General features: G+C 61.8%; 55 protein-coding genes and 4 pseudogenes (2 of these 59 cut by a window edge). 43 read left to right on the top strand and 16 right to left on the bottom strand.

Features of this window, described 5'->3' with window-relative positions; all coding sequences use genetic code 11:
* The 14 genes from argS to QNJ43_RS00865 form a co-directional block, all read left to right on the top strand.
* Window positions 1-930: the 3' portion of an arginine--tRNA ligase gene (argS, locus tag QNJ43_RS00925; RefSeq protein WP_300466634.1), read on the top strand. The gene continues 837 nt to the left of window position 1, outside the view; the window shows 930 of its 1767 coding nt (coding positions 838-1767); its start codon lies beyond the left edge, outside the window; the stop codon is at window positions 928-930.
* Between the two features lie 95 nt (window positions 931-1025).
* Complete coding sequence (locus tag QNJ43_RS00920) at window positions 1026-3422, top strand: SPOR domain-containing protein (protein WP_300466632.1); 2397 nt, start codon at window positions 1026-1028, stop codon at window positions 3420-3422.
* Between the two features lie 174 nt (window positions 3423-3596).
* A complete protein-coding gene (locus tag QNJ43_RS00915) occupies window positions 3597-4529 on the top strand; it encodes a glycoside hydrolase family 3 N-terminal domain-containing protein (RefSeq protein ID WP_346432827.1) in 933 nt (310 codons plus the stop codon).
* A gap of 48 nt (window positions 4530-4577) precedes the next feature.
* Complete coding sequence (locus QNJ43_RS00910) at window positions 4578-5456, top strand: ScpA family protein (RefSeq protein ID WP_300466630.1); 879 nt, start codon at window positions 4578-4580, stop codon at window positions 5454-5456.
* 52 nt (window positions 5457-5508) lie between these two features.
* Window positions 5509-6222, top strand: coding sequence for an SMC-Scp complex subunit ScpB (gene scpB, locus QNJ43_RS00905; protein WP_300467261.1), 714 nt, complete (start codon window positions 5509-5511; stop codon window positions 6220-6222).
* Window positions 6223-6247: 25 nt separating this feature from the next.
* Window positions 6248-6751 (top strand): ATP-binding cassette domain-containing protein, encoded by a 504-nt coding sequence (locus QNJ43_RS26545; protein WP_346432797.1) that lies wholly within the window; start codon window positions 6248-6250, stop codon window positions 6749-6751.
* Between the two features lie 51 nt (window positions 6752-6802).
* The gene (locus QNJ43_RS26540) at window positions 6803-7336 is read left to right on the top strand and encodes a hypothetical protein (RefSeq protein WP_346432796.1); all 534 of its coding nucleotides are present in this window, start codon (window positions 6803-6805) and stop codon (window positions 7334-7336) included.
* A gap of 242 nt (window positions 7337-7578) precedes the next feature.
* On the top strand, window positions 7579-7818 hold the full coding sequence (locus QNJ43_RS00895) for a twin-arginine translocase TatA/TatE family subunit (RefSeq protein ID WP_300466628.1): 240 nt from the start codon (window positions 7579-7581) through the stop codon (window positions 7816-7818).
* Window positions 7819-8001: 183 nt separating this feature from the next.
* Window positions 8002-8859, top strand: coding sequence for a Sec-independent protein translocase protein TatB (gene tatB / locus QNJ43_RS00890; RefSeq protein WP_300466626.1), 858 nt, complete (start codon window positions 8002-8004; stop codon window positions 8857-8859).
* The gene (gene tatC / locus QNJ43_RS00885) at window positions 8856-9653 is read left to right on the top strand and encodes a twin-arginine translocase subunit TatC (RefSeq protein WP_300466624.1); all 798 of its coding nucleotides are present in this window, start codon (window positions 8856-8858) and stop codon (window positions 9651-9653) included. Before tatB ends, tatC begins: the two co-directional genes overlap by 4 nt.
* Before the next feature lie 136 nt (window positions 9654-9789).
* Window positions 9790-11070 carry a serine--tRNA ligase gene (gene serS, locus QNJ43_RS00880; protein ID WP_300466622.1) on the top strand — a complete coding sequence of 427 codons (1281 nt, stop codon included), beginning with the start codon at window positions 9790-9792 and terminating at the stop codon, window positions 11068-11070.
* Between the two features lie 46 nt (window positions 11071-11116).
* Window positions 11117-11875 (top strand): 5'/3'-nucleotidase SurE, encoded by a 759-nt coding sequence (gene surE, locus QNJ43_RS00875; RefSeq protein WP_300466620.1) that lies wholly within the window; start codon window positions 11117-11119, stop codon window positions 11873-11875.
* A gap of 83 nt (window positions 11876-11958) precedes the next feature.
* Window positions 11959-12642: a protein-L-isoaspartate(D-aspartate) O-methyltransferase gene (locus QNJ43_RS00870; RefSeq protein ID WP_300466618.1), complete on the top strand. Its 684-nt coding sequence runs from the start codon at window positions 11959-11961 to the stop codon at window positions 12640-12642.
* Window positions 12643-12934: 292 nt separating this feature from the next.
* Window positions 12935-14293, top strand: coding sequence for a M23 family metallopeptidase (locus QNJ43_RS00865; RefSeq protein ID WP_300466616.1), 1359 nt, complete (start codon window positions 12935-12937; stop codon window positions 14291-14293).
* Window positions 14294-14648: 355 nt separating this feature from the next.
* Here QNJ43_RS00865 and QNJ43_RS00860 read toward each other — a convergent pair.
* Window positions 14649-15528 (bottom strand): annotated as a pseudogene (locus QNJ43_RS00860) (ATP-binding protein).
* A gap of 355 nt (window positions 15529-15883) precedes the next feature.
* Between QNJ43_RS00860 and yajC the strand changes: the two are divergent.
* The 5 genes from yajC to QNJ43_RS00835 all read left to right on the top strand — a co-directional run bounded on the left by yajC (window position 15884) and on the right by QNJ43_RS00835 (window position 20238).
* Entirely contained in the window at window positions 15884-16213 is a 330-nt protein-coding gene (yajC, locus tag QNJ43_RS00855; protein ID WP_300466614.1) for a preprotein translocase subunit YajC, read from the top strand.
* Window positions 16214-16283: 70 nt separating this feature from the next.
* Window positions 16284-17900, top strand: coding sequence for a protein translocase subunit SecD (gene secD, locus QNJ43_RS00850; protein WP_300466612.1), 1617 nt, complete (start codon window positions 16284-16286; stop codon window positions 17898-17900).
* Between the two features lie 21 nt (window positions 17901-17921).
* On the top strand, window positions 17922-18866 hold the full coding sequence (gene secF, locus QNJ43_RS00845) for a protein translocase subunit SecF (RefSeq protein ID WP_300466610.1): 945 nt from the start codon (window positions 17922-17924) through the stop codon (window positions 18864-18866).
* A 7-nt stretch (window positions 18867-18873) separates the two neighbouring features.
* The gene (locus QNJ43_RS00840; RefSeq protein ID WP_300466608.1) at window positions 18874-19296 is read left to right on the top strand and encodes an Mth938-like domain-containing protein; all 423 of its coding nucleotides are present in this window, start codon (window positions 18874-18876) and stop codon (window positions 19294-19296) included.
* Between the two features lie 84 nt (window positions 19297-19380).
* Complete coding sequence (locus QNJ43_RS00835) at window positions 19381-20238, top strand: phytoene/squalene synthase family protein (protein ID WP_300466606.1); 858 nt, start codon at window positions 19381-19383, stop codon at window positions 20236-20238.
* Window positions 20239-20513: 275 nt separating this feature from the next.
* Here the strand turns inward: QNJ43_RS00835 and trmFO are convergent, their stop codons facing one another.
* Complete coding sequence (gene trmFO / locus QNJ43_RS00830; protein ID WP_300466604.1) at window positions 20514-21902, bottom strand: methylenetetrahydrofolate--tRNA-(uracil(54)-C(5))-methyltransferase (FADH(2)-oxidizing) TrmFO; 1389 nt, start codon at window positions 21900-21902, stop codon at window positions 20514-20516.
* A 187-nt stretch (window positions 21903-22089) separates the two neighbouring features.
* On the opposite strand from trmFO, the gene QNJ43_RS00825 reads away from it, so the two are divergent.
* The gene (locus QNJ43_RS00825) at window positions 22090-22653 is read left to right on the top strand and encodes a hypothetical protein (RefSeq protein ID WP_300466602.1); all 564 of its coding nucleotides are present in this window, start codon (window positions 22090-22092) and stop codon (window positions 22651-22653) included.
* 289 nt (window positions 22654-22942) lie between these two features.
* On the opposite strand, the gene QNJ43_RS00820 is transcribed toward QNJ43_RS00825, so the two are convergent.
* The 3 genes from QNJ43_RS00820 to uvrA all read right to left on the bottom strand — a co-directional run bounded on the left by QNJ43_RS00820 (window position 22943) and on the right by uvrA (window position 27817).
* Complete coding sequence (locus QNJ43_RS00820) at window positions 22943-23092, bottom strand: DUF1127 domain-containing protein (RefSeq protein WP_300466600.1); 150 nt, start codon at window positions 23090-23092, stop codon at window positions 22943-22945.
* 602 nt (window positions 23093-23694) lie between these two features.
* Entirely contained in the window at window positions 23695-23844 is a 150-nt protein-coding gene (locus QNJ43_RS00815; protein ID WP_300466598.1) for a DUF1127 domain-containing protein, read from the bottom strand.
* 1036 nt (window positions 23845-24880) lie between these two features.
* On the bottom strand, window positions 24881-27817 hold the full coding sequence (uvrA, locus tag QNJ43_RS00810) for an excinuclease ABC subunit UvrA (protein WP_300466596.1): 2937 nt from the start codon (window positions 27815-27817) through the stop codon (window positions 24881-24883).
* A 683-nt stretch (window positions 27818-28500) separates the two neighbouring features.
* Between uvrA and QNJ43_RS00805 the strand changes: the two genes are divergently transcribed.
* From QNJ43_RS00805 to QNJ43_RS00740, 15 genes are all read left to right on the top strand, one after another.
* Window positions 28501-29013 carry a hypothetical protein gene (locus QNJ43_RS00805; protein ID WP_300466594.1) on the top strand — a complete coding sequence of 171 codons (513 nt, stop codon included), beginning with the start codon at window positions 28501-28503 and terminating at the stop codon, window positions 29011-29013.
* Window positions 29010-29393: a hypothetical protein gene (locus QNJ43_RS00800; protein ID WP_300466592.1), complete on the top strand. Its 384-nt coding sequence runs from the start codon at window positions 29010-29012 to the stop codon at window positions 29391-29393. The genes QNJ43_RS00805 and QNJ43_RS00800 overlap by 4 nt, the downstream gene beginning before the upstream one ends.
* A 3-nt stretch (window positions 29394-29396) precedes the next feature.
* Window positions 29397-29669: a hypothetical protein gene (locus QNJ43_RS00795; RefSeq protein ID WP_300466590.1), complete on the top strand. Its 273-nt coding sequence runs from the start codon at window positions 29397-29399 to the stop codon at window positions 29667-29669.
* Window positions 29670-29790: 121 nt separating this feature from the next.
* Window positions 29791-30132 carry a hypothetical protein gene (locus QNJ43_RS00790; RefSeq protein WP_300466588.1) on the top strand — a complete coding sequence of 114 codons (342 nt, stop codon included), beginning with the start codon at window positions 29791-29793 and terminating at the stop codon, window positions 30130-30132.
* A gap of 63 nt (window positions 30133-30195) precedes the next feature.
* On the top strand, window positions 30196-31860 hold the full coding sequence (locus QNJ43_RS00785; protein WP_300466586.1) for a hypothetical protein: 1665 nt from the start codon (window positions 30196-30198) through the stop codon (window positions 31858-31860).
* The gene (locus QNJ43_RS00780) at window positions 31857-33332 is read left to right on the top strand and encodes a hypothetical protein (protein WP_300466584.1); all 1476 of its coding nucleotides are present in this window, start codon (window positions 31857-31859) and stop codon (window positions 33330-33332) included. The genes QNJ43_RS00785 and QNJ43_RS00780 overlap by 4 nt, the downstream gene beginning before the upstream one ends.
* A 221-nt stretch (window positions 33333-33553) precedes the next feature.
* Complete coding sequence (locus QNJ43_RS00775; RefSeq protein WP_300466582.1) at window positions 33554-37045, top strand: hypothetical protein; 3492 nt, start codon at window positions 33554-33556, stop codon at window positions 37043-37045.
* Complete coding sequence (locus QNJ43_RS00770; RefSeq protein ID WP_300466580.1) at window positions 37005-38042, top strand: hypothetical protein; 1038 nt, start codon at window positions 37005-37007, stop codon at window positions 38040-38042. Before QNJ43_RS00775 ends, QNJ43_RS00770 begins: the two co-directional genes overlap by 41 nt.
* A gap of 175 nt (window positions 38043-38217) precedes the next feature.
* On the top strand, window positions 38218-38409 hold the full coding sequence (locus QNJ43_RS26535; RefSeq protein ID WP_346432795.1) for a tail fiber protein: 192 nt from the start codon (window positions 38218-38220) through the stop codon (window positions 38407-38409).
* 60 nt (window positions 38410-38469) lie between these two features.
* Window positions 38470-38775 (top strand): hypothetical protein, encoded by a 306-nt coding sequence (locus tag QNJ43_RS00765; RefSeq protein WP_346432794.1) that lies wholly within the window; start codon window positions 38470-38472, stop codon window positions 38773-38775.
* A gap of 12 nt (window positions 38776-38787) precedes the next feature.
* Window positions 38788-39048 (top strand): tail fiber protein, encoded by a 261-nt coding sequence (locus tag QNJ43_RS00760; RefSeq protein ID WP_346432793.1) that lies wholly within the window; start codon window positions 38788-38790, stop codon window positions 39046-39048.
* A gap of 306 nt (window positions 39049-39354) precedes the next feature.
* Window positions 39355-40029, top strand: a complete 675-nt coding sequence (locus QNJ43_RS00755; RefSeq protein WP_300466576.1) for a hypothetical protein — start codon at window positions 39355-39357, stop codon at window positions 40027-40029.
* Window positions 40030-40097: 68 nt separating this feature from the next.
* Window positions 40098-40631 (top strand): hypothetical protein, encoded by a 534-nt coding sequence (locus QNJ43_RS00750; protein WP_300466574.1) that lies wholly within the window; start codon window positions 40098-40100, stop codon window positions 40629-40631.
* Window positions 40632-40737: 106 nt separating this feature from the next.
* Window positions 40738-40875, top strand: coding sequence for a hypothetical protein (locus QNJ43_RS00745; RefSeq protein WP_300466572.1), 138 nt, complete (start codon window positions 40738-40740; stop codon window positions 40873-40875).
* On the top strand, window positions 40872-41378 hold the full coding sequence (locus QNJ43_RS00740; RefSeq protein WP_300466570.1) for a GNAT family N-acetyltransferase: 507 nt from the start codon (window positions 40872-40874) through the stop codon (window positions 41376-41378). The genes QNJ43_RS00745 and QNJ43_RS00740 overlap by 4 nt, the downstream gene beginning before the upstream one ends.
* Window positions 41379-41558: 180 nt before the next feature.
* Here the strand turns inward: QNJ43_RS00740 and QNJ43_RS00735 are convergent, their stop codons facing one another.
* Window positions 41559-41852, bottom strand: coding sequence for a hypothetical protein (locus tag QNJ43_RS00735; RefSeq protein ID WP_300466568.1), 294 nt, complete (start codon window positions 41850-41852; stop codon window positions 41559-41561).
* Window positions 41853-41910: 58 nt separating this feature from the next.
* Window positions 41911-42264 carry a hypothetical protein gene (locus QNJ43_RS00730; protein WP_300466566.1) on the bottom strand — a complete coding sequence of 118 codons (354 nt, stop codon included), beginning with the start codon at window positions 42262-42264 and terminating at the stop codon, window positions 41911-41913.
* 229 nt (window positions 42265-42493) lie between these two features.
* Between QNJ43_RS00730 and QNJ43_RS00725 the strand changes: the two genes are divergently transcribed.
* Entirely contained in the window at window positions 42494-43300 is an 807-nt protein-coding gene (locus QNJ43_RS00725; protein ID WP_300466564.1) for a SapC family protein, read from the top strand.
* A 125-nt stretch (window positions 43301-43425) separates the two neighbouring features.
* Here QNJ43_RS00725 and QNJ43_RS00720 read toward each other — a convergent pair.
* Window positions 43426-43784: pseudogene (locus tag QNJ43_RS00720) on the bottom strand (invasion associated locus B family protein).
* A gap of 711 nt (window positions 43785-44495) precedes the next feature.
* Between QNJ43_RS00720 and QNJ43_RS00715 the strand changes: the two are divergent.
* Complete coding sequence (locus QNJ43_RS00715; protein ID WP_300466562.1) at window positions 44496-45032, top strand: single-stranded DNA-binding protein; 537 nt, start codon at window positions 44496-44498, stop codon at window positions 45030-45032.
* Window positions 45033-45622: 590 nt separating this feature from the next.
* On the opposite strand, the gene QNJ43_RS00710 is transcribed toward QNJ43_RS00715, so the two are convergent.
* Window positions 45623-46537, bottom strand: coding sequence for a cytochrome-c peroxidase (locus QNJ43_RS00710; RefSeq protein ID WP_346432792.1), 915 nt, complete (start codon window positions 46535-46537; stop codon window positions 45623-45625).
* 485 nt (window positions 46538-47022) lie between these two features.
* Between QNJ43_RS00710 and rplM the strand changes: the two genes are divergently transcribed.
* The 3 genes from rplM (at window position 47023) to QNJ43_RS00695 (ending at window position 48609) form a co-directional block, all read left to right on the top strand.
* Window positions 47023-47487, top strand: a complete 465-nt coding sequence (rplM, locus tag QNJ43_RS00705) for a 50S ribosomal protein L13 (protein ID WP_300466560.1) — start codon at window positions 47023-47025, stop codon at window positions 47485-47487.
* 2 nt (window positions 47488-47489) lie between these two features.
* Window positions 47490-47969 carry a 30S ribosomal protein S9 gene (gene rpsI / locus QNJ43_RS00700; RefSeq protein WP_300466558.1) on the top strand — a complete coding sequence of 160 codons (480 nt, stop codon included), beginning with the start codon at window positions 47490-47492 and terminating at the stop codon, window positions 47967-47969.
* Between the two features lie 94 nt (window positions 47970-48063).
* Entirely contained in the window at window positions 48064-48609 is a 546-nt protein-coding gene (locus QNJ43_RS00695) for a peroxiredoxin (RefSeq protein ID WP_300466556.1), read from the top strand.
* Window positions 48610-48773: 164 nt separating this feature from the next.
* Here QNJ43_RS00695 and QNJ43_RS00690 read toward each other — a convergent pair whose 3' ends face one another.
* Window positions 48774-49436 (bottom strand): DUF922 domain-containing protein, encoded by a 663-nt coding sequence (locus QNJ43_RS00690; protein ID WP_300466554.1) that lies wholly within the window; start codon window positions 49434-49436, stop codon window positions 48774-48776.
* 184 nt (window positions 49437-49620) lie between these two features.
* Here QNJ43_RS00690 and speB point away from each other — a divergent pair.
* A pseudogene (speB, locus tag QNJ43_RS00685) lies at window positions 49621-50539 on the top strand (agmatinase).
* A gap of 161 nt (window positions 50540-50700) precedes the next feature.
* Here speB and QNJ43_RS00680 read toward each other — a convergent pair.
* Both QNJ43_RS00680 and QNJ43_RS00675 read right to left on the bottom strand, forming a co-directional pair.
* Entirely contained in the window at window positions 50701-51300 is a 600-nt protein-coding gene (locus QNJ43_RS00680; RefSeq protein WP_300466552.1) for a gamma-glutamyl-gamma-aminobutyrate hydrolase family protein, read from the bottom strand.
* Between the two features lie 92 nt (window positions 51301-51392).
* Window positions 51393-51941, bottom strand: coding sequence for an amidoligase family protein (locus tag QNJ43_RS00675; RefSeq protein ID WP_300466550.1), 549 nt, complete (start codon window positions 51939-51941; stop codon window positions 51393-51395).
* On the opposite strand from QNJ43_RS00675, the gene QNJ43_RS00670 reads away from it, so the two are divergent.
* Window positions 51922-52398, top strand: coding sequence for a hypothetical protein (locus QNJ43_RS00670; protein WP_300466548.1), 477 nt, complete (start codon window positions 51922-51924; stop codon window positions 52396-52398). The two genes, QNJ43_RS00675 and QNJ43_RS00670, sit on opposite strands and share 20 nt — an antisense overlap.
* Here QNJ43_RS00670 and QNJ43_RS00665 read toward each other — a convergent pair.
* The 4 genes and pseudogenes from QNJ43_RS00665 to phaC all read right to left on the bottom strand — a co-directional run bounded on the left by QNJ43_RS00665 (window position 52393) and on the right by phaC (window position 56574).
* On the bottom strand, window positions 52393-53163 hold the full coding sequence (locus tag QNJ43_RS00665) for a hypothetical protein (protein ID WP_300466546.1): 771 nt from the start codon (window positions 53161-53163) through the stop codon (window positions 52393-52395). The two genes, QNJ43_RS00670 and QNJ43_RS00665, sit on opposite strands and share 6 nt — an antisense overlap.
* Window positions 53164-53484: 321 nt before the next feature.
* On the bottom strand, window positions 53485-53661 hold the full coding sequence (locus QNJ43_RS00660) for a hypothetical protein (RefSeq protein WP_300466544.1): 177 nt from the start codon (window positions 53659-53661) through the stop codon (window positions 53485-53487).
* 137 nt (window positions 53662-53798) lie between these two features.
* A complete protein-coding gene (locus QNJ43_RS00655) occupies window positions 53799-54479 on the bottom strand; it encodes a hypothetical protein (protein ID WP_300466542.1) in 681 nt (226 codons plus the stop codon).
* Window positions 54480-54820: 341 nt separating this feature from the next.
* Window positions 54821-56574: pseudogene (phaC, locus tag QNJ43_RS00650) on the bottom strand (class I poly(R)-hydroxyalkanoic acid synthase).
* Window positions 56575-57188: 614 nt separating this feature from the next.
* Here phaC and QNJ43_RS00645 point away from each other — a divergent pair.
* Window positions 57189-57285 carry the 5' end (the start) of a hypothetical protein gene (locus QNJ43_RS00645; protein ID WP_300466540.1) on the top strand. Its footprint extends 368 nt past the window's final position, so 97 of the gene's 465 nt are visible here — the first part of the coding sequence; the start codon lies at window positions 57189-57191; the stop codon falls past the right edge of the window.

Raw genomic sequence — 57285 nt, 5'->3', positions numbered from 1 at the left:
CTCGACGAGTTGCGCACGCGCGGCCTTGTCTACGAGGGAAGCCTGCCACCGCCGAAGGGCCAGTTGCCGGAAGACTGGGAAGATCGCGAGCAGACGCTGTTCCGCGCCACCGATTACGGCGACGACATCGATCGTCCGCTGAAGAAATCGGACGGACCCTACACCTACTTCGCCGCTGACGTTGCCTATTTTCGCTCCAAGTATCTGCGCGACTTCAAGCAGATGATCTATGTGCTGGGCGCCGACCACGGCGGTTACGTCAAGCGGCTTGAGGCTGTCGGGCGGGCGATTTCAGGCGGCGAGGCGAAGGTCATCGTGCGGCTTTGCCAGCTCGTGAAGCTGTTCCGCGACGGCGAGCCGGTGCGTATGTCGAAGCGTTCGGGCGATTTCATCACGCTGCGCGAGGTGGTGGACGAGGTCGGCCAGGATCCGGTGCGCTTCATGATGCTCTATCGCAAGAACGACGCGCCGCTTGATTTCGACTTCGCCAAGGTGACGGAACAGTCCAAGGACAACCCCGTCTTCTATGTCCAGTACGCCCATGCGCGCTGCATGTCGGTCTTCCGGCAGGCGGCGGCGGAGCTGCCTGATCTCGATCTGTCGAACAAGGCCTTGATGGAGGCCGATTTTTCGAAGCTCGATGATCGCGGCGAGCTGTATCTCATCGCCAAAATGGCGGAGTGGCCGCGAATCGTCGATTCGGCGGCGGCGGCGCGTGAGCCGCATCGACTGGCATTTTATCTGAATGAATTGGCCAGCGCGTTGCATGCGCATTGGAATAAAGGCAAGGATTCGCCTAAATTACGCTTTATTAACGTTGAAGGTTTAGATTTGTCCCGGTCGCGATTGGCGCTGGTGCGCTCGATTGCGACAGTTTTGGCTTCGGGTTTGTCAGTTCTCGGTGTGGATGCACCGGACGAAATGCTTTGATAGCCGACATAATGTCGGTGCCGGATCCAGCGGTGGTGAGTCTCTCCCGGCAAGTGTAGAGTGCCCTGCGGGTAATGAAAGTCTAGCGCTCGTCCATGTCCGACATAAAAACGCCCACGTTCACCCACAGCGAAGCGGACGAACATTATGCGGATCAGGCTCAGGCCGATAACCGACCGAGCCCCCAGTCGGCTTATGTCGAGGATCCGCTCGTCGAACTCGCGCGTATCGTCAGCGAGTCCGCACACACCCCTTCCGTGACCTCTCCTTACGAGGATGTGCCGCAGCCCCAGGGCGAGGCGGCCCCCGAAGAGTTGTCCGAACTGCAGGAATACAGCTTGCCCGAGGATTTCGGCTCCGGTCTTGAAGCGGAGCTGATGGCCGAGCTTGCTCCGTCCTATCCCACGCAGCCGGCGGCAGCTCAGTCCGAGCCTCAGCCAGTGCAGCAGCAGCCGCGGGCCCGACAGCCTGCGAGCGCCGCATCGCGCGTCACGCATCCGTTGCCGCGCGCCACGCCGCACATGCCGCCCGACAACATTCCCGCGCATTCCATTCTTGCCTCCGAAGCGCGCGCCGCGCGAGTTCCGGAGCCCGCACAGCCGACGCATCACAACGTGTCGCTGGGCGGAAGATTCAATCCGATGGCCTATTCGGCGTCCGAGCCGGACTATGCCCCGGGACCCGTTCAGCCGCCCCGTCGTGCGTCCGAGCCGGAACCGGAGCCCTATATCGAACCGATATCGCCGCAGGGCAGTGCCGCCGTCGATGAGTCCGCCAGCTATGCGGATGCGGCGGTCGAGGCGCTGGAGGCGGCCGTTCAGGAAGAGCTGCGCCGCGCTTCTTTCGGCAATCCTCAGCCGAGCGATTATTCGCAGCCCCAGGGCTATGCCTCGCCTGAAGACTTCTCCGCGCTGGGCGGCTATTCCGAAGATTATTCGAGCGACTCTTCGCAAGAGCCCGTTGCTCCGCAGCCTCAGGAACCTGCTGCGCCAGAGCCCGAAGACGTCGTCTCTCCGGTTCAGGGCGGAGTGCTGCGCGGATCCTTCGATCAGGATTTCGCGCCCTCCTATGGGCAGGAAAGCTATTCCGTCGAGTCGGACGTCTATGTGGAGCCGACCCCGATCCGTGCTCCCGAGGCTCCTGCTGCAAGCCCGGAGCCGCGCGTCGCGCAGAACTATGTCGAACCGCGGTTCGATCCGGACGACATGCAGTGGCCGTCTGCCGAACCGGCGCAAGCTGCGCAGAATTATGACGAACCGCGTGTGGAGCGGGCGGTGCCGGGTTACGAGCGGCCCGTCGATGACGGCGGTATCGAACTCAACGACATTTTCGAGGCGGACGAGGCCGAGTCCGCTCGCGTTGCTCAGGATGTCCTGCCGGAACATCCGGCGGTGGAGAAGCGCGCTGCACCGCAGGCCGAGCCGAAGCGTCGCGGCATGATCGTGGCGGTTGCTGTGGCGACGGTCGTCATCATCGGCGGCGGCGCCTTTGCGATTGGCGGACTCTTCGGTGGTGATGGCCCGAGCGGTCCTCCGGTGCGGATTACCGCGGCGAAGGGGCCCTTCAAGGTGTTTCCGGAACCGAAGGCAGCTTCGAGCGAGCCGACGCCGAGCAAGTCGATCTATGACCGGGTTGCCGGGGTCGAGCCGCGCGATGAGCAACTGGTGCCGCGCGAGGAAGAGCCCATCTCCAGCGTTCCCACGATCGATGACGGCTCTCCGAGGTCCGTGACCGGCGAGAATGTTGGCTCCAGCACACCGGCGCAGCCCAAGCGGGTGCGCACGGTTGTGGTGCGGCCGGATGGAACGATCATCGCCGCGTCCGATCTGCCGGGCTCCTCGGCTACGGCGGATGCGCCGCAGGCCGCCACCGCGCCGACCCTCGACACGACGCCTCAGGCCATGCCGGGCGCGAATGCGAATATCCGCACCGTTGCCACGCGTCCCGCCAATGAAGTGGGGGCTGCGACCTCCACCGATACGCAGGACACGGCGGAAGCGCGCGTGCCGATGACGCCGGAGCGGACTGCGGAGAATGGCGAGGCCGCGACGGGCGATGTCGTGACCCTGATGCCGCGTCCCAAGCCCGATGCCCCGGAAACGCGCGTGGCGGCGGCGACACCTGTCTACGACGCGCCGATCCAGCGCACCGGTCCTCTCGATCTGACGGGCGGAAACGCCGCGCAGCCGGCTGCAAGCCCGCGTCTTGCGGCCTCGACAGCCTCTACCGCTGCCGTTCCTGCCGGATCCTACGTGGTCCAGATCTCCTCCCAGCGCACGCTTGAGCAGGCGCAGGCGGCTTATGCCTCGATGCAGTGGCGGTTCCCGTCCATTCTCGGCAACTTGCAGGCCGTCTATCCGAGCGTCGATCTTGGCGATCGCGGCACCTTCTACCGGGTGCGGATTGTGGCGGGCGATCAGGCGGAAGCCGACGACCTTTGCTCGCGGTTGAAAACGGCGGGCGGCGACTGTTTCGTCCGGTATATTCGCTAGTTTGGCAATCAAATCGGAAGTGGGGCGCGTGCGGGGATATCCTCGTCGCGTCCTTGCTCATCCGTCTGTCTGTCTGTGGGAAGTGTGATGACGAAGGCTTTCATAACGGGCTGCGCGCAGCTTCGCCTCAGTGCAGACGAGCGGGCTTTTTTTGCAAATGAACGGCCGTAGGGCCTGATCCTGTTTGGCCACAATGTGTCCGAACCGGCCCAGGTTGCCGATCTGGTCGCTGCGTTTCGCGATGCGGTCGGCTACGCCGATGCTCCGGTGCTGATCGATCAGGAAGGCGGGCGCGTCCAGCGCCTGAAGCCGCCGCACTGGTCCTCCTATCCGCCGGGCCGACACTACGGCCAACTGTTCGCGGTCGATGCGCAAGCGGGCAAGCGGGCCGCTTGGCTCGGTGTCCGGCTGATCGCGCATGATCTCCATGCTCTCGGCATCACGGTCGATTGCCTGCCGGTTCTCGATGTGCCCGCCAAGAGCGGCCATGACGTGATCGGCGACAGGGCCTATGGCGAAGATGTCGAGACGGTGGTGACGCTGGCGGGGCTGTGGCCGAAGGTCTGGCTGTGGGCGGCGTTCTGCCGGTCGCCAAGCATGTGCCGGGGCAGGGGGTGGGCAGGAGCCGACAGCTATCTGGAATTGCCGCGGGTCGATACTCCGGCCGTGGATCTGGAAGCGGTCGATTTCGAGCCTTTCCGCCGTCTGTCGGGCCTTCCTCTGGCGATGACGGCGCATGTGGTCTACACCGCCTATGACGCGCTCAACCCGGCGACGACCTCGAAACGGATGATCGACGACGTCATTCGCGGCATCATCGGTTTTGACGGATGCCTGATGAGCGACGATCTCTCCATGCAGGCGCTTGCGGGGGCGCTTGGAGACCGGGCACAGGTCGCGTTCGATGCGGGGTGCGATCTGGCCTTGCATTGCAACGGGGACATGGCCGAAATGACGGAAGTCGCGGCCCGCTCCCCGGAACTGACCGGCGCGCCGCTAAGGCGTGCGAAAGCAGCGCTCGATGCGCGGTCCGAGCCGAAACCTCTCGACGAACAGGCCGCACGGGAGGAGTTGCGCGCATTGCTCGCGCGTCTTGCGGACCGCTAGGGTGTGGTCCTGCAAACGAGGCAGAGCGGTGAGCTTGAGGGAAATACGATGGCCGACGAAGAGCCTTTCGAATTGCTCCTGCACGAGGTTCGGGAACCGATCGGCCCGGCGCTGGTCGTCGATGTCGACGGTTATGAAGGCCCGCTCGATCTGCTGCTGGCGCTGGCGCGCAACCAGAAGGTCGATCTCACCCATATCTCCATTCTGGCTCTGGTCGAGCAGTATCTGTCCTTCGTCAACGAGGCGCGCAAGCTGCGCCTAGAACTGGCCGCCGACTATCTGGTGATGGCGGCCTGGCTTGCCTATCTGAAATCACGTCTGCTGCTGCCCGAGCAGAAGGACGACGACGAACCGACCGGTGAGGAACTGGCGGCAGCGCTGGCCTTCCGGCTGCGCAGACTGGAGGCGATGCGGGACGTGGTCGCGCGTCTGATGAACCGCAACCGGCTGGGCCGGGATGTTTTTCCGCGCGGCGCGCCAGAAACTGTGGCCGTGGTCCGGCGCAGCGAATGGGACGCGATCATCTACGATCTCCTGATGGCCTATGCCTCGCAGCGCCAGCGCAATTCGGTGACGTCGATGCAGGTCGGAGGGCGGACGGTCTGGTCGCTGGCGGATGCGCGCACCATCCTCATCCGGCTTGTGGGAGCTGCGGCCGACTGGGCGCCGATCGACAGCTATCTCATCGCCTATATGGCCGATCCGCAGGAGCGGGTGAGCGTATTGGCCAGCGCCTTTTCCGCAAGCCTTGAGCTGGTGCGCGAGGGCAAGATGGAACTGAGCCAGTCGAACCCCTTCGCCCCGCTCTACATTCGCTGGCGTCCCGGCGCCACTCCGGCACCGGAAGATGAAGCGGTCCCGGAAACGGTTGAGACGGCCCCCGAGACCCCGCAAGAAGGTCCTGTCACGGAAGACAATGATGAGTGATACCGAGCACGACGGCGACGAGAACGCGGAACGCGCACGTGGCGGCAATGTGATGAGCCTGCCTTCGGCAGAGCATCGTTACGAATTGCGCATTCTGGAAGCGCTGCTTTTTGCCAGCGCCGAGCCGTTGGGTGAGGCGGAACTGGCCGCGCGTCTGCCGGAGGGGCGCGATATCTCGGCGCTCATTTCGGAATTGCAGCAGGCCTATGCTGGGCGTGGGGTCAATCTGGTGCATGTTGCGGGCAAATGGGCCTTCCGCACGGCGGACGATCTGGCCTTCCTGCTGCGTAGGGAAGCGACGGAACATAAGAAACTCTCGCGCGCGGCGCTGGAAACCCTGGCCATCATCGCCTATCACCAGCCGGTGACGCGCGCGGAAATCGAGGAGGTGCGCGGCGTTTCTACCTCCAAGGGCACGCTCGACGTGTTGCTGGAAGCTGGCTGGATCCGTATGCGCGGACGGCGGCGCACGCCGGGACGTCCGGTGACCTACGGCACGACGGAAGCCTTCCTCGACCATTTCGGCCTCGCGGAAGTCCGCGATCTGCCGGGACTTGAGGAGCTTCGCGGGGCGGGGTTACTTGACAGTGCCGTGCCGATCGACTTCATGGTGCCCGCACCGGACGACAACGAGGATCTCAAGGACGACGAGGATCCACTTGAAACTGGCGACATGTTTGCCGATCTGGAAGAGGACGAGCCTGTCGCTGCCGGGAATGGTCCTGGGGAGGACGCGGGCGACGACGAAGGCACCACAGAGCGTTAAGACAACAAGAACCGCCGGAGCGGAAATGGACGCAAGGTCACACGACATGAGGTCGGATCGATCCGGGGATCGATGGGGGGAGCGTGGCACGGCAGGCGCGGCGATTGCCGCACGGCTGGCTTTTGAGTCGGTTTCGCACGCCTATGAGGGCGTTGCATCGGTTCGCGACGTCTCGTTGACGGTGGATCCCGGTGAAGTCCTGTGTCTGCTCGGTCATTCCGGGTGCGGCAAGACGACCCTGTTGAGAATTGCCGCCGGGGTGGAGCATCAGCGGTCGGGGCGGGTGCTGATCAACGGTCGGGAAATCGCGGAGCCGGATGTTTTCCTGTCGCCGGGGTGGCGCGGCATCAGCCTGATGTTTCAGGATTATGCGCTTTTTCCCCATCTCTCCATTCTCGACAATGTGCGTTTCGGCCTGACGGCGCTGCCTGCGGCGGAGGTGGAGCGCGAGGCGTTGCACGCGCTGGAACGGGGCGGACTGAAGAGCTATGCGCGCGACTATCCGCATGCGCTTTGCGGCGGCGAGTAGCAACGCGTCGCTCTTGCGCGCGCGATCGCGCCGCATCCGTCGGTTTTGTTGATGGATGAGCCGTTTTCCGGGCTCGACCGGCGCCTTCGCGACAGCGTGCGCGACGAGACGATGGCAGTTCGGCGCGAGACGCGCGCGACCTGCATCGTCGTCACCCACGACCGGGAAGAGGCCTTGCGCATGGGCGACCGGATTGTGTTGATGCGGGGCGGACGGCTTATTCAGCTTGGCACCGCCGATACGCTCTACAACGATCCGGTCGATATCTTCGCCGCGCGGTTCTTCTCCGAATTGAACGCGCGGTTCTTCTCCGAATTGAAAGAGTTGCAGGGGATCGCGCGCAACGGCGCGGTTGAAACGCCTCTGGGGCCCCTCGGCGCTCTCGATCTGGGCGAAGGGGAGGCGGCTACCGCGTGTCTGCGTCCGCAGGCTTTGCGGGCGAGCGGGCAGGGCGAGGCCGGTGTCGCCGGACGCGTCGTGCGTCGCCATTTCCTGGATGAGGCGGATCAACTCGATATCGCGGTGGACGGGCTATCATGGCCGCTCAAAAGCCGGGTGCGAGCCGGTCTCGGCTTCAGGGGATGACGTCGCGCTCGCGGTCGATCTGGATGATGTGCTGGTCTTTGCCCGCTCGGGTGAGGAATAGCCAGCGGGCCTGCTCCCCTTACCGTTCGTTCGAAGCGCACTCGCGGTTTCGTCGGAAAGTGGTAGCGGTTGCAGGGTGGAAATCAGTTGCGACTTTTCGCTTGACCCCTTAAGTGCTGTGAGAGCACAGGCGATTGTCTATCGGGGGAAGATGCGATCGCCGTACCAGCGGGAGTTTTGAGATGGGTTTGAGTGTCTGGCAGATTTTGATCATCGCCGTGGTGGCGGTCCTCTTGTTCGGTCGGGGCCGTATCTCCGATCTGATGGGGGATGTTGCCAAGGGGATCAAAAGCTTCAAGAAAGTCATGGCGGAAGAAGACGAAGACGAGATGAAGTCCGCCAACAAGACCATCGACCATCAGGCCTCGGATGCGGTCTCGCTTCAGGAGAAGGCGGAAGATCACTCCAAGACCTCGAGCTGATGTCGAACGGTTTGATGTCGTCTTGAAATGCCGGTGGGCGGAGTTTTCCGCCCTCCAAGTTCCGTCGCTGTGACCAGACAGGCGCGCGCGCCGGGACGGGACGCGCCTTCGATCCGCCCCAATGGTAGGTCGTTTTGGGCGAGCGCGCGTATGTTGATCGGATTCCGATAGGAATGACCGTCTATGTTCGATGTTGGCTGGACTGAACTTCTCGTTGTTGCCGCCATTGCGATTATCGTGGTGGGGCCGAAGGATTTGCCGCGGATGCTGCGCACCTTCGGTCAGATCGTCGGCAAGCTGAGGCGCATGGCGAACGAATTCCAGTCCACGTTCAATGACGCCGTGAAAGAGGCGGAGAGGCAGGCCGATATCGACGACATGCGCAAGCAGGTCGAGGCCGTCGGCAATTTCGATCCGCTCGGCGACATCAAGAAGTTGGTCGAGCCGGTGAAGAAGGCCGGGGATGAGCTGGCCAAGGACATCAATTCCCGCCTCGATGTCGACAGCAAGCCCGCCGAAACGAAGTCAGTTGAAGACAAGGCCACGGCCAAGCCGAGTGAGCCGGAGAAACCCGCTGCTCCGGCCACAACGCAGGATCCCGTGACCACGGCATCTCCGGCGGCTTCTTCTGCGAATTCGTCCACATCAACGCCAAAGAAGACTACGGCCGCGAAAACGACGGGGTCGAAGACGACCCGCGCCAAGTCCACAGGGACGAAAGCGGCTGGGGCGACGAAAGCGGCGGGCATCGCGAAATCCCGCACGACTCGGTCAGCCTCCTCCAAGTCTTCCACCGCCAAGGAGGGCGTGTCGAAGGCGAGCACATCGAAGGCGGGCACTAGCAAATCGTCTTCAACCAAGTTGGGTACGACGAAATCGACCCGCTCCGAGGCGGCAAAGTCTACCGCGTCCAAGAGCGCTGCCAAGAAACCGGCGGCGGGAGCATCCAAAACGAAAACAACCAAAGCCAAGTCTGCGGCGGCCAAGTCTGCGACGCCCCCCGCTGCCGGCGATACGTCTGATGCCGGGAGCACGTCATGACCAATGAGGATATGGACGAGGTCGAGGCGTCCAAGGCTCCGCTGATCGAACACCTGATCGAGCTGCGTTTGCGGCTGATCAAGTCGGTGATCGCGATCCTGATCGCGTTCTTCATCTGCATCTATTTCGCGTCGGACATCTTCAACATCCTGATCCGCCCCTATGAGTGGGCGGCCGGGCCGCAGCACCCGCTGGAGCTGATCTACACGGCGCCGCAGGAATATTTCTTCACCCAGTTGAAGCTGGCGCTTTTCGGTGCGTTGTTCCTGGCTTTTCCGGTGATTGCGACGCAGGTCTACATGTTCGTCGCTCCCGGCCTCTACAAGAACGAGCGCGGGGCGTTCCTGTCCTATCTCTTCGCCACGCCCATCCTCTTCGCGATCGGTGCGTGCCTCGTCTATTTCCTGGTCATGCCCATGGCGATGACCTTCTTCCTGTCGATGGAGCAGACGGGAACCGCGACGCAAGCGGTGATCAAGCACCTGCCCAAGGTCAGCGAATATCTCGGACTGATCATGATTCTGATCTTAGCCTTCGGTTTCGTCTTCCAGTTGCCGGTGATCCTGACGCTGCTGGCGCGCGCCGATCTGGTCAATTCCGATACGCTGAAGCAGAAGCACAAATGGGCGGTGGTGATCACCTTCATCATGGCCGCGGTTCTGACCCCGCCCGATCCGATCAGCCAGATCGGCCTTGCGATCCCGACCTTGCTCCTCTACGAGTTCTCCATCCTCGCCGTGAAGTTCGTCGAACGTCGCCGTGAGGAGGCTTTGGCGGAACGCGACGCGGCCTGACGATCGCGCCTTGTTTCTTTGTCGCGAGGTTCCGGTGCTGCGGCTCTGAGCCTTGTTCCGCCTCGGGTCGTGTCTCGTCAGTCCCGCGCCTGTCTGCGGGCCCATTCTTAACCGGAACTGATCCCGGAACAGACCTATGCTCGATATCAAGTGGATCCGCGCCAATCCGGAAGTGCTCGATCGTGCGCTCCAAACCCGAGGTGCCGAGCCCGCCGCCCAGCGTCTGATCGACCTCGACGACGCACGCCGCGCCCATGTTACCTGCCTGCAGGAAGCCCAGGAGCGTCGCAACGCCGCCTCCAAGGAGATCGGCAAGGCCAAGGGGTCTGGCGATGAGGAAAAGGCCAAGGCGCTCATCGACGAGGTTGCCGAGATCAAGTCCTTCATCCAGTCGGGTGAAGACGAGGCGCGCAAGCTCGATGAGGCGCTGGAACATGCGCTTGAGGTCATCCCGAACCTGCCGCTCGAATATGTGCCGGTGGGCGCGGATGAGAACGACAATGTCGTCCATCATTTCCACGGCGAAAAGCCCAGCTTCGACTTCGAGCCGAAGGAACACTTCGAGATCGCCGGACTTGCGGACGAGTTCGATTTCGAGCGTGCGGCGAAGCTGTCCGGCGCCCGGTTTGCGGTTCTTCGCGGCGAGCTGGCCGCGCTAGAGCGTGCGCTTGGTCAGTTCATGATCAACCTGCAGACCCGCGAGCACGGCTACGAGGAAGTCTCTCCGCCGCTTCTGGTGCGCGACGAGCCGCTTTACGGCACCGCGCAGTTGCCGAAATTCTCTGAGGATCTGTTCCACACGATCGACGGTCGCTGGCTGATTCCGACGGCGGAAGTGCCGCTGACCAATCTGGTGCGCGAGGAAATCCTCGACGAGGCCGTGCTGCCGATGCGGGTGACGGCGTTGACCTACTGCTTCCGTTCCGAGGCGGGGGCGGCCGGGCGCGACGTGCGCGGTATCCTGCGCCAGCACCAGTTCCTGAAATGCGAGCTTGTTTCCGTCACCAAGCCCAACGAATCGATTGCCGAACACGAGCGCATGCTGTCGTGTGCCGAAGAGGTTCTGAAACATCTCGGGCTGCATTATCGAGTGGTGACGCTGTGCACCGGCGACATGGGCTTCGGAGCGCGCAAGACCTACGATATCGAGGTCTGGCTGCCGGGGCAGGGAACCTATCGCGAGATTTCGTCCTGCTCGGTTTGCGGCGATTTCCAGGCACGGCGGATGAATGCCCGGTACCGGCCTTCGGGCGAGAAGGGGCTGCAATTCGTCCACACGCTGAACGGCTCCGGCCTTGCAGTCGGCCGCGCGTTGATCGCGGTGGTGGAGAATTATCAGAACGCCGTCGGCTCCGTGACCATTCCGGAGGTCCTGCGGCCGCTGATGGGCGGTGTTGAGGTGATCGGCAAGAAGTAAGCTGCCCGGAACTGAGCAGTGAACTGAACGGTTTGGGGAAGAGACAATGCGAATTCTGGCCACCAACGATGACGGCATTCATGCTCCCGGCCTGAAGGTGGCCGAATGGATCGCAAGGACCCTCACCGACGAGGTGTGGGTCGTCGCTCCGGAGACGGATCAGAGCGGTGTGGCGCATTCGCTGTTCCTCAATGATCGGCTACGGTTGCGCGATCTCGGTTCCAACCGGTTCGCTGTGCGCGGCATGCCGACCGATTGCGTCATCATGGGCGTGAAGCACATCATGAAGGAGGCGCCGGATCTGGTGATTTCCGGCGTCAATCGCGGCCAGAACCTCGCCGACGACGTTACCTATTCCGGCACCGTGGCTGGTGCGATGGAGGGTACGTTCCTCGGCATCCGCTCCGTGGCGCTGTCCCAGACCTACGGCATCGTCAACAAGAACCAGGCGCCGTTCGAGATGGCCGAGCACCACGATCCCGATCTTCTGCGCCGGTTGCTGGAACGCCCGCATCCCACGGGCAAGTTCTACAACATCAACTTCCCCGACTGTGCTCCGGAAGACGTGGCCGGTATCGAGGTCACCGTTCAGGGCCGCCGCAACGCCGAGCAGCTCTATGTCGATGAGCGGTTTGACGGGCGCGGCAATCCCTATTTCTGGATCGCGTTCCACCGTCATTGGCAGGAACCGGTTGCTGGCATGGATCTTCATGCTATCTACGCCAACAAGATTTCCGTGACCCCGCTGGGCCTCGATCTCACCGATCACGGAAGTATGAGCGATCTCAGCGATTTTTTTGCATAATGATTGTGTGACGCCGACAACCGGGGCGCGTGCCTGCTGATGCGGACCGGTCGCTGGTCGGTTTTGGGGAACGGGCACATGCTATGAGCGATGCCGATGACGATGCTCCGCTGCGCAGCGAGATGGAACGCGAAGCCTGCCTCGGCCTGATCCTCGACCTGCGCTCGCGCGGGATTCGTGACACGCGCCTGCTGAGCGCGATCGAGCGCGTGCCGCGTCGCCTGTTCCTGTCGGCGCGCCAGCACACGCTCGCCTATGTCGATACCCAGCTTCCCATCGAATGCGGTCAGACGACGCCCGCGCCCTCCGTCATGGCGCGGATGATCGAGGCGCTGGAGTTGAAACCGGAACATCGCGTTCTCCATGTCGGGTCCGGATCCGGTTATCAGGCGGTGGTTCTCGGGCAGATGGTCAACGAGGTAGTGACGCTGGAGCGCTACCGCACGCTGGTCGATCTCGCGCACCAGCGGTTCGTCACCTTGAAGCTCACGAATGTGGAGATCCGTCACGCCGACGGGTTGGCCGGGCTCAAGGGCAAGGACGACGACGAAGTGGAGCGGTTCGACCGTATCCTGTTGTCCGGTTCGGTCGCGACGCTTCCCCGCGCGCTGATGGACAATCTGGACGAGGGTGGAACGCTTGTCGCGCCGATCGGCCCGGCGGGTGCGGAACAACGGCTGATGCGCCTGACCGCCGACGGCAAGCAGGATGATCTCGGCCCGGTTCGCCTCGTGCCTTTGGCTGAGGGACTGGCCACGCGCCTCTAGGGTGCGAGCGGCGTTTATATAACTTCCTGTAATCGGACGGAAAATCGGGCGGGCTGTGTCGGGCCTGTCGAATGCGGCCAGACTTTGTCCCCTGAACGCTATCCGTTTTCCCCCGGACCTCCCCGCAAACCAGCTGCTATGCTTGAGCCTTTCTCATCGTTCTGTGCCTAATTGGGGCGGGCTTAAATCTTTGTCAACGTTACCGCGCTTAACTTTTTCCAACATGAAATTCTGCCTGAATTTCTTACCGAGTTGAGCCATGTCCGCCAAACGATTGCACTTTAGGTCCCGTTTGCTGACCCGGGTTGCCGCGATCGCGCTCCTTGCCGGTTTCGCGGCAGGGTGCAGCAGATCGGTGGAGCGCTTCGGCGACCCGATCTACACCGGCGGTACGGCGAATCAGCGCGATATTCTTGCCAACCCGCCGAGCCAGCCGTCCTACGACGAGGTCGCGGGTAACGGGGCTGTCAGCCCGGCGCCGCAGAAGCGTGCGCCGACGGTGGCCTCTGCGCCGCTGCCGCCGGTTGGCCACTCCCGCACGAACAAGCCGCTCTATACCGCTTCCATTCCGAAGTTCGAGCCCATTGCTCAGCCGGCGCAATCTGCCATGCCCGCACCGATCGCCTCCAACACGCAGCCGCGCTACGGTGGTTGGAGATCCGCGGGTGGCACCGTCGTGACGCTCGAGTCCCGCGAAACGGTGGATTCGGCCGCGCGGCGCTACGGTGTCCCGCCGAAGGCCATCGTCGCGGTCAACGGCATCGGGGATCCGGATCTGGTACACGCCGGATCGCAGATCATCATTCCGACCTACGTCTATAACGGTCACAAGGTGGTCAACCCGACCCGGCGGACGGCTGCGGCCGAAACCACGGCCGTGGAAAGCCGGACGGCGGGTGCCGTCCCGTCCGCGCCTGCCAAGCCGACGCGGATCAAGACCGTGCGGGTGGCGACGCGGATCGAAGTCATTCCGGACTCAAAGCCGCGTCAGGTTTTGCACACCGCTTCCGCGCCGCGGGCGGCAGTATCCGCCGCTCCCGAACAGCACACGGCGTCGATCGACACGAATGCCCGGCCGCCGCGCAAGCCTTCCGTTTCTTCCGGCAGCGCTCCGCGTGTTGCGGTTGCCACGGCCGAGCCGGAAACCCGATCTGCCACACACACCGACGTCAAGCATGAGGCCCGTCGCGAGGAGGCGCCCAAGGCGCCGATCAAGACCGCCTCGATCCAGCAGGACGAGACGCCTGCAGCGGTCGCCACGGACAATACCAATCGTTTCCGCTGGCCGGTGCGCGGGCGCATCATTTCCAGCTTCGGCTCCAAGCCGGGCGGTACGCGCAATGACGGCATCAACCTGGCGGTGCCGGAAGGAACGGCGATGCGCGCGGTTGAAAGCGGCACGGTCATCTATTCCGGCAACGAGCTGAAGGGGTACGGCAACCTGGTGCTGATACGCCACGAGGGCGGCTGGGTTTCTGCTTACGCACACAATTCCGAGCTTGAGGTGCGCCGCGGCGACATCGTGCGGCGCGGTGAGGTGGTTGCCAAGGCGGGCTCGACGGGCACTGTCAACCAGCCCCAGCTTCATTTCGAACTTCGGCAGGGCAACAAGCCGGTCGATCCGATGCAGTACCTGCCGAAATCCTCGTAACGAGGGTTACGAGTCAAAAGAAAAAGGCTCTCCTCACGGCGGTGAGTGGAGCCTTTTGTTTATGTGGTCGTACTTGAGGCGTCGGAGTGTTCAGGCGGGCGTCGGGAGGCTGGCTGGAGTTGGAGCCTCCTGACTGGGCCGCCGTACTGCCGGATTTACGGTGTTGCCGTATGCCTTCGCGCTTGCCCTCCACACCGGTGTCATCCCCGCGAAAGCGGGGATCCAGCATTCCAGAGACCTCCGCGGTCCGTGCGCTTCCACCCGATCCTGTGGTTACTGGATCCCCGCCTTTGCGGGGATGACAGTCCGGGGAATGGGGGTGAGGTTTAGAACAAACCGCCCAAGCGCTACTCTATCAGTCGAGCGTGACGCCCTGACGGCCTGCGAGGTCCTGGATGTACTGCCAGGCGACGCGACCGGAGCGTGAGCCGCGGGTGGTCGACCATTCGACCACCTCGGCGTGCAAGGTGTCCTCGTCGATGGTCAGATCGAAATGGGCGACGTAGCCCTTCACCATTTCCAGATAGTCGTCCTGGCTGCACTTGTGGAAGCCGATCCACAGGCCAAAGCGATCCGACAGCGAGACCCTTTCCTCCACCGCCTCGCCGGGATTGATGCCGGTGGCGCGCTCGTTCTCCATCATGTCGCGCGGCAGAAGATGGCGACGGTTGGAAGTGGCGTAGAACAAGACATTGGCCGAGCGCCCCTAGATGCCGCCTTCAAGAACCGCCTTCAGCGACTTGTAGGACGTGTAGTCGCCGTCGAAGGAAAGGTTGTCGCAGAAGATGATGAAGCGGTAGGGCGCGGGGCGCAGAAGCCCCATCAGGATCGGCAGGCTCTCGATGTCCTCGCGGTGGATCTCGATCAGCTTCAGGGGCGATTTGCCCTCTGCTGCCAGTTCCGTATTCACGTGGGCGTGGGAAGTCTTGACGAGAGACGACTTGCCCATGCCGCGCGCGCCACAGGAGCGCGTTGTTGGCGGGCAGGCCCCGGGCGAAGCGTTCGGTATTGGAAACGAGCGTGTCGCGCATCCGGCCGACGGCCTGAAGCAACGTCATGGCAATACGATTGACGTGTGGTAATGATTCGAGCAGACGTTCTCCGACTACCCAGATAAAGGCGTCGGCGGCTTCGAAATCGGGTGTCGGTACGTCGGCGGGGACCGCCTTGGTGATGAGGTCGATCAGCCGATCGAGCTTGTCTCCGATAAGCGCGAGTTCCGATTTGTCAGCCATGGTTCAAACGATAACCTCCGTATTGTTGTGCCGGATGACGCATGTTTTTTGCGCTCTCCGGCGGCGCGGCGCGCGTTCGCCGGGCATTTGCCTGGCCGGGGCGGAGCGTCATTGCGCCTCTATCACGGTGGGGCAGGGGGACAAAAGGTAACTCGGGGCGAAAGTGGTACGTATGCGCTAGCGTGTCCTATAAGGGGCGATCGGGCTCCGGCTTTGCTTGCAAAGCTGCCACGCGCGGGTATAGTCCGCGCGACTTGTAATCCCCGGCCGATTGACCATGTCATTCGCCGCCACCCGCATGGCGCCCGAGGCGTCGGCAGGGGTTTGAAGAGAAACACCTAAGGAGAGGCCCATCATGTTCGTGACCCCGGCCTATGCCCAGACCGGTGCAGCTGCCGGCGGCGGAGAGCTGCTGCTTAATATTCTGCCGTTCGTCCTGATCTTTGCAGTCATGTACTTCCTGATCATCCGCCCGCAGCGTCAGCGGATGAAACAGCATCAGGAAATGGTCAATTCCCTGCGCCGCGGCTACACCATCGTCACCACCGGCGGCATCGTCGGCAAGGTCGTGAAGGTTCTGGACGAAGCGGAAGCCCAGATCGAGATCGCCGAGGGCGTCAAGGTCAAGGTGGTCCGCTCCATGATCCAGGACGTCCGTTCCAAGGGTGAACCCGCCAAGGAATAACGGGTAGGGTAATCTTCGCACACGCAAAGCTGTCCGGTCCGTCGGACGGTACAGCACGGGTGACGTATAAATGCTTTATTTCGCACGCTGGAAAGTCGTTCTGATCGCGCTGCTGGTTATCCTTGGCGCGATGTTTACTGTTCCGAATTTTTTCACCCGCGAGGAAGTCGCATCCTGGCCGGAGTGGGTTCCGGGCCGCCAGCTCGTGCTGGGTCTGGACCTGCAGGGCGGTGCATATCTGCTCTATGAGGTCGACCGGGAATCGTATCAGAAGAAGCGGCTGCAGTCGCTGGTGGGCGAGATCCGCAACGCCCTTCGCAAGAGCGAGCCGCGCATCGGTTACACCGGTCTCGGTGTGAAGGGCGATGACAGCGTGGAGCTGCGCCTGCGCGATACCGCGCGTATCGCGGATGCCCGAGAACGGCTGAAGGATCTGGTCAATCCGCTGGATGCCAGCCTGTTCTCCGGCAGCCAGGTCAACGAATTCTCCTTCGATATCTCCGATGACGGTCAGGTCCGCTTCGCCTTCAGCGAAGAGGGCCTTGCCCAGCGCATCCATTCGGTGGTCGATCAGTCGATCGAGGTGATCCGTCGCCGCGTCGATCAGCTCGGCACGACCGAGCCGTCGATCCAGCGCCAGGGCGAAAACCGCATCCTCGTGGAAGCGCCGGGCCTTGACGATCCGGAGCATCTGAAGACGCTGATCGGCCAGACCGCCCAGATGACCTTCCATCTGGTCAACGTCAACGCCAACGTCCAGCAGGCGATCCAGACGCGTCCGCCGGCCGGTGGCCTTCTGGTCTATTCCACCGACGATCCTCCGGTTCTCTACCTGATCGAGGAAGAGCCGCTCCTTACGGGCGAGGATCTCGACGATTCTCAGGCGACCTTCGATCAGCGCTCGAACGAGCCGGTCGTGACCTTCCGCTTCAACACTGCGGGCGCACGCAAGTTCGCCAAGGTGACCAAGCAGAATGTCGGGCGTCCCTTCGCCATCGTGCTTGATAACGAAGTGATTTCGGCCCCGGTCATTCGCGAGCCGATCCTCGGCGGATCCGGTCAGATCTCCGGCAACTTCACGGTTGAGTCGGCAAACGACCTTTCCATCCTGCTGCGCGCCGGTGCATTGCCCGCCCAGCTCACCATCGTTCAGGAACGCACCGTCGGTCCGAGCCTTGGTGCGGACTCGGTGGAAGCGGGCAAGATCGCCTCGCTGGTCGGTATCTTCGCGGTCGCCATCTTCATGATTATGGCCTATGGCCTGTTCGGGATCCTGGCCGATGTGGCGCTGTTCGTGAACATGGTGCTGATCTTCGGCGCGCTGTCCTTTCTGGGCGCCACGCTGACGCTTCCTGGCATCGCGGGCATCGTGCTGACCGTCGGCATGGCGGTCGACGCCAACGTGCTCATCTACGAACGCATCCGAGAGGAATCGCGCAACGGGCGATCGGTCGTATCGTCGCTAGATGCCGGCTTCTCCAGAGCGCTCGGTACCATTCTGGATGCCAACATCACCACGCTGATCGCCGCCGTGATCCTGTTCTATCTGGGGTCGGGCCCGATCCGCGGTTTCGCCGTGACGCTTGCCATCGGTATCGTCACCACCGTGTTCTCGGCGTTCACCTTCACCCGGTTCCTTGTTTCGTTGTGGCTGCGTGGTCGCCGCCCCTCGAAATTGCCAATCTGAGCGAACCGGAAGGGAAAAGACATGCGCTTACTCAGGATTGTCCCGGAGAACACGCACTTCGGGTTCATTAAGAACCGCTTCATCAGTTTCACGCTGTCCGGCACGCTCGCGGTTCTCTCCATCGTGTTGTTTTTCGCGATGGGGTTGAACTACGGCATCGACTTCCAGGGCGGTACGGTCATCGAAATTGCTACGAAGAACGGCCCCGCCAATATCGGCGATATCCGTTCCGAATTGGGCGAACTTCGCCTCGGTGACGTGCAGGTTCAGGAATTCGGCGCGCCCAACGATGTGCTGATCCGCATCGAGCGTCAGCCCGGCGGGGAACAGGCTCAGCAGCGTGCCGTCGGTCTGATCCGCGACACGTTCGGCGACACGGTCGACTTCCGTCGTGTCGAGGTCGTCGGTCCGCGCGTTTCCGGCGAACTGGCCCAGGCCGGTACGCTCGCCGTCGTGGTCTCGCTTCTGGCGGTGCTGGTCTATATCTGGTTCCGGTTCGAGTGGCAGTTCGCGCTCGGGGCGGTTATCGCGACGGTGCATGACGTCATCCTGACGATCGGCATGTTCGCGGTGCTTCGGCTCGACTTCTCGCTCTCCAGTATCGCGGCGATCCTGACGATCGTGGGTTATTCCCTCAACGATACGGTGGTGGTCTACGACCGTACCCGCGAGGATATGCGCAAGTTCAAGAAGATGCCGCTCCTGGAACTGCTCGACCGGGCTATCAACCAGACCCTGTCGCGCACGACGATGACCTCGTTCACCACCCTGCTGGCCCTTATCTCGCTTTATATCTTCGGCGGAGAAGTGATCCGGGCCTTCACCTTCGCGATGATCTGGGGCGTAGTGGTGGGAACGTATTCCTCGATCTTCGTGGCCGCTCCGGTCCTGAACTTCCTGAACCTGCGGCGTGGCCCGGATGCTTCGGGCGGCAAGGCGGACAAGGAGCAGGCGAAGACAGCCTGAGCGAGCGATGGCGCAATGTCCCAAGGGCTTCTGGTCGGGGGAAGCGAAAGGTCTCGTCATTCGCGAGGCCCATTTCCCCGGATGTGCGCCGATCGACGCCTATGGCGACGGCGGTTTCCGGTTCGCGGACATGTCTCATCGCGGCTCGCTGCTGGTGCTGCCGAGCGGCATTCACGGTTGGGGCGTGAGCTCCACGGCGGATTTCTCTTCCGAGACGTTCGCCCCTGTCTTCGAGCAGGCCGACTATATCGAAATCCTGCTTGTCGGCTGCGGACCTGAGCTGGTGCGGCTCGACAAGGATCTCCATCAGATGTTTCGCGCGGCCGGGATCATGGCCGATGTGATGTCGACCGGGGCCGCGGTGCGCACGCTCAATGTGCTTTTGGCCGAAAACAGGGCGGTCGCCGCTGCCCTGATCGCCGTTGAATGACGGGGGCGGCTCGGTGGGACGGGGATGCAATGCGGCTAAAGGGGGTGGTGGCACGATGGCTGCCCGGCTCTATCTTCTCCTGCAATGATTGATATCTACGCCCATTGTCAGGAGGTGGTCCGCGAGTTTAACCGCGACCGCTATTTCACCACGTTGTTCGCCCCCGCGGACAGGCGTCCGGCAGTCTTTGCTCTCTACGCCTTCAACGCTGAAATCGCCGGTATCCGGGACAAGGTTTCCGATGCGCTGCCGGGCGAGGTTCGTCTGCAATGGTGGCGGGACGTTCTGACGGGTGACGGGCACGGTGATGTCACCGCCAATCCGGTCGCAGCCGCGCTTCTTGAGACGATCGCGAAATACAATCTGCCGCAGGAAGCGTTTCTCAATCTGATCGAGGCGCGCGTCTTCGACCTCTACGAGGATCCGATGCCGACGCTGGCCGATCTTGAGGGCTATGCGGGGGAAACGGCGTCGGTGCCGATTCAGCTTGCCTCGATGATCCTGACCGACGATCCGGCCAAGGCAATGTGCGATGCGTCGGGGCACGGCGGCGTCGCCTATGCATTGACGGGATTGCTGCGCTCCTTGCCCTGGCATGCCCGGCGCCGACAGATGTATCTGCCCGGCGATCTGCTTGAGCGGTTCGGCGTCGATCCGAATGCCGTATTCTGCGGAAAGTCGACGCCGGAGTTGAAGGCCTGTCTGGCGGAGATGCGGGCGATCGCGCGCCGCCACATGGATCAGACGCGCTACAAGATCGAAGGGCTCGGCAAGGGCTGTGGCCCGGCGCTGTTGCCGGTGGCGCTGGTGGAGCCCTATCTCAACCGCATGGAGCGTCCGGACTACGATCCCCTGAACGAGGTGATCGAGATCCCGCAATGGCGCCGTCAGTGGATCTTGTGGCGTGCCAGCCGACAGGCGACGAAGTCGAAGGCGTCTTGACCTGCGTCCGGTGCGGCGGGATCGGCACGTCGATTTCGAAACCGCATTTCCGAAAGTCGTTTTGAAAAGAACCTCTCCGGCGTCATCCCGGACGCGGTGCAGCATGGAATGCTGCTTCGCAGATCCGGGATCGAGGCACGATGTCAGCGATGCGGGGAAATGCGATTTGCCGCGCGTCATCCCGTGTCTGCACGGCAGCACTGACGTGCAGACACGGGATGACGCTGAGCCTTTTCGGGTATCAATGATCTACAACTGGAAATGGCGGTCCGACCTCAGTCAGCTCCCCCAAGCCACGCCTCGAAATCGGCCGATGCACGGGAGGTGAGCGCGCGCTTTTTCGCCTTGGCCTTGTCCGGGTCCTTCATGCGCTTGCCGTCTTCCGTCTTCTTCGAAAATTCAACCGGCGGGAACAGGCCGAAATTGACGTTCATCGGCTGGAAGGAGCGTTTGCCCGCGTCCTCGCCGTCCAGGTGGCCGACCGTGATATGATTGAGAAGCGCACCCATGGCCGTGGTGACCGGTGGCGGGGTGATCTCTCGGCCTAGTCGCTCGGTCGCGGCGAAGCGGCCCGCCATGCATCCCACTGCGGACGATTCCACATATCCCTCGCAGCCGGTGATCTGCCCGGCGAAGCGAATACGCGGTTCAACCTTTAGTCGAAGGAATCCATCCAGGATCTTGGGTGAGTTAAGGAACGCGTTGCGATGCAATCCGCCAAGACGGGCGAATTGCGCGTTCTCCAACCCTGGGATCATGCGGAAGATCTCCGTCTGTACCCCGTATTTCAGCTTCGTCTGGAAGCCGACCATATTGTAGAGAGTGCCGAGCGCATTGTCCTGGCGAAGCTGGACGACCGCGTAGGCCTTTTCGTCCGGCTTGTGGGAATTGGTCAGGCCCATTGGTTTCATCGGGCCGTGGCGCAGGGTCTCGCGGCCGCGCTCGGCCATCACCTCGATGGGCAGGCACCCGTCAAAATAGGGCGTCTTCTCCCATTCCTTGAACTCGGTCTTTTCGCCTGCAATGAGCGCGTCGACGAAGGCCTCGTACTGGTCGCGGTTCATCGGACAGTTGATGTAGTCCGCACCCGTTCCGCCGGGGCCGATCTTGTCGTAGCGCGACTGGAACCAGGCCGTGTCCATATCGATCGAATCGAAATGGATGATCGGGGCGATGGTATCGAAAAACGCCAGCGCATCCTCGTCGGTGATCAAGAGCACCGCTTCGCTCAAGGCGGGTGACGTCAGCGGCCCGGTGGCGATGACGACGCTGTCCCAGTCGGCGGGCGGCACGGCATTGATCTCCTCGCGGCGAATCGTGACGAGCGGATGCTCTTCCAGCGCCTTGGTCACGGCGGCGGAAAATCCGTGCCGGTCGACGGCCAGCGCGCTGCCGGCGGGAACCTGGTTGGCATCGGCGCACGACATGATCAGCGAGCCCGCGCGGCGCAATTCCGCGTGAATCAGACCGACCGCGTTCAGTTCCGCATCGTCGGAGCGGAAGGAATTGGAGCACACCAGCTCCGCCAGCTCGTCGCTTACATGCGCGTCTGTGCCGCGTTCGGGGCGCATTTCGTGCAGAATGACGGGAACGCCCGCCTGGACGATCTGCCAGGTGGCTTCTGAACCGGCCAGACCGCCGCCGATAACGTGGATTGGGTTCATATGGTTTGTCCCGCCTTGTGTGATTGGGATGTCGCCTGCATTTTCGCGTCTGCACGTTTTCGTGGTGCGCAGAAAAAGCTCTCTGGGCGCTGCTGATAGCTCGTCGGCTTGGTAGACGCAACGTTTCTGCGTAACTCTGAAGGCATCGACCTTAGGGTAAGCGAATCTTCAGGCGGAAGGACGGCGGATGGGGCAGCATGGGTGGAGAGAGCGGGCGGCGTTTGTCGTCGTCGGGCTGTCACTGGCCGACTGCGCCGGTCAGGCTGCGAACTCTGCATCGAGCTGGTATGCCCAACACGACTCGGTGGCCCCGCGTGGGGACAAGGTCGTCATCTGCCACGACTTCGGGTGCGCCTCGCGCACTCCGGTGCGTTTTTCGGCCAAGGATCTCTCCAGACTGAAGTTCATTCTATCGGAAGGCGCTGAATTGCCGCAGGCCGAGCGCAAGGCGGTGGCGCGCGCCGTTCAGTGGCAGGAAAGACGGGTCGTGCCCACTGTCGGCTCCGCAAACGGCAAGGGCGGCATGACCTTTGACTCAGGTGTCCGGGGCCAGATAGATTGCATCGACGAGGCAACGAACACCACCAACCTGCTGCTCGTGGCGCAACGCCACGGTTTGCTGAAGTATCACGAGGTTCGCAGTCCGGTCGCCCGCGGCTTCTTCCTCGATGGGTGCTATCCGCATGCAATCGGCGGTTCTGGCGGAAAAGAACAGCGGAAAGACCTTTGGGGTGGATTCGTGGACCCATGACAACGGCGAGCTGTCCGACGTGATGCCGCTGGCGCGCTGGTTTGCGCAATATCCCAACGCCTGACGTTTCAATCATTTCGATCGGAAATCTTCCCTCTCGCCAGCTCTTCGAGAGGGGAAGTGCGGGCGTGTCTCACGACGGGGCCGTTTGCGAAGACTTGTGCGCACAAAATAAAAGGCCCGCCGGGGGAAGGACCGGCGGGCCTTTTGTCCGAGCGGGGAAAGAGAGGGATAAAGACCCCGCCACCTGCTTCGATTATGGAATGATTACTGAAGAAAATTCAGTAGCTTAGTGCGTCGAGCGGCGAGCGACATATTCGATGCCGACACGACCGATGCCCAGGTCATGCAGCTCGTGATCGGACAGCCGGGACAGCTCGGACACGGTGTGGTGATAGTTTTTCCAGGACCAGTACTTGCGGGCGAAAGTGTTCAACATGGTCATCTCCATCGGACTAAGACCGGGGCTGTCCGCTTCGATTGTTCTGCATCGGCGCCGCTGTAAACTCTATGATGAGTATCTAGGCGATTGACCGGTTTAGAGGCAGGTATTTGACTGCATAGCAGCCTTGCAAGCGACGATGGGCACATTAACGAGGTCTTACTAGGCATTATGCATAAAAATAATCACGTCGTATGTGGCATCTTACTTTTGGGCAACTTCAGGAAAAAGATACAAAAAACGCCCACCGGCGGGAGGAGGTGCCGGTGGGCGTTTCTTTACCGTGGGGCCTGGGAGGAGGTAGCCTCATAGACGCGAAACTGTTTAACCGGTTTACCCTTGTCTGTTTCTGTAATTTTTTGAACTAAAACGACTTTTCGGGTCCGGAGAAAGGCACTCGCCGGTGGGAGGAGGTAGCCCCATGGATGCAAACTCTCAGTTCTTCCCACTCCCGTGTCGCGTGCGGTGAACCGCATCTGCGCCTGCCGGGTGGTTTTGAAAAACGCCTGCCGGTGGGAGGAGGTACCGGCGGGCGCTTTTTCTCCGTGGGGCCTGAGAGGAGGTAGCCCTATGGACGCAAACCCTATGTCTCTGTCGCCTTAGCGCGAAGCGCGGCGGGTGATGAATTCGATATTCGTGCGGCCGATACCCAGATCGTGCAATTCACGGTTGGACAGCTTCAACAGCTCGTCGTAGGTGTCGCGATATTTCCGCCAGCTGCGGAACCGGTGCGTAAGCGTGTCGAGCATCGTTCATCTCCAGGCTTGCTCGCCCCGTCTGCCCACTTATTGCGGTGCAACGTGTTGTTGATGATCTCTACTTAAGCTAATCACGATTGAGCCGCGAGGGGGGCTCGCATAGCAGCTCTGCGTTTTTTTGCAAAGCAACAAAATGACGCAGGGATTTCCGTCCATCTGCGTCAGACTGCGCGGATTCGCGCAGTCGGAGAACTTCGTAAGGCATTACGTTCGCTGGATAAAATCCTTTTTAATATTATAACAGAAAATATGTTTCAATGCAATAATTATATCCGATCAGATGCAAAATTTTGTTCCCCGGAAGACGGTACGGAAGCGTCGGGCGGCTCAGCCAGAATCGCATCCTCTGCCGGGTGAGAGAACGGGGCTGATTGTCACCCGAAGCGGGCAGGTTCCCGTAAAGGATGCAAAAGTGAGTGTGATTGCGGTGAGTTCCCGCTCCTGGAAGGCGAGCCGGCTCTGGTCGCGGCGGATGTGGGGAGGCGGCATTTTCAGCTCCCGGAGCGGCCGATACCTCTCGTCCGGCTCCTCTTTCGACGGGAGAATCGGCCCTTTCGTACTGCAATGCGTCTGATGTGCAGTGCAAAATTTGGACTTATTGAATCAGCTGCATACGGCATCGCAGGCCGTTGGACGGCTTATCTGAGAGACGGGAGGCTCTAACGGAGGTGCGACAGAAAGCGCAGCCGCAATTCAGTGCCTTCGTTTGGGAAAAAATGGGTGCGGATGCCTGGATAAGGGGCGCGGGAGCGTCCCGTTCCGCGAAAGATTTGCCTTCAGGGCCTGTCGACTCTTCCCCGTCAGAGGGATTCGACTCGTTCCGTGTCGCGTCAAACGCTCTTCACGCGTCATCCCGGCGTGGATTGCCCGTCGGGGCCTGCAACGATGAAGAGCGCCTTGAAAGACGTGGTCCGCTCCCCTCTGTCGAACAGACTTGGGAAGTGGGGCAGGGGCATGTGCTCGGCGATCCCCTCTCCCGTGGGCGAGGGGATCGGGTCGCGCCGTGGCGTCCAACCGGGGCGCCTGCCTATTCGGCCGCTTCGCTCTTTTTCTTCGGGCGGCGTTCGAGCAGTTCCTTCAGGAACCGGCCGGTGTAGCTCGCCTTGACCTTGACCAGATCCTCCGGCCGGCCGCACGCAACGATCTCGCCGCCGCCGTCGCCACCTTCGGGGCCGAGGTCGATGAGCCAGTCCGCGGTCTTGATAACCTCCAGATTGTGCTCGATGACCACGGCCGTGTTGCCCTGATCGACGAGCGAGTGCAGCACTTCCAGAAGCTTGGCCACATCGTGGAAGTGCAGGCCGGTGGTCGGCTCATCCAGAATGTAAAGGGTGCGGCCCGTGGCGCGTTTCGACAGTTCCTTGGCGAGCTTCACGCGCTGCGCCTCACCGCCGGACAGCGTCGTGGCCTGCTGGCCGACCTTGATATAGCCAAGGCCCACTTCGCTCAGCGTCGTCAGCTTGTCGCACACCGAGGGAACGGCGGAAAAGAACTGCGCGCCTTCCTCCACCGTCATGTTCAGTACGTCGGCAATCGACTTGCCCTTGAACTGCACCTCAAGCGTTTCGCGGTTGTAGCGTTTGCCCTTGCAGACGTCGCAGGTGACATAGACGTCGGGCAGGAAGTGCATCTCGATCTTGATGACGCCGTCGCCCTGACACGCCTCGCAGCGTCCGCCCTTGACGTTGAACGAGAAGCGCCCCGGTGCATAGCCGCGCGCCTTGGCTTCCGGCAGGCCCGCAAACCATTCGCGGATCGGCGTGAAGGCGCCGGTATAGGTCGCCGGATTGGAGCGCGGCGTGCGCCCGATCGGCGACTGGTCGATGTCGATGACCTTGTCGAGGAATTCCAGCCCTTCCAGCTTTTCGTGCGGGGCCGGGTTGTCGCGCGCTCCGTTCAGGCGCCGCGCCACCGCCTTGTAGATGGTGTCGAGAAGCAGCGTGGACTTGCCGCCCCCGGACACACCGGTGATGCAGGTGAAGGTGCCGAGCGGGATTTCCGCATCGACATTCTTCAGGTTGTTGCCCGAAGTTCCGGTCACCTTCAGCCGCTTCTTCTTGGAGATCTTGCGCCGCTCCGTCAGCAGCGGCACTTCCAGATCGCCGGTCAGATAGCGCCCGGTCAGCGAATCCTTGCTCGCCATGATGTCGCCGGGCGTTCCTTCCGCGATGATCCGCCCGCCGTGGACGCCCGCACCGGGGCCGACGTCGATGACGTGGTCGGCGGTCAGGATCGCCTCCTCGTCATGTTCCACCACGATGACGGTGTTGCCGAGGTCGCGCAGTCGCTTCAGCGTTTCCAGAAGCCGGGCATTGTCGCGCTGGTGCAGGCCGATGGAGGGTTCGTCCAAAACGTAGAGAACGCCGGTCAGGCCTGAGCCGATCTGCGAGGCGAGGCGGATGCGCTGGCTTTCGCCGCCCGACAGAGTGCCGGAATTGCGCGACAGCGTCAGATATTCCAGTCCCACGTCGTTGAGGAATTTCAGCCGCTCGCGGATCTCCTTGAGAATGCGCGGGGCGATCTCGCTCTGCTTGGCGTTGAGCTGAGCGGGAAGGGCCTCGAACCACTCGGCCGCCTTCTTGATCGACATTTCCGTGACCTGGCCGATGTGCTTGCCCGCGATCTTCACCGCCAGCGCTTCGGGCTTCAGCCGGTACCCGCCGCAGGATTCGCACGGCCGGTCGGACTGATAGCGCGACAGTTCCTCGCGCACCCAGTTCGATTCCGTTTCCCGCCAGCGCCGCTCGATATTGCGCACCACGCCTTCGAAGGGCTTCGTCCGCTCGTAGCTGCGCGTCCCGTCGTCATAGGTGAAGGTGATCGGTTCGTTGCCCGAGCCGTAGAGGATCACGTCGCGCACCTTTTCCGGCAGATCGTCCCAAGGGTCGTTCATCGACACCTTGAAATAACGGCAGATGGCCTCGAGCGTCTGGGCATAACAGGGAGAGGAGGAGCCGATCTTGGCCCACGGTACGATCGCGCCGCCGCGTAGGGTCAGCGAGCCATCCGGCACCACCAGCGCGCCTTCGAAGGAAAGTTGCGTGCCGAGCCCGTCACAGGTTGGGCAGGCGCCGAAGGGGTTGTTGAAAGAAAAGAGCCGCGGCTCGATTTCGGGAATCGTGAAGCCGGAAACGGGGCAGGCGAACTTTTCGGAAAAGACGATGTGCTCATGCGTCTCGTTCTTGTTCTGCAGCACCACTCCTGCGTGTGCCGGTTCGTTCAGCCGGTCGGCCAACTCGGTAACGGCGATGCCGTCGGCAAGCTGCAGCGCGGTTTCCAGACTGTTGGCTAGCCGGTTGGCGATGTCGTGGTGCACGACCAGGCGGTCGACGACGACGTCGATATCGTGCTTGAGTTTCTTGTCGAGCGCCGGGGCTTCGGCAATCTCGTGGAACTCGCCGTCGATCTTGACGCGCTGGAAACCCTTTTTCATCAACTCGGCAAGTTCCTTGCGGTACTCGCCCTTGCGCCCGCGCACCATCGGCGCAAGCAGATAGAGGCGCGTGCCTTCCTCCAGTTCCAGCACCCGGTCGATCATCTGGCTCACCGTCTGGCTTTCGATGGGAAGGCCGGTTGCCGGCGAATAGGGAATGCCGATGCGGGCGAACAGAAGCCGCATGTAGTCGTAGATCTCGGTGACCGTGCCCACCGTGGAGCGCGGATTGCGCGAGGTCGTCTTCTGCTCGATGGAAATGGCGGGCGACAGTCCGTCGATCTGGTCGACGTCCGGCTTCTGCATCATTTCCAGGAACTGCCGGGCATAGGCTGACAGGCTTTCGACGTAGCGGCGCTGGCCTTCGGCATAGATCGTGTCGAAGGCGAGCGAGGATTTGCCGGAGCCGGAAAGCCCCGTCATCACCACCAGTTCGTCGCGTGGAATGTCGACGTCGACATTCTTCAGATTGTGCTCGCGCGCGCCGCGAATGGAGATGGACCGGGTGGCCTCGGATTTATGGTCCGGCATGAAGGCCTCCTTCCGGACGACAGCCCTGGCTGCCGCGCAGTTTGATAAATCAGTACGTCCCGGCCGCCGTCCTCGGCACGTCGGCCAGCTTCATCGGCAGGATGGGGTGGCGGGCAGGAATGCACTCTTCTCCCCGCCGCTTCAAGTGGGAGATTTTCCGGGTCTTTCAACACTGCATGTTCGTCATTCTAGACGAGGACAAAAAAGAACGAATGCGAATTGCGAGGTATTGAGAAATTTACATAAAAATCACAGTGTAATTAATTCAAATTACACATAAGTTATTCCTACGAAAATAAATCCGCCAAATTTCAAAACGACGTAGCGTGATATGCGCGATAATCTATTGTTTGGAAAACAAAAACGGATTCTCTTAAATATATGTGATGCTAAATAAATAATCGAGGTGATGGTGAGCCGAGCTAACAGACCCGTGCGGCGCTGGGGCACACAGGAACGTCTGCTTTCCACCTCTGTTCTTGCTGCTGCCGCAATTGGATTCTTGCCGGGTGCGGCTCATGCCGCCGACGGCGACAAATGGCAGGGACCTGCGGAATCGATCTTTCGCCCCGGAACCGACCGTGTCGGCGGTTCGGTGGAGGCCTTCGTGCCTCTCGGGCAGGATGAGGATTCGCTGTTCTTCCTCGATGCGCGCCAGGGCACATCCGATCTGGTCAACATTTATGGCAACTGGAGCCTCGCCGTTCGCCGTTCGCCGGATCATCAATCCCAACCTGATCCTTGGCGGCTACATCTATTCCGATGCCACCTTGAAGGACGGCAACAGCTTCTTCGCCACGACGCTGGGCGTGGAAGCGATGACGCCGAATTTCGACGCGTGCTTCAACTTCTATGTGCCGATTATTGGTGCGAAGGACAGCGGCGGCACCGATACCTCCAACGTTTCGATCATTAGCAACCGGTTTGTCGAGGAGACGATCGACACGCTGCTGCGCGACAAGCCGATGTGGGGATTCGACACCGAAGTCGGTGTGAAGATCCCCGTTTCACTGATCCAGGGCGACGATCTGCGCCTTTATGCCGGGGCCTATCACTATTGGGCCGATGATGTGCGCAACGTAACCGGCGGGCGCGGCACGCTGAATATGCGCTGTCCGACGTGTTCGGCATCGAGGGATCGACGCTCTCGCTGGGCGGTACGGTCTCCTATGACAATGTCGACCGTACCTCTTTGATGGGTGGAATCCGTCTGCGTGTGCCCTTGCAGGCGCTGGCGGGCGGGGAAAGCTCTCGCCCGACTCTGTCGCCGCTTGAGGAGCGCATGACGGCGCGCGTGCGGCGCGATCTCGATATCCGGCTCGGCGAGGAGGAAGTGGGCGGCGGCGGAACCGTGACGCGGTTTGCGCAGGACGCCTCCGGCACCGAATACGGCTACATCTATTATGCAGATGGCGACGGGACGCTCGGCAGCGGCAGTGCGGACGATCCGACCTCGCTGGACGATGCCGTCACCAACGCCACGGCCGTGAGAGCATTGACCACCGGCGGTATCATCGTGGTCGACGGCCAGGCGGGCACGATCACCACGACGGGCGTGACCTTGCAGGACGATTAGACGGTGATCGGCGCGGGTGGATCGCTGACGGTGCTGTTGTCTACGGGGCAGACGGTTTCCGTCGGTCTTTCCGGCACGACCGGCACGGTGCAGGACATGGGCGCGAGCCCTGTTTTCACGCTCGGCAACGACAATACGCTTACCGACTTCACGATCGACGGCGGCACGACCGGCGTTTCGGGCAGCGGTATCGACGGGGTGACCCTGTCCGGGCTCACGGTCACCGGTTCCAGCGGCAACGGTCTGGATTTCTCCGACACGACCGGCGACATCTAGATTTCGAACAGCACGATCGGCGCGGCGAGCGGATCGGGCGACGAGGTCGGCGTCGAATGTCGAGAGCCTTGCGATCTCCGGTTCCACGATTACCGGCGGTGCTACCGGCTCGGCCATCGACGTGGATACGGGGGCAAATGACACCGCGCTTGCGATCGATTCCTCGACGCTCGCCACGACGGGCGGTGTCGCGGTGGTCGATGCAAACGGCTCCACCGGGGCGGGCACGCTCACCACCACTTCGCTTTCGGGCAACACGGTGCTCGGCGGCAATGGCGGGGACGGTGGCATCACCTTCGGCAACCTGAATATCGCCAATTCCGGTGCGACGGGCGATTACGGCCTGTTCATTCAGGATTCGGGCTCGGGCTTCAATTTCGGCACGACCGGCGGCTCGATCGATTCCGTGGGCGGCACGGCGGTCAAGATCGACCCGGTGACGACCGACGTCACGCTGTCCTAGATCACCTCCACCAATGCCGACGGCGACGCCATCATTCTCGATCGCGTTTCGGGCGCCTTCAACGTGATCGGTCAGACGACGATCACCACGCCGACTGGCCGGGGCGTCGTGATCACCAATTCCGACGGGGACATCGCCTTCGGCGACGTTGATATTGACACTCCGGGCACCGGCGGCATTTACGGGTCAGGCAATTCCGGCGATATCACCTTCGGCGACGTCACGATCAGCAATCCCGGCTTCTTCGGTATCGACTTCGAGAACGCCAATACCGGCCAGGCCGTGTTCGGCAGTACGGTCATCTCCGGTCTGACTGGGGGCACGGTTGGGCTGGATCTGACCGACGGCGGCACGACCACGTCGGCCAATGTGATCTGCGGCTCGCTTTCCATATCGGGTACGGGCGGCACCGGTATCGACATGACCGGCTCCACCAATTCCGGCAATGTTGGCACCACCGGCATGGGCACCATGACCGGGCTTGATCTCGGCGTGGACCTGACTAATGCCGCGATTACCGGTGTCTTCCAGTTCGGTGACGGCTCCAATCTGGACGGCGACGGCGTGGCGTCCTCGATCGACGCCACGACCCCGATCGTCGTCACCGGTATGAGCAGCGGCACCTACAATTTCAATGACGTGGACCTGATCGGCGATACGTCGGGGCTGATCACCAGTCAGACGGTCTACTACGCCGATGCCACGGGAACCGGCATCGGCGACACGATCAACGATCCCGCTTCGCTGGCCGACGCGGAAGCCTCGGGCGCGGATGTCATCGTTCTGGTCAACTCCAACGGCACGACGGCCGATACGCTCACGGTCACCGGCGACGGCACGTTCACGCTGGACGACGACCAGGACCTGATGAGCTTTGCCGCCAGCGACATGATCTCGCTGACGGGCGGGGCTCCGGCGAACCTGTTGCTCTATGGCGTCTCCACGGATATCAGCAATCCCTATAGCGGCTTCGCGCCGACGCTGACGAATGCCACGGCGGTGGCCGATACGGTCACGCTTGGCAACGGCAACATCGTTTCGGGCGTCAGTCTGACGAATGATGGCGGCACGGGCGGTGCTGCGATTTCCGACAGCAGCATCACGAGCGTCACGATTTCCGCGACGACGATCTCGGGTGTGGACGATACCGGAATCGATCTGGACAGCGTCGGCGGGTCGATCACGATTGCCGATACGACCGTCTCCAATGCGGGCGGCACCGGGCTCTTGGTGGATGGCGGAAGTCAGAACATGACGCTCGGGATCGATCTGAGCGCATCCGCCGACACGGGCCTGCTGATTGGCAACCGCACCGGCGGAACCATCACTTATTCCGGGATGATCGATGAGACTGACGGCGTCGACCGGGGTATAGACATAAACAGCAACACGAATTCGTCGTTCCTGTTTCAGCAATCCGTCGATATCGTCAGCGACGGATCGAAAGAGGGGGGCTCCTCAGCAATACGGGCGGTTCGGTGTTGTTTACCGGGGGGCTCTCGGTTCAGAGTGATCAAGGCTATGCGTTCTACGCAAGCGGTATCGAACTCAACATCTCCGGGGCGTCGAACACGTTGGCCGCGACGTCGGCGGCGGGTCTTATCCTCGATACCGTCAGCACGTCGAGCGGTATCACCCTGGCATCGGTGTCGAGCGGGGGGCTTGGGCTCGGGATCAACGACAATTTCGGCATTTACGTGGACGGACTGTCAGGTGCCGGCAGATTGAATATCGGAACCGCGGCTCTGAGCGATGTCGACACGGCCGGGCTCTATCTGCAGGTCATCACGACGACGGGGGCGTTCACGATCGACACCCTCGATATCGACGATGCCACAAGCTACGGCGTCAGAAGTGTCGGCGGGAACACGGCCGAGATCAATCTCGGTTCGGGCGCAGGCAGCCTGTCGGTCGACGGTATGCCGGTCGGGCTGTCTTTCGAGGTCTCTCACGGCGATGTCAATCTCGGCGCCGGTACGGGCGGTCTGCAACTGCGCACGAACAGTGCGATCGGTGGTGACGGCATAGCCTTTGGTGCGAACAGCACCGGCACCTTCAATATCGGCAGTTCCGGCGCCTCTTCCCGGGTCGCAGTGACCTCCGGATCGGCTTCCGCCGACGGGATCCATTATCTCAATTCCGATGCGGACGTCACCGTGACGGATGTCGCGATTTCCGGAGCCGGCGGCTACGGCGTGCTGATCGCCGATGATGACGGCACGGGACAGGTCACGCTGACCGGCGCCAATACCATCGACGGAACGGCGCTTGGCGGTGTCTCAGTTAGCGGCGCGAATGTCTCGCTGTCCGGGTTCACCATCGGGGGAACGAGCGCGGTTACCGGGACGGGCGTTTCGATTGTCGACAGCGGGCTGGAAATCGTCGCCGGCCTCAGCTCCGTCACCGTCTCCGATGTCTTGGCCGCAGGTTTCGATATCGACGGCTCTGGCGGCGGGTCGATCACGCTCACGGACTTTTCGAACAATTCCGTCGTCAACGCAGGTGCGGGCGGCGTTTCGCTCGATACGGTCACCTTCGATGCAGATGGCGGTACGGCAGGCGGTGGGGATGCCGATTCCACCGGCGATACGGTCTCCGGCGGCTCGCTTCATGTCGGGCAGGGCGGCACGGTCACGGGCGCGGGCGTCACCTTTACCAACGTGTCGGGCGACGTGTCCTTCGGCGCGGTCGATATCGCGTCGATCGGCGATGCCTTCACTGTTACCGGGACCGGCGCGCTTGATGCGGGCGCGGGCACCGGCTTCCAGTTGGGCGCGATGTCGGGTGTGATCAGTTCATCAACAGAATTAGGTGTTTACTTCGATCTCTTCACGGCAAACGTGACGCTGACCTCGATCACCTCCAATGGTGGACAGGGGCTTGTGCTCGACGGGATCGGCGGGTCGTTCACGGTGACCGGCAACGTCACGGTGAACGGGGCGACGGCCAATGGCGTCGATATCTCCAATTCGTCGGCCACCGTCGATATCCAGTGCACGACCACGGTCACCAGCCCCGGCGGCGATTGTGAGTTTCACGGGCGATGCCAATTTCCCCGCTGCCACGATCTACATTTTCGTCTCCGCGACGGCGACGAACGGGGCGGGCGACGGCAGCTTCGGAAATCCCTATTCGGTGTCGGATGCCGATGCGATCAGCACCAGCGATGCGGCCTTCGTGTTCCTGGACGGATCTTATGACTTCGCGACGCTGAACGGCGGCAGCTGACTTCGCCACGCTGAACGGCGGCAGCGCCTTCACGCTTTCCGGCGACCAGATCGCGCAGGGCCTCGTCTTCTCCAACGAGGTCACCTACGGCATCACCCAGCTTGCCAATATCATCGGTGACTTCGGCATTAGCCTCGGCGGGACGGTTACCGGCACGGGCAGCCAGGAATTCACCAATACCGGCAATGCGACGGTGTTCGACCTGCAGGGCAACAACCGGCTGAGCTATATCTCGGTGGATGCGGGCGTAATCACCGGCGATGCGGTGACGGCGACGAGCCACAGCGGGGCGATGACGATCGAGGTGGTGGAGGCAAGCAGTTTGGTCGCCTCAAGCTCGCTGTTCTCCTTCTCCAGCCTGACCGGCGGCGTTTTCGTTCAAAACAGCCAGGTCTCCGTCAGCCAGCGCACATTGTTCGAAATCTCGGGCGGCACGGCGGCCTATACCTTCACGGCCGGAACGATCCCGACCACGACGAGCGCGGCGGGCTTCTTGTCGACGATCGGTACGGCGACGCTCCTCGACATTCCCGGCACGACGGTAGGTAGCGTCACCGCGACGGGGCTCTCCTCGCAGGGCACCGGTTCCGCGTTGGTGGCCGACGATAACGATGCGACCATCGATTTCGTGGGCCTGACGGCGACGGACCATTCCAGCTCCACTTCCGTGCTCGATATTGATACCGGCACGGGCGGTTCGACCGGAGCGATCAGCTTCAATGCGACGACCGATTTTGCGACCGGCAATACGGGCACAATCTTCGAGATAGGGGCGGGCACGCGCAACGTGGATGCGAGTGCGGTCGATTCCATTCTCTCGGTGAGTGCGGGAACGAGCGGGCACGTCTTTTCGATCACCGGCCAGTCGGCGGGCACGATCAGCTTCGGCAACATCACCTTCGACGGCACGATCGGCCCCACCTCGAACCGCATCATCAACGCAACCGGCATGACCGGCGGCAACCTCTCTTTCGGGGCGCTTGCGGTTGGCCAGAATACGGCGACGGATGCGGGCGACTATGTGGCGAATTTCGCCGGGTCGGCGGGTTCCGTCAGCTTCGACGATCTCGACATTCAGCTCGTCACGGGCGACGGTCTGGCGGTCAACGGGTTGACGCTGGCGATCGCTGGGACGGCTTCGTTGAATTCCGGCGATGAGCAGGCGCTGAACCTCACCGATACGGTGATCAATTCCGCAATCGCCTTCTCCGATCTCCGCACCGAATTCAGCAACAACAGCACCGATGCCCGTATCGTTCTCGACGGTGTGTTGGGCAGCGGCTCCCTGACCGCGACAAACCTCAGTATCGCGACCGGCGACGCGAGCGCGATCACGCTGACCGACACCATCACCACGGGCGCGATCACGCTGTCGAACGTCTCGATCACGTCGCATGACGATGTGTCGAGCGATGCGGCGATCGCCTCCACCGGCGGTCACACGGTGACGCTGAATACCGGCACAGGCGCCAGCGGACTTGAGATCGACAGTGTCGTATCGGGAACGGCGGCGGGGCTTTCCTTCACCGGCAGCCACGGGAACGTCAATGTCGGTACGGGCACGGCGGGCATGCAGCTCGGTGCAAGTGTCGCGCTGGTGGAGGCCGGGATCACGCTCAGCGCGGATTCCACCGGCACCTTCTTTTTCGGCAATGCATCGGCCACGAACGTCATCAATGCGGGGGGCAACAACACAGCCGCTGCGGTCGTCGTCTACGCCTCGTCGGATGCGGATGTGACGCTCAACAGCGTCGATATCAACGGCGCCGGCTCGGCGGCGAGCGGCATTTCGATTGCGGATGACGATACGACCGGCTCCTTCACCATGGCCGGGACGAATACGATCGACGGTTTCGGAACAGACGGCATTTCGGTTGCGGGCGGCAATGCGACCATCGCCAATGTCACGATCGGCGGCACGACGGTGGCCGGGGACGACGGTGTCGATATCGTCGACGGCGTGGCCGACACCTTTGTCGCGCTGTCGAACGTCACTGTGACGGATGCCACTGGCACGGGCATCACCATCGACGGCTCGACGGCGGTGGGCACGCTCTATGTGACCGATTTCTCCGGCTTGACGGTTTCTTCGGCAGGCGCGGGCGGCATCCTGGTCGATACGGTCTCCTTCGATTCCGATACCGGAACTGCGGAGTTGCAGGCGGTCGATGCGAGTGTCGCGATCGCCGTCGGCGTGGATGGCTCCAACCGGGTGACGGGCGATGGTCTGCGCTTCGACAGTGCTGACGGTACGCTCAATCTGGGGGCAATCGACGTCTTCAACGACAGCGGCACTGGCCTTTATGTCGATGCCAAGGCGACCACCTTCACGCTGACCAACGACGTGGCGACCAGCACGGTCGAAACCACGAATGGTCAGGCCATGTATCCGGATCCGCTGTCGGCGGACCTGACCTTCGACACGGTGTCTTCGACCAATTCGACCAATACCGGCGTGACCTTCGACGGGGTGACCGGCGTGGGGACCGGGTCCAACGCGGTGACGATCGGCACGCTGAACATCACTACCGCTGGTATCGACATCTTCAATGGGTCGGACGCGTCATTCACCTTCTCCAATGCCAACACCACGACATCGTCCGATGCCGGTCTCGTTATTTTCAATGCGAATGTGGCGGCGTTGATCTTCGGCGGTTCGATCACCCAGACCGGCGCTCACTCCGCGATCAACATCTCCAGTGCGATCGGCGGAATTCACAATATTTCCGCGGACATCACGGCAAGCAGCTCCAATGCGGATGCGATCACCATCGCCTCCACCGGAACGTTCAATTTCTCCGGCGATCTCGATCTCACCACCACGTCGGGCGACGGGTTCTCCATGTCGGGCGGCACGTTGTCAGTGACGGGAACGAACACATCAGTCGCCACGTCGATCGGCACGATCCTTAATCTGTCGAGCATGGCGATCGGCGCATCGGGCGTCACCTTCGACACGCTCTCGGCCTCCGGCACGGTTGCAACCAACGCGATCAGCCTCACCAACGTCTCCGGTTCCGGCGCCATCTCGGTGACGGGTGTCACCACCATCGCCGATCCCACGACGACCGGCGTTCTCGTCTCCGGCACGCTCGCCGCCGACGTGACGTTTGCCGATCTCAATATCTCGCTCAACAGCGACAACTCGGTCGGCGCCGATCTTTCCGGAGCGACGATCAACGCGGACATCACCGCGGGTGACTCCGATCTGACGAGCAGCAGCGCGACGGGGACGACGGGCGTCGATCTCGGCGGGACGATGGGGACCGGAACCATCCAGCTCGGCGACACAAGTGCCGGCGGCGGCGATGCAACGATCGTGGGTACGGCGGGCAATACGGGTGGTCCGGCCGTGGGCGTCCTGTTCACGTCGGCTACCAATGTCACCTTCGTCTTAGGCGACGGCGAGAGTTCCACCGATACCGGCTCGTCGATCACGGCAGTCACGCCGGTCGATGATGACGGCTCGGGGCTTCCTTCAAGCGGCAGCTACAATTTCCTCGATGCGACTCTGACGGGTGATATGAGCGCGCTGTCGGGGGCGAGCTATTTTGTGGTCGATACGAGCAATACCAGCGGTTCGGGAACCTTCGCGGATCCGGGATCGGTGACGGAAGCGGAAACTATCGGTGGATGTGGTCGTGGTGATCGATACGACTATCGACAGCAGTTCCACGACGCTTGATCTGGGCAGCGGCGCCTTCGATCTCGATGCGGACCAGATCCTGACCGGCCTTGTGGCCGGCGAAAGCTTCGACCCGTTGTCCTACGTCCTGTCATCGGGCGCGCCTGCCGCCTTTCAGTTCTCTGGCAGCTTCTCCAGCGCGATTTCGGCGCCCAACACCGGCACCATCGATTCCGTCGATGCGACGATCACCTCCTCGGGAACCTCGACGATCAACTTCAATACCGGGGGTGGGAGCGTCGTGGATGGAGTCGTTGCGGCCAACACCAGCAGTTCCGCGTCGTCCACTGTTGCGCTCGGTGGGCAGATCAACGGCTCGGCCACGGTCAACAATTCCACGTTGACCCATTCCGGTTCCGGCCACGGCATCTATCTGACCCAGTCGTTGGGCACGACATTCACCACCACGTTCTCGTTCGACAACAACACGATCGCGACCGGCACCACCTTGAACGATCATGCCCCTATCACGATCGAAAGCTCGGCGACGACATCTGCCGGCGTGATGTCGGGTACGATTTCCAACAACACGATCTCCGGCAGTCACTACGGCATCTATATCCATCAGAATTCCGGCTTCGACGGCCAGACGACGATGGATATCGATACAAAAAACATATCAAATACGATCAATGGTATTTTCGTCTATCAGGAAGGCGTGGGACGTGCGGATCTGACGATCACGAACAACACGGTCAGTTCGCCGCTCGACGTGGTTTCCAACGGCATCCTGTTCTTCGTCGGCAATTCGACGGCCCCGACGGTCTGCGCCGACGTTACCGGCAATACGCTGACCTCCGGATCCAGCGGAAACTCAGTCTACTTCGATACCTATCCGTCGACCTCGGTCATCCTGCCCGGTTACGCGGGTGGTTCGACGAGCGAGGCGAATGTGCGCATCTTCGTGGATGGAAACAACACGGCGACCGTCAACTCTTCTGACATCTTCCTCGACTTCGGCGCGACGGTTGTCGACGGCAAGTGTACGCTTCCCTGACGGGACCTTTCCGGATGAGCCAACGCATGCGCCCTGGCGTATTCGAAGGGCGAAAATGAACGCAATTCGAGTAAATGTGTAGAAAATATGATGCGTCGCATTCGGGGTGCGATGAGTAATTTAACGAATCAATTAACTCCCGCTGCGACAGGTTGGAATATGTTTCGCGAAAGAGGTGCTTCTACCCTGTATTTTAAAGATATTATTTAAGTGTGGTGGGAGGACAAGGCTTTATGGCCGAGCTTTTTTAGCGGAAATCAAGATTATCGGGTTCAACTTTGCGCCGCGCGGTTGGGCTTATTGTGACGGGCAGATCCTGCCGGTCAACCAGAGCCAGTCGCTCTACTCGCTCCTGGGCACGACCTAAGGCGGTGACGGGCGAACGGCCTTCGCGCTGCCGGATCTGAGAAGCCGGACACCCATTCACGTGGGCAACGGTCATACCCTGGGACAGAAGGGCGGCGAGGAAACCGTGACGCTCTCGGCCGCGCAGATGCCTGATCATACGCACTTTGTCTATGCATCCGCGACGGACTCCAACCAACGCTTGCCGGATGGAACGGTGTTGGCGAAATTTCCGGGTCTCTATGCCGAGCCGAACAGCTCTCCCACGGATCTCCGCGCCGGCACGGTCGAGAACACGGGCGGCGGTCAGGCGCACAACAACATGCAGCCTTACCTGACGTTGGGCTTCTGTATCGCCCTGCAGGGGCTTTTTCCGTCGCGCAACTGAGGGCGGGCAATCATGTCGGAGCCATTCGTGGGAGAGGTCCGCATGTTTGCGGGCAATTTCGCGCCGCGAGGCTGGATGTTTTGCGATGGGCAGCTTCTGGCTATCAAGAATGATGCGCTGTTCTCGTTATTCGGAACGATCTATGGCGGCGATGGGCGGACGACGACGGCACTGCCGAACATGGAAGGGCGCGCGCCGATGCATCCGGGCCGCGGACCCGGGCTGACGTCGCGACGGCTGGGCAGAGGACCGGCGTTGAGACGATCACGCTGACGGAAGCGCAGATGCCCAATCACAGCAACACGGCGAGAGGGTATTCGGGGGGCGCGGGGGCGGGCGTGCCGAGCAACGCGACGGCGTTCGCCCGTGCCAACAACAATGTCTATCAGACGAACACAACGGACGAATCTGGTCCCCATGGCCTGGGAATCCCTGAATGATATCGGGGGATCGCAGGCGCACGAAAATGTTCAACCCTATCTCACGCTGAATTTTATTATCGCATTGGTGGGCCTCTATCCTTCGCGAAGCTGACGCGCGCCGAAGGGAGGAGAGGCAGACAAGCTCAAGGGGAGCGATATGGATATGGTCGATAAGGCAGCCGTGACCGGGGCAGAGGAAGACGTCTTTGCCGTCCTAGAGGAAAATGTCGGCGTGGTACCGTCGAACGCCCCGGCCATGCTCGAACTTCATTCGAGCCGGCTGGAGGCGCGGATTCCGGTCGCCGTCACGCAAGCCTTGCCCGGAGGTGGCAATCGGCTGGTGACGACCATCCAGCCGACGGCGGATGCTCCGTTTCCGCCCGCCGGTGATGCCCGACCGGTCAATGACGGTGTCTATGATCCGGTGCTTGCCGCATCGCTGGCGGCGGACGGGCGTATCTGCCTGGCGGCGGTTCGCGCGGCCGACAAGGGCGTCGATCTGATCGTGCAGCATGCGGGCGAGTCCGCGGCTGGGCCGGGACCGGATGCGGCCATCGTCGGAAACTGGGATCCGCCGATCGATCTCGGACGGCCCGATGAAGCCGGTTTCAAGGTTCTCCAGCTTGGTCTCGATGCGCAGGGACGCATCGCGATCTTCGGCGTCTCTCAGGCGGGAGAGGTGTGGTGGCGCGACAAGAACCCGCCGGACGTGGTGAATTTCCATAACGCCGCCGGGCACGACCGAGCCCATCACCATTACAGTGCCGGAACTCCGCCCCGCCGAGTCGCCTTTCAGCGTGTGGCAGAAGCTTGGCGGCGCGGTCGTATCTAATCTCGTGCTGATTCGCGATTACGGAAACCGGATCGAGCGGCGATCTCGTCTTCAACGAGCCGGAGATCATGAAGCCGTCGTCGCCGAATGACTGGTACGGCTGGCAGGCGGTGGGCGAGGGCGGTCTGGTGCCGTTCACGGACCTCGCCGCTTCCATCGATGAGAACGGCTCGATGAACGTTTCCGCCGTCGACAGCCAGACCGAGGTTTCCCACGCCAAGCAGCAGGTGGCGAGCGGCCGGTTGTGGACTGGCTACACCCACCTGGGGCTGACGCTGGCCGGGCTCGGCGCGGTGGCGGCGGGGCTCGACGGCAACGGAAACGTGGCCCTGGGCTCGGTCAATGGGGACGGTGTGGTCTGGACGACGCAGGAGCGGACTGCCCTCAGCGCCCGCTGGAGCGGCTGGCAGCCGAGCGCTCATGCGCCGCGCACGTTGGCTCTGACCTTCCAGGCCAGTGCGCACGGAACGCTCGCGCTCTTCGATCTGACGCCGCCGGATGTGGAAGGCGGTTCGGTCTGGATGATCGGGCAAGCGGGGCTCGATTCAACGGAATGGAGCGCGCGTACCACGACCCCGTTCTTCAGGGCATCACGGCCATGACGGTCGTTCGCGATGTGAGCGTCAGGCTGGACTGAGTCATGTCGATCGATGCTGGGAATGGGGCACGGGGCGCCGTCAGATCCGGTGTCGGAGGGAGACGCGAGTTGTGAATGAGTTGATCGAGTTGCCGAGGGCCGCGTCCCTCGGCCTGTCCTTCCGTGCGATCCAGTCTTCGGATCAGGATTTCCTGCGCAATCTCTACGCGTCGACGCGCGTGGACGAGATGGCGCTCGTTTTCTGGTGAAGGAACAGCGCGATCACTTTCTGGCCATGCAGTTCGAGGCGCAACACGCGCATTACATGCGCCACTACGGCAAGGCGGCCTTCTGGCTGATCGAACGGTCGAAGGAGCCGGTAGGTCGTCTCTATCTCGACGAGTGGGAGAATGAACTCCGGCTGATCGACATTGCCCTGATGCCGGAACATCGCGGCCGGGGGCTCGGCGGCGCTATGCTGGCCGATGTCATGTCGGCGGCCGTCTCCCGTGGCAAGGCGGTGCGCGCGCATGTCGAGAAGTCCAATCCGGCACAACATCTCTATGCGCGTCTCGGATATCGCGTCATCGAGGACAAGCAAGTCTACGACCTGCTGGAATGGTACTCGAAAGCGGGCGCGGAGCAGCCGGACGGGATGCCGCCGGGGGCCGTAGGGCTGGCGTTAGGTGCTCGGAAGGTCGCTGTCGGGCGGGGGCTTTCTGCGGTGTTTGGCCCGCAAATGGTATCGGGGCCTCGCAAAATTCTCCGCTAGTCATCCTGGCCTACGAGCCGGGATCCATTCCATGATCTATCTGCATGGAATCCGGTTAGATTATTCTTGTATATCAGCACCTTACCGAAATGATCCATCACTGCATGGATTGCCGGTCGGAGCTGGCAGTGACGCGGAAAACGTAGTTGGAATAACCTGAGCCCCTTTCGAGTCGGCCACTCAGGTGAACACGGCCTCGTAGGCCATGGCTTCGCCGAGCGGTCCGAGGGGAACGAGTAACAGCTGGAGATCGCCCAGGGCCGGGTGGTGCAGCGTGAAAAGTTGCTGGGCGAGTTGCTCCTCTTCCGAATTCAGGAAGATCAGCGAGAAGGCGCCTCCCTCGCGCACGGCCATGCCCAACGCATTGGCTTCGTGCAGCACCAGATCCATCTCGCCGGATTCCACCTTTACGCGAAAGGTTTCCCCAACCAACGGAGTGAATGCGCTCAGTTCCAGCGTGGTGAGGTCTGTCATGGCGGGTCTGTCGATAACCTGTTTCAAGACGATAGTTTAGTATCGTTTGAGGGTGACCTTAGGGCAAGCCGCAAGCTTCGCCTCTGCGCGCGAAATCGGAAGGAGGTTTTCGTTCGGGCTGCTTTAGTGCGGTTTGCGGCGGGGGCGTGCGGATGGCCTCGAAGGTGTTTTCCACCACCGAATCGAAGTCGCCGTGATAGAGCCCGGTCAGGAAAAGCAGCGTCTGGGCGGCTTCGCCCTCGAACTCCCAGCGGCAGGCATCGAAGCTGCATCCCCGGATCTTGGGAGGTTCTCCGCCTCGATAAATCAGGTGGCAATCGCGAAATGTGCAATTGTCCAGGCTGCGTCCATCTATCACGACCGTTTCCTTGAGGAAGTGCCTGCCCGAAATCGTCTTTTGGGTTTCGCTCACACTTTTGCTCCAATAGCCTGCGGCGCGTTCCGCCCGATTGCACCAAGCGTCAACGGATCATATCCGCGCCGCTTCCGCAACCGGTTCGCAGCGCGCGTGGCAAGGCCGCTTCTCGACCGCGTTCGGCGGTTCGCGTGGAACGGCGTGACCGGGAACGGGGCAGCAAGGTGCAGGGGGCGCAGCGGAAGAATTGTTTAAACGTGGAATTTCCGGTTCAGGAGCAGATCTCATGACGGACGAGAAGAGCGCGGCAGGCGCGAAGACGAAGGGCGGGAACGGCGCAACGCCGGGGGAAGCCGCCAGGGGCGGCGCGACGCGGAGCATCATGCCGCTTTTCTATTCGGCCCCGGAAGCGCTGAACCCGGAACGCCACGCGGCCCTGGGGCTCGATCCCGGCGAGGATGTGGGCTTCGCTGCCAAGACCCAGGCCATCCCGATCACTCTGGCCGAATTCCCGGCAGCGTGCCGGACCTATCCGATCGTGTTCGTGGGTGCCGGCACGCCGCAACCGGTGGCGATCGTCGGTCTGCATCAGCACGAAAACCTGTTCATCGACGTGGATGGGCGCTGGGCGGCCGGGGCCTACGTGCTGGGCTATGTGTGCCGCTACCCCTACATTCTGGTTCGAGAGATCTCGGGCGAGAATTTTGCGCTGTGCGTCGACCGGGCAAGGCCGCGGTTGCGTGAAGGTGGAGAAATGCCGTTTTTCGTGGACGGGAAGCCGTCTGAATGGACGGAAAAGGCGCTGGAATTCTGCGCTGCCTTCCAGCGTCAGGCTGGTGCGACGGAGGCTTTCGTCAAGCGGCTGCAGGAACACGAGTTGCTGGTGCCGAACCAGGCCCAGTTCACGATGAAGAGCGGCGATACGGTGCGGATCGCGGATTACTCCGTGATCGACGAGTGCAAGCTCCAGTCTCTGCTCGATGAGATCTATCTGCAGCTTCGCAGCGAGGGGTTGATGGCAGGCATCTACTGCCAGCTGATCTCCAGCCAGTCCTGGGGCGATCTGGCGCGCAGGGCCCAGGCGGGAATGTGAGCTTGTCTCCGGCCCTCAGGCGGCCGGAACGCTCTGGAATATAGAGAACAAGGCAAACCGCCCCTTCCTCGCATAAGGACAAGTGGCGGTTTCATTTTCTGCGTCTGTTGAGATGAGAGGCGCGCTTACTCGCCGAAACTGGCGACGTGCTGATAGGCGTCGGCGAACCCCTTGAGGGAGACGGGAATGGTTAGTTTCTGACGCTTTCCGCTCTCAAAGGAAACCTTGAGCTGATTGCCCTTTTGCAGCGACTTCAGCAGATCGTCGCTGACCTCGGTCACCGCATAGGCGCCGTTGGCGTCGCTCGTCTCCACCTCGACGGGCTGCTTCTTACCTTCGTCCACGGCGATGTTGACCCCGCCGGGAAGAAGACGCCGTGCGGCAGGCCGACGATCATGCGCAGATGCTCGGCCTTTTCCTGCTTCTGGACGGCGATGGTGAGGAGGCGCTTGCCCGTCTTCTTCATCGCGAGCGTCTGTACCATTTGGCACTGGCTGCCCTTTCCGCCAGCCGAATCGGAACATGACATCGACCACAGCCGCTGCGGTTCCTTGTCCGACGTACTCGCGGAATTTCCCTGCGCGGCCGTCTGGGCCAGTGCGTCGGACGCGCCGTTCAGCACGAGGCCTGCCGCCAGAAAAAGGGCGGTCATTGCGGGGCGGAACGACGAGCGAGATTTCATTCGAAATCTTCCAAACATAATTTTACGGATGCGAGTATTCGGGCGCACCCTATAGGAACGGATCCCCCGATGGAATGATCGGCTTAATTCGGTTTGTTTCACGATTTCGTTCGCGATGTGGCGGGGCGCGCTTGACTTGCTGGGGTAATAAGAACGAACGTAGAGCATATGTGCCGTATACGGCACCACACCGTTGTGGAAAAACACCCGGAATCTTGCGTGGGAGCTGTTGCGAGCGTTTAGGCTTGGCGGGAGACCTTCGGCGCGCGGCCTCCGACAGTGGGCTGTTGCGACGGCGCAGCCAGTGGGCTGTTGCGACGGCGCAGCTGTGGCAAAGCAGCGGCGTCGGGTTGCGTTGGAGCGGCGGCTCGCGTACTGCCGACGCGGCGGAGGAAGCAGAACGTTTGGATTCGAGCGTGTGAAGCGGCTGATTCGTGCGACCAACATGCCTTGTCGGGCGCCGCAGACGATGGCGTCCCCTGGCGAGCTTGAGCGAATGGAACGGAGTCAATCATGGCTGGAAGCGTCAACAAGGTCATTCTGGTCGGCAATCTCGGGGCCGATCCGGACATTCGCCGTACGCAGGACGGTCGGCCGATTGCGAACCTGAGCGTTGCCACATCGGAGAACTGGCGCGACCGCAATACCGGCGAGCGTCGCGAGCGGACCGAATGGCACCGCGTGGTGATCTTCAACGAGGGTCTTTGCAAGATCGCCGGGCAATACCTGAAGAAGGGCTCCAAGGTTTATCTCGAAGGCCAGCTTCAGACCCGCAAGTGGCAGGATCAGAACGGCCAGGACAAGTACACCACCGAGGTGGTCCTGCAGGGCTTCAACTCCGCACTGACCATGCTTGACGGGCGCGGCGAAGGCGGCGGCTCGTTCGGCGGCGGCCAGGGCGGTGGATCCGACTTCGGACGTTCGCGCCCGGCCGATCAGGGCTATGGTGGCGGGCAGCAGGGCGGCGGCTACGGCGGTCAGTCCCAGGGCGAGCAGGGCGGCGGCTCCCGCCCGATCGCCGACGACATGGACGACGAGATCCCGTTCTGAGCCGACCACTTCGGCTTCAACGGCAAAAGAGCTTCAGGACGGCGCGCTGTCACGGCGCGCCGTTCGTCGTTCTGGACGCGGTGTGGGCCTCAGCGCCGACGTTCATTCGCGATGGTGGGCTTGTCGCATGAGGCGCGGGCTTCCTTTATAGAGGGCCCATATCTCTCCACCGTCATTCCCCGGCGAAGTCCGGGGAATCCATCGCGTTCGGCAGATGCTGTCACCTGCTGGATTGCCCGGACGAAGCCGGGCAATGACGACCGTGAACGTGTCGGGAGTGGCTTGGTGCGATTCACGCGAGGCCCTGAGCTAGGCGTCGGGGTACTTCTCGCCGGTTCCGTTATCCGGCTTCGAGCTGGCTTCCCCTTTACCGCTTTCGACGTGTCCGGCCGCATTCGCACAAAAAAAGGCCCGGTTTCCTTTCAAAGTCGGGCCAAGTGTCGCGATTAAGGCAAGAGGTTACTTCGCGACCATCAGTTCCGGCAGAGGCGTATCGTCGGTTGACGCCGGAAGAAGCGGGTAGTCCACGTCGGGCTGCTCGCCGGTGAGGGTGTCGAGGAAGGCGACGATGGCGTCGATCTCTTCTTCGTTCAGTTCTTCGCCTGGGCTGTGCCCATCAGCGACATGGCCTGCTTCAGGTTCCAGACGTTGCCGGAATGGAAGTAGGGCGCGGTGAGCACGAGGTTCCGGAGCGGCGGGGCGCGGAAGACGTATTGATCCGTCGCGGTATCGGTGACCGCGAAGCGGCCCTTGTCGTTGCGCGGCAGGATATTGGCACCGAGCTGTTCCACGACGCCGAAGGGATAGTAGTCGTTGCCGCCGATGTTCACACCGTTGTGGCAAGCCACGCAGCCCTTATCCATGAAGATCTGCAGGCCCTTCTTCTCGTGATCGGTGAGAACATTCGCATTGCCTTCCAGATACTGATCGAACCGCGCAGACGGCGTGATCGGGGTCGTTTCAAAGGCTTCGATCGCCTTGGCGACGTTGTCGAAGGTGACCGGATCTTCTTCGCCCGGGAAGGCGGCCGCGAAGGCGTCCACATAGGTCGGCATGGACTTCAGAACCTTCACCACGCGCTCGGGCTTGGAATTCATTTCCACGCCGGCCTGGATGGGGCCCTTGGCCTGGGTCTTCAGGTCTTCGGCGTGTCCATCCCAGAACTGGGCGACTTTGAACAGGGCGTTGAGCACCGTGGGCGCGTTGCGCGGTTCCTTCTGCCAGCCGTGGCCGACGGAGGTGGACAGGCCGTTTGCGCCGCTGAGGTCGACATTGTGGCGGGTGTTGCACGACAGGAGATGGCTCGACGACAGACGCGGATCGAAATACAGCATCTTGCCGAGATGCACCTTGTCGTGGATGATCGCGTTGTCTTTCGGAGCGGGTACGACGGTCGGGATGGCTTCGAAATAGGACTGGGCGTCCTCCAGCAAGCTGTCTTGCGCTAAAGCCGGTGCCGCCGTGGCCGTGAGCACGACCGTAAGCGATGCGAGTAGGCGTTTCATGGAAAGGGCCCCTTTCTGGAACGTACGGGCGGGCCGGAACGGTAAGGCGTCGGGCGCCGTGCCGCTACGAGCGGGAAGGATCTGTACGTAGGGGCAACGGGTCTGACGTGCGCAGGACAACACCGCAGCGCAGGGGCGTTCTGTGAGATAGATCAACTAAATTCTTTAAATCGACCAATTCTAAAGAGCGGGAATTCGCCCGGTTTTTCAATGAGGGCTGACTTGGCGTCAATTTCGGGGGCGAATTTTCGGTTAAAAAGACATGGTAACAAATTACTTTTTTGCAAGATATTGTTTTAACGTGCTTTTCCGGAAATATTCCGCTTGACGTGTTGAATGTGTCTCTATATTACCTCCACCGATCCTGCGGAGGCTGGGCGTCGCGTTCCTGTGGCAATTCGCGCCTCCGCGCAAAGTGCAATCGTCCGGTCCTGGAGTGCCATCCGGGCCTCTTGATCCGGACACCGTCATCTCGGATGCGAGTCATGAAGACCTATTCTGCCAAACCGGCGGACATCGAGAAGAAGTGGATTCTGATCGACGCCGAAGGGCTTGTCGTCGGCCGCCTCGCCTCGCTGATCGCCATGCGCCTGCGCGGCAAGCACAAGGCGACGTATACGCCGCATATAGATTACGGCGACAACATAGTCGTCATCAATGCCGGCAAGGTTGCTCTTACGGGCAAGAAGTACGGCGACAAGAAATATTACTGGCACACCGGTCACCCCGGCGGCATCAAGGAGCGCACCGCGCGCGGCATCCTTGAGGGTCGTTTCCCGGAGCGTGTCCTGGAGAAGGCCGTGCAGCGCATGATGCCCGGCGGCCCGCTGACGCGTACCCAGCTCAAGAACCTCCGGATCTATTCCGGTTCCGAACACCCGCATGATGCGCAGCAGCCCGAGAAGATCGACGTTGCTTCCTTCAATGCCAAGAACGCGAAGAGGAGCTGAGCATGGCTGAAGTGCAATCCCTTGAGGACCTGGGAGAGGCCATCGGCACCACCGCTGAAGCAGCTGCTCCGGTCCATGAGAAGCAGGGCGATGCGCAGGGCCGCTCCTACGCAACCGGCAAGCGCAAGGACGCGGTGGCCCGCGTCTGGGTGAAGCCGGGCACCGGCAAGATCACCATCAACAAGAAGGACTTCACGGCCTATTTCGGTCGTCCGGTTCTTCAGATGATTGTTCGTCAGCCGATCGTCACCGCCGATCGCGATGGCCAGTACGACATCATCGCTACGGTTTCCGGCGGCGGCCTGTCCGGCCAGGCGGGTGCGATCCGTCACGGTATCTCCAAGGCGCTCACCTACTACGAGCCGGAGCTGCGCAGCGTCCTCAAGAAGGACGGCTTCCTGACCCGCGACAGCCGTGTCGTCGAGCGTAAGAAGTACGGCAAGGCCAAGGCCCGTCGGTCCTTCCAGTTCTCCAAGCGCTAAGCGCCGACGGAACTGCTCTTTACGAATTCAAGAAAACGCTGCACTTCGGTGCAGCGTTTTTTTTATGCTCGCTCGTCAGCCGGGGAGGAGGCCCATGAGCGATCTTCATACACCGCCGTCCGATCTGCCCAGACCTGTCGATGACGGCGGGGCGGATCATCTGACGGGCCTGCGTCTGCCCGCGGTCGCGTTGCCGGCGACTTCAGGTTCGGCCGTTGATCTCTCGAAGATCGGCGGTCGCGTGGTGGTCTACTGCTATCCTATGACCGGGCGGCCCGGTGTCGCCTTGCCCGAAGGCTGGGATACGATCCCCGATGCGCGGGGCTGCACGCCGCAGAACTGTACCTGGCGCGATCATCACGGCGAGCGGAAGGCGTTGGGGGCCGAGGTCTTCGGGCTGAGCGTTCAGACGATCGACTATCAGCGCGAAATGGTCGAGCGGCTGCACCTGCCGTTCCCGGTCCTGTCGGATTCGGACGGCGCATTTCGCCGGGCGCTGGATCTCCCCACTTTCGAAGCCGCAGGCATGACGCTCTTGAAGCGACTGACCTTTATTGCTTGTGACGGCGTGATCGAGGCTGTTTGCTATTCCGTCTTTCCCAGTGATGCCGATGTGGCCTGGGTTCTGGAGCGGCTTTAGGAGGCCGGGTGAGGAGAGTGCGGAAGCCCATCCTTCGAGACGGTCGCTGGCGCGATTTCCTCAGGATTATGAGGTGTTTGGGGATGAATTCTGTCGACCCATCAATACGATAACGTCATTCTGAGGAGGCTCGAAGGACCGTCTCGAAGGATGGGCCTCAGTTTTCAATCCGCCCCCAGGCATCGCCGTCGGGTCATGGCAATCCGGTCGTCGTTCTCGGCAATCTCGGGGCCGTGACGGGCGGCTACGAAGAGCGGCAGGTCATCGACCCGGGCACCGTCGTGCCGGTCGAGCTCCTCGTTCTGGTGTTGGGCACGGTCGTATTCCTCTGCCGCGATCTCGGCGAGCCGAGTGTCAACCTTCGCGCAGGTTGGTTCCGAGACCTGTTTTGCCCGGGCTTCGTAGCGGTTGGCGTAGGCGAGAAAGTAGCGGCGGTGGGTCAGTTTGTGGTGTTTCACCTTGGCAACGAACAGTCTCCACAGCCGTCGCGTGTCGTGATCGAACCGGTTGCGGGAGCGCGCGTGGGGCAGGATGATGGTGAAGTCCATCCGGGTTTTCAGCGAGCCGACGCGGCAGCTTTGCGCGGTTTCTATCGGCTCATAGGAAAAGTCCTGCTCCATCTCCAGAAGGCCCATGACGACCTCGGACCCGGCGCGCGGAATGGAGCGGCGGTTCATGGAACTGATGAGCGCGGCCGGGGTCGTCCCGTAGACCTCATGCCGCTTGTAACTTGTCTTCGAGATGATCTCGGCCTTGGCTGCCGGCAAGGGTACGCACAGAGCGGCAAGTGTGGCCAGCATCATGAGACAAGTAGCGACATTCGGCATGGATCATCCTCTGGTTGTCTTTGCCTCCAGTGTTCGCGCCTGACCTATCCGGGTCAAGGGAAGTCCCCTCACATTATGCTAAAGCGCTAAAAATTCGTTCATTTGATTAATCTGTGCCCATTCCATCGGTCGTTGTTTCGGTGCAATCTCGGGCAAGCATGCCGATATGCCTGCTGGAGGAACCATGACCGATATCCGTCCCTATCCCACCGATGACACCGTTTTCGGGTCGAGCCTGACCGGAGGATCCATCGAGCCGGCCTATTCCGGCATGACCTCTTTCATGCGGCGCAGGCTGTCGCGCAATCTGGAAGGCGTCGATGCTGTCGTGTGGGGTATCCCCTTCGATGCGTCGATCTCCAACCGGCCGGGTGCGCGCTTCGGGCCGCAGGCGGTGCGCCGGGTTTCCGCCATCCTGTGCGGCGACCTGCAATATCTCTTTCACGCCGATTCCTTTGAAAATATGATGGTTGTTGATTACGGCGACTGTTCGCTCGATTACGGCCACAACGACCGCGCGCCTGCGCAGATCGAAGGGCAGGCGGCCGAAATCCTGAAATCGGGCGCCCATCTCTTTTCCATCGGCGGCGATCACTTCGTCACTTATCCCCTTCTGAAGGCGCATGCGGCGCTCTACGGGCCATTGGCGCTGGTGATGTTCGACGCGCATCAGGACACCTGGAACGACGACGGTTCGCGCATCGATCACGGCACATTCGTCGGCTGGACGGTGCGCGAGGGGCTGATCGATTCAGAGCGCTCCATCCAGATCGACGTTCGCACGCACGCTCCGGAAACCTTCGGTGTTTCAATCATCTACGCGGAGGATGCGCATCGGCTCGGGGTCGACGGGGTGGTCGGCAAGATCAAGGAGCGGGTGGGGCCTGCGCAGGCCTACATGACCTTCGATATCGATTGTCTCGATCCGGCCTTTGCGCCAGGAACGGGAACGCCGGTCTCCGGCGGACTGTCCTCGCACGAGGCGCTGATGATCCTGCGCGGGCTCTCCGACCTCGGTTTCGGCGGCGGCGATGTGGTGGAAGTGGCCGCCTGCCTATGACCATGCCGACATCACCGCAATCGCGGCTTCCAGCGTGGCGTAATACTATCTCGGTATGCTCGACGAGCGGAAACGGGCGCGGGGTTGAGGCGTTTCAAGCGCCTGTTTTGAATCGTGTGACTCGTTTTCTCGAATTCGTTTCAAATTTCTCGATTTTCGGTGCAACCGACGAGAGACATTCGAAACGGTAAGCGGCGGGGATAACTAGGCCCCGTTTCGCTCCGCACGCTTCTGCGCGGCTGTCGTGACAATCCAGCGAAACAGGTTCATCTGTCCGCGCCGGAACGGCATCAGTTCCGGATGCCACTGAACGCCGATTAGATCGGTGCCGTCGGTCGCCTCGGTTGCCTGGATCATGCCGTGCCCGTCTTCTGCCGCGACCCGCAATCCGGTGCCGAACCGGTCGACGGACTGGTGGTGGAGCGCGTTCACCCGGCAGGTCTCGCAATCCAGGATCCGGCTGAGCCGGGTTCCGAAATGGACCGTTACGATTTTTCGCGGCAGCACGGTCTTCAGGCGCGGGGCCTCCGCATAGACCTCGTAGATGTCCTGGTGAAGCGTGCCGCACAGCACGATGTTGATGATCTGCGAGCCGCGACAGATCCCCAGAACCGGCAGGCCGCGTTCGATCGCCTGCGGTACGATGATGGTCTCCAGCCGGTCGCGGTCGGGATCGGTGCGCACGTCGGGTACCAGATCGGGCAGCAGGTCGTCGCCGTAGAATTCGGCCGTGATGTCGCCACCGCCTGCGATCAGGCCGTCGAGCGCTTCGATATTCACGCTCTGGACGGGCGAGATGCGCACGGCCTTGCCCCCGGCGCGCCACAGGGCGAAGCGGATCGCCAGAAACGAGCGCTAACCGCCACGATCCGAGGTCGAGACGTCGATCAGAGGTTTCATCCGGTCAACTCTGCCGCCATCAAGCTGATCCATCGCTCCTTGAAGGTGCCGTCCGCTCGCATTTGGTTCCATGCCTCCTTCGCCTTGTCCAGCCGGGAGGCGTCGAGCGCCAGCTTCTCGATCGTCACCCAGCGGTTCCATTCCTCGGCAATCGACCAGTTCGGATTGCCGGCGCGCGCGTTGGGCAGGCGATAGTGGAATGTCGGGCGGTCGGTCGGGTAGGCAAAGCCGAGCGCCCGCTCTACCGCGTCCGGGGCAATGCGGGTCAGGAGCGGCAGGAGATTGAGCTCGCGGTTCTTGCTCGGATTGTGCAGACAGTATTCGTCGATGAACTCTTCCAGAGAGGGCGTGTAGTCGGGCGCCAGCACGATTTTCTGGTAAAGCTCGGAGAACGGCTCGATGAAAGGCAGGACGGTCCGCATCCGATCGGGCTGGATGACCGCGCGCAGCCACGGCGAGGCCATCAGATAGGCCTGGAAGATCGCCAGGATCGGCCCGATCCGGGGCGATGGCGCCTCCACGTTGATGTTGCAGGCCGAAAGCATAGGCCCAGCCCTCGGTGCCGCTCGCTCCCGCTTTCGCCAGTCGGTCGACCAGATCCTCGATCTCCCCGATCTGGACGGGCGGGGCGATTATCTCGCTCGGCACGACGGTGCGCACCACATTGCCGAAAACCTCGGCCGCCGCCTTTTCCAGATCGCTTACCGTCTTTTCCGCGTGGGCGTAGCGGCTGTCGAGTTCGAAGACGAAGTCGCCATAGGCGGTGTCGTGCAGGATCGCCTTGTGCAGATCGTCCGCCTCTATCCGGCCACCGAGCGTGCGGCGCAGCACTTCTGCTGCGTCGAAGACTGCGAGGTCGCCGAATTCCAGTTCGATGCCGACCAGCCGCTCGTCGGCGTCGGGCCAGATCGGCAAGGGGTCGGGCTGGGTGGAACGGGCGTCGGTCGGCATGGCATCACTGTCTGCGTTGGCCCGTGCGCTTGCGCGACGATTGCTTCATAGGACTGGGGTTCCGGGGCCCGGCTGCAGGACCATTTCGGATAGATCGGATCCGGAGGGACGATCTCCAGCGTGGCGGACCGCCAGGGGGCGATCTCGCAATCGGTGTGATGTTGCCGGACAACCTTGGCGAAATTCCGCATCAAGGTCTCCATCGCGCCCTTGTAGCGATCTGGGAAATCGCGCCTGAACACGAACGTGCCGGTCTTCATGGGAATAGCCAACGGCAGAAAATCCGTTGTCGTAGAGCCCGCCGGGAAGGTGTCCACGTGATACTCGACGATCATCGCCTTCTCGATCCTTGCGCTGTAGGGGGCTTCGCAATGTTGGAAGAGGCGGACGCGGCAGACATCTTTGTCTACGGAGTGAAGCGGAGCGTTTCCTGATCGCGCGACTTTCTTCACATCTGTGGGCTTCCTGGCTTTCAGGCTCCTTTGCCGGTTCCCTTTGCTCTGGCTCCCCGTCGCTGAAGCGTGCGGCCCGGCCTTCTTCGCGCATGGCGCGTGGGTTGATCTGATCGCTGTCAAAATCGGGAGCGCGGTCGCGCGCCGCAATCATGATGCGGGTGGCTTGTCTTTTGGCAACGTCGAAGGGCGCGTGATCGTTCCCGATCCGGAAGCGGTCGGGAAGCTCTATCAGCTTGGCGTAGCGCTGCTTGTAGGCCTCGACGAACTCCAGCTTGTCGCGGACCGACCGGATGTAGACGGACTCCAGTGCCTTCGATGTCGTCTCGTTGTATCCGTAGCTGACGCGCAGACCGTCTTCCAACTGCCGGATCGCCGTGCCGTAGGCCTTAAGATAGTAGTCCGGGTTCTCCCGCTCGTACCATCGGTGCAGCTCAAAGAGGGTGAGGTGAGCCGATACGAGGTAGCCGCGCGCTAGCGTCAGGCCGCGGCTGACTTCCTGTTTCGCGCACTTTGCGCTCAGATATCGGGGTACGACGTAGGTCGATGCGGGGCTGCGGAACAGCGTGTCCCAGTCCGGGCTTCCCCGGCACGTTGAACGACCACTCGCCCGTGGGGCCGGGAAGGCCGATATCGGTGATGAGGTGGAAGTCGCCTTGCGCGTCGCGAAAGTCGAGGCGCAGCTTCACGTCGTAAAGCTCGACATGTTTACCGCGCTCAGCGGCAGTACGGCCAGGCGGTGGGTCCCGTAATCCGTTCCGGTCAGTGTCGTTGAAGAGGGCAGTGTGACCGTGCCGCCCTGAAGATCGAAGCGGAACTGGGAGGAGACGACGGGCTCGCCCAGAAGATGCCCGATCTTCACCTTGGCCTGCCAGTCGATGACGATTTCGGCTCCATCGCCCGTAGCACCTTCGCCCGAGATCTTTTCTCACTTGGCCGCGAAGGTCAGGATCTGTTGCGCATGGGCGGGAAGGGCGAGGCAGGCAAGGGCAGTCAGGATCAGGAAAACTCGTCATTCAGCCAGCTCGCGAAGTTCTGGGCTTGCCGTGCGGTCGGTTTCGTCGGGTTGCCGTTTGAGTAGTTTTCAAGATCTTCCAGCACGACGCCGTAGGCATTCTGCTTGAAAAGGAGGTCGGGGGAGAGGTCGACATGGATCCCTGAGTCCTCCAGCGTTTCGGAGACGAGGTTCGCGGGCATCATCATCGCCACGGCGAGAAGGCCGCAGGTGACGGTGGCACCAGTTGAGAAGGGATTGCGGCCCGGATGGATCCGGTGTTCCAGGCCTCCGGCGACCCAGATGGTGACGAGAAAGGTCGCGAGGATCAGGCCCCAGCGGGCAAGGATGTGGTCCTCGAAGAAGTCGGCAAAGAGGGTCTCGCAAATGAGGAATGCCGCCAGAAGCGTGATCAGGATCTCGCCGAACGAGAGCGCGGCGGCCGCCAGTTTGCGCGAAATCGCGGAGGGAGGTGTGGTCTCTGTCGCCTCGGGCGGGATCGCTTGCGGCTCGACCGTCGGGGCCGGATCGGCTTCCGATTCCGGGGCCAGTGGGATGCTCTCGGCGATCGGGGCCAACGTGATGAACGGCGTCGGCTTGTCGACGGTGAGGCCAACGGGAAACAGGGGCTCGCAGACCCGTCCCGGCCTCGGCGCGCGGATGAGGATGTCGCGGCCGTCGGCCATGCTGAAGACGTAAAAGCCCGTCACCCTCCGCCACGTCCTGTCCGGGGGCGACCCGTGCCTCCTTGGCGGTCAACGGGTAGACCGCGCTTTTCGGGGTCTATACGTGGATGACACTCATTTCGCACAATATCTGTCGGTCCGTTTGCACCAGAAAGGCGAATAGTTCACGCGGCGTTCCCCGATTTCGGCAATAGGTTCCGTCACGCAAGACTATAACGGAGAATCGTTTGAGTGCCAGACGGCTTCGTTCTTCTTGGCGTAAAAGTGATTATTCAAACCATGAGTAGAGATCATGTTCCTACGACACGGGAAGATGAGGCGGGAATTCTCGGTATTTTCCCTTAGCCCTGCATCTTCACGTAGGCGCCCGGAGCCTCCTCGATGATTTTTACCCGCCGCGCGCCGGGTTTTCTTGCCTTGACGAGCGTGTTGTCGTGGCTGCGGATCCAGTGGTTCCTCCAGGAGCCGGGTGCCTCCTTGGCATTGGCGAGCCAGTCCTGGAACTGGCCCTTGACCGCGCCGCCTGTCCAGTGCTGGTACTTCTTCTTGGAGGGCGGGTTGACCACGCCTGCGATGTGGCCGGAGCCGGTCAGCACGTAATGGACGTCGCCGCCGAAATATTTCGAGCCTTCGAAGACGGAAAGCGCCGGGGCGATGTGGTCCTCGCGGGTGGCGAGGTTGAAGACCGAGATCTCGACCTTGGCGAGATCCAGCGTTTACCCGTCGATTTCCATCTTGCCCTGGGTGAGCCGGTTCTCCGGGTAGCAGTTGTGTACATAGAAGGAGTGGTTGGCCGCGGGCATGCGGATGGAATTGGAGTTCCAGTACAGGAGATCGAAGGGGAAGAGCTCCTTGCCGCGCAGGTAGTTGTTGACCACGTAGGGCCAGATCAGGTCGTTGGAGCGCAGCATGTTGAAGGCCGTGGCCATCTTGCGCCCTTCCAGATAGCTTTTCTGCTGCACCCGCTTCTCGAGATTGGCGATCTGCTCCTCGTCCACGAAGACCTTGAGATCGCCAGCATACTTGAAATCGACCTGGGCGGTGGAGAAGGTCGCGGACTTGATGCCCTCGTCGCCGTGCGCGGCCATGTAGGCGAGGGGGACGGCAAGCAGCGTGCCGTCGACGCAATAGCCGATGGCGTTGACCTCCTCGACCTGCGTCGCCCGCTTGATCTTGTCCAGGCTCTCGAAGATACCCTCGTGCATGTAATGCGCAAAGCTCTTCTGCGCCTGGCAGGCATCGGGATTGACCCAGGAGATGACGAAGACCGTGTGGCCCTGCTCGACCGCCCAGCGGATGAACGACTTTTCCGGGTTGAGATCGAGAATGTAGTACTTGTTGATCCACGGCGGCACGATGAGGAGCGGCCGCTTCAGGACCTTCTCCGTGGTCGGCTCGTACTGGATTAGCTGGCAGACGTCGTTCTGCATGAACACCTTGCCGGGCGTCATGGCAAGGTTCTTGCCCACATGGAACTTGCTGCCGTCGGACTGGCGGATGCGCAGGTCGCCGTGTTCGACCTCGATGTCTTCGGCCAGCATCTGCATGCCGCGCACCAGGTTCTCCGCGTTGGAGTCCAGCGTTTCGCGCAGCAGTTCCGGATTGGTCAGCAGGAAATTCGACGGCGACAGCGCGTTGGTGATCTGCCTGACGTAGAAATCGGCCTTGTGGCGGGTGTGCTCGTCGACCTCGGCGGCGTCCACCACCAGGGTTTTCGCCCAGCGCGCGGTGATCAGGTAGAATTGCTTGAGGAAATCGAAGAACTGGTTCGTGGTCCAGTCCTCGTCCTTGAAGCGCTTGTCGCGCGGATCCGGCTCGGCGGTCGGCTGGACCTCTTCGCCCGCCATGCGCTTCAGCGTGTCGTTCCACAGGTCGACATATCCCGACATTAGTCGGGACTGCGCCTCGATGGTGCGTTGGGGATCCTTCATCCAGTATTCGCCGACGCGCGACAGCGTCTTGACCACCTCGGTGATCTCGTCGGCTATCGCGTCCTGCGCCTCGCCGGTCTCGCGCGGGCGAGGCTTTGGGCGAAAGATTCCGGATTTTCCACGATGTAGCGCAGCACGGGGCTGTTATCGTGGGCTTCGGACATGAACGCGCCTCCCTCAGTGTTGCTCCGTCTCCATGCAGGCTTTGTGCCTTTGTGCGGACGTTATTCGCCCGGCGGAACGTGTCGTCGCGAAGCGATGGGCCCCCTTCAACCATTCGCGGTTCTCATCGGCCGTTTCTCTCAGTAATAGGCTTGTACGATCGTATTCTGACAAGGGTCGCGGCCCGCTTTTCGCCGCTGCGCTGCAGTAAAAATACATGACGAACCAACGGGCTACCCAATTGTTGGGCGTAGACGTAGGCAATACGACTAACCTAGCGGCATTTCTCGATTTCGCAACCGGGACGATGGTGGGAGCGGAGGAATGTATTTGCGCTCAAGGGACATGCCGAACTTGCATGGGGCGTCGAAAAACATATTTCTGTCCGACAATGGCGCGAATCGAAGCCCTCTTGCGTGATTTCATCGCCTGGCGCGCTTGTGCAGTGCGAGGTATTCGCCGATCATATCGGCTGGGGTGGGAGCTTTGTCGCCCGGCAGGGGGCGGAATGAAAGGAATGCTGGTGCGAGGCTCGAATGCGAAGGGCTCGACGATTGTCGTGCGGGCCCGGTCGGGGAGGCGTGACCGGAATGTGAAGCGCGGGACGCGGGGGCTGATGGCTGCCGCGGCGCTGGCGTTTTCGGGATGCGCCGGCGAGCCTGATGCAACCCTTCTCGGTGTCGTGACCGTGCCGCCCAAGGGCGTGCCCGGCG

This window comes from Breoghania sp. (assembly GCF_030066895.1).
Lineage (GTDB): Bacteria > Pseudomonadota > Alphaproteobacteria > Rhizobiales > Stappiaceae > Breoghania.
This window is presented reverse-complemented; position numbering and strand designations above follow the sequence as displayed.

Bases quoted from the DNA above. Each gene is read 5' to 3' on its own strand.
- QNJ43_RS00695 (WP_300466556.1), top strand. From the start codon at position 48,064: ATGAGCGATCTTCATACACCGCCGTCCGATCTGCCCAGACCTGTCGAT.
- QNJ43_RS00805 (WP_300466594.1), top strand. From the start codon at position 28,501: ATGGCAACTGGAGCCTCGCCGTTCGCCGTTCGCCGGATCATCAATCCC.
- QNJ43_RS00840 (WP_300466608.1), top strand. From the start codon at position 18,874: ATGGCGCAATGTCCCAAGGGCTTCTGGTCGGGGGAAGCGAAAGGTCTC.
- rplM (WP_300466560.1), top strand. From the start codon at position 47,023: ATGAAGACCTATTCTGCCAAACCGGCGGACATCGAGAAGAAGTGGATT.
- secD (WP_300466612.1), top strand. From the start codon at position 16,284: ATGCTTTATTTCGCACGCTGGAAAGTCGTTCTGATCGCGCTGCTGGTT.
- QNJ43_RS00690 (WP_300466554.1), bottom strand. From the start codon at position 49,436: ATGCCGAATGTCGCTACTTGTCTCATGATGCTGGCCACACTTGCCGCT.
- tatB (WP_300466626.1), top strand. From the start codon at position 8,002: ATGTTCGATGTTGGCTGGACTGAACTTCTCGTTGTTGCCGCCATTGCG.
- QNJ43_RS00725 (WP_300466564.1), top strand. From the start codon at position 42,494: ATGACGGACGAGAAGAGCGCGGCAGGCGCGAAGACGAAGGGCGGGAAC.
- QNJ43_RS00755 (WP_300466576.1), top strand. From the start codon at position 39,355: ATGGATATGGTCGATAAGGCAGCCGTGACCGGGGCAGAGGAAGACGTC.
- QNJ43_RS00815 (WP_300466598.1), bottom strand. From the start codon at position 23,844: ATGCTCGACACGCTTACGCACCGGTTCCGCAGCTGGCGGAAATATCGC.
- QNJ43_RS00870 (WP_300466618.1), top strand. From the start codon at position 11,959: ATGAGCGATGCCGATGACGATGCTCCGCTGCGCAGCGAGATGGAACGC.
- QNJ43_RS26545 (WP_346432797.1), top strand. From the start codon at position 6,248: ATGGACGCAAGGTCACACGACATGAGGTCGGATCGATCCGGGGATCGA.
- QNJ43_RS00820 (WP_300466600.1), bottom strand. From the start codon at position 23,092: ATGTTGAACACTTTCGCCCGCAAGTACTGGTCCTGGAAAAACTATCAC.
- surE (WP_300466620.1), top strand. From the start codon at position 11,117: ATGCGAATTCTGGCCACCAACGATGACGGCATTCATGCTCCCGGCCTG.
- QNJ43_RS00760 (WP_346432793.1), top strand. From the start codon at position 38,788: ATGTCGGAGCCATTCGTGGGAGAGGTCCGCATGTTTGCGGGCAATTTC.
- serS (WP_300466622.1), top strand. From the start codon at position 9,790: ATGCTCGATATCAAGTGGATCCGCGCCAATCCGGAAGTGCTCGATCGT.
- scpB (WP_300467261.1), top strand. From the start codon at position 5,509: ATGAGCCTGCCTTCGGCAGAGCATCGTTACGAATTGCGCATTCTGGAA.
- QNJ43_RS00910 (WP_300466630.1), top strand. From the start codon at position 4,578: ATGGCCGACGAAGAGCCTTTCGAATTGCTCCTGCACGAGGTTCGGGAA.
- rpsI (WP_300466558.1), top strand. From the start codon at position 47,490: ATGGCTGAAGTGCAATCCCTTGAGGACCTGGGAGAGGCCATCGGCACC.
- QNJ43_RS00750 (WP_300466574.1), top strand. From the start codon at position 40,098: ATGAAGCCGTCGTCGCCGAATGACTGGTACGGCTGGCAGGCGGTGGGC.
- QNJ43_RS26540 (WP_346432796.1), top strand. From the start codon at position 6,803: ATGGATGAGCCGTTTTCCGGGCTCGACCGGCGCCTTCGCGACAGCGTG.
- trmFO (WP_300466604.1), bottom strand. From the start codon at position 21,902: ATGAACCCAATCCACGTTATCGGCGGCGGTCTGGCCGGTTCAGAAGCC.
- QNJ43_RS00735 (WP_300466568.1), bottom strand. From the start codon at position 41,852: ATGACAGACCTCACCACGCTGGAACTGAGCGCATTCACTCCGTTGGTT.
- QNJ43_RS00710 (WP_346432792.1), bottom strand. From the start codon at position 46,537: ATGAAACGCCTACTCGCATCGCTTACGGTCGTGCTCACGGCCACGGCG.
- QNJ43_RS00670 (WP_300466548.1), top strand. From the start codon at position 51,922: ATGTTGCAGGCCGAAAGCATAGGCCCAGCCCTCGGTGCCGCTCGCTCC.
- QNJ43_RS00835 (WP_300466606.1), top strand. From the start codon at position 19,381: ATGATTGATATCTACGCCCATTGTCAGGAGGTGGTCCGCGAGTTTAAC.
- QNJ43_RS00920 (WP_300466632.1), top strand. From the start codon at position 1,026: ATGTCCGACATAAAAACGCCCACGTTCACCCACAGCGAAGCGGACGAA.
- QNJ43_RS00715 (WP_300466562.1), top strand. From the start codon at position 44,496: ATGGCTGGAAGCGTCAACAAGGTCATTCTGGTCGGCAATCTCGGGGCC.
- QNJ43_RS00675 (WP_300466550.1), bottom strand. From the start codon at position 51,941: ATGCTTTCGGCCTGCAACATCAACGTGGAGGCGCCATCGCCCCGGATC.
- QNJ43_RS00655 (WP_300466542.1), bottom strand. From the start codon at position 54,479: ATGGCCGACGGCCGCGACATCCTCATCCGCGCGCCGAGGCCGGGACGG.
- tatC (WP_300466624.1), top strand. From the start codon at position 8,856: ATGACCAATGAGGATATGGACGAGGTCGAGGCGTCCAAGGCTCCGCTG.
- yajC (WP_300466614.1), top strand. From the start codon at position 15,884: ATGTTCGTGACCCCGGCCTATGCCCAGACCGGTGCAGCTGCCGGCGGC.
- QNJ43_RS00825 (WP_300466602.1), top strand. From the start codon at position 22,090: ATGGGGCAGCATGGGTGGAGAGAGCGGGCGGCGTTTGTCGTCGTCGGG.
- secF (WP_300466610.1), top strand. From the start codon at position 17,922: ATGCGCTTACTCAGGATTGTCCCGGAGAACACGCACTTCGGGTTCATT.
- QNJ43_RS00895 (WP_300466628.1), top strand. From the start codon at position 7,579: ATGGGTTTGAGTGTCTGGCAGATTTTGATCATCGCCGTGGTGGCGGTC.
- uvrA (WP_300466596.1), bottom strand. From the start codon at position 27,817: ATGCCGGACCATAAATCCGAGGCCACCCGGTCCATCTCCATTCGCGGC.